This is a genomic window from Streptomyces sp. NPDC092952 (assembly GCF_044754785.1).
Classification (GTDB): Bacteria; Actinomycetota; Actinomycetes; order Streptomycetales; family Streptomycetaceae; genus Streptomyces.
Genome location: NZ_JBIVPT010000002.1, coordinates 398,096 through 455,766 on the forward strand (window position 1 = coordinate 398,096; position 57,671 = coordinate 455,766).

The window sequence follows — 57,671 nt, forward strand, 5'->3', positions numbered from 1 at the left end:
CAGGTCGGCGAGGACCGCTCCGGTGCGGGCAGGGGCGGCGGCAGCAGTGCTCATCGGGACTCCGCGGGGGTGAGGGCAGACGGGGACAGATTGAGCCCGACGTTAGCCCACGGGTTAACGCCCGATCACCATCCGTGGCCCACAAAGCGCTGTCGGAGCGGTTGGTGGGGTCTGCACAAAGAGGGTCGTTCAACCGCGTGGCGGCGTGATGATCGTCACTGGAGGTGGGGGCGGATCGACCCCGGTCCGACGCGGGGCGACGTCCGGGAAGGACTGTAGGTTCTCACCAAATCGGCCGGAGGGCCTTCCTCCGGTCGTCGGCGCGGTCGCCGTCGCGCGGCCGGTCGGACACCTGGCGTGAACAAGATGTCCGTATAGCGGACGGTGATTCCATGGGGGCGGTCGCCACGCCCAGACTGTCCGCGCGGGCCCCACACCTCCGCGTTCCCCCCGTGTTTCCCGCGTTTCCCCCGTTTCCCGCAGTCCCCACGCCCCGCGTCCCCGCGTCCCCCCACGTTTCACCGAGCGAACAGAGCACGTCCATGCCACGGAAGTCCGTGCCTCCCCCCACCGGCCCCTCCTCCCCCGTCGACGACCCAGGAACCGGAGCCGGGACCGAAACCGGTACCGACACGGCCCTCGGTCACGGCCTCAAGCAGCGCCACCTCTCGATGATCGCCCTCGGCGGCGTCATCGGGGCCGGGCTCTTCGTCGGCTCGGGCAAGGGCATCGCCGCCGCCGGTCCGTCGATCGTCGTGGCGTACGCCGTCTCCGGGCTGCTGGTCATGCTGGTGATGCGGATGCTCGGCGAGATGTCGGCGGCGTACCCGGCCTCCGGTTCCTTCTCCGTGCACGCGGAGCGGGCGATCGGCCCGTGGGCGGGGTTCACCGCGGGCTGGGCGTTCTGGGTGCTGCTCTGCGTCGCCGTCGGCCTGGAGGGGATCGGCGCGGCGAAGATCGTCACCGGCTGGCTGCCCGGCACGCCCCAGTGGGCCTGGGTCGCGCTCTTCATGGTGGTCTTCATGGGCACCAACCTGGCCGCGGTGAAGAAGTTCGGCGAGTTCGAGTTCTGGTTCGCCGCCCTCAAGGTCGCGGCGATCACGCTCTTCCTGGTGCTGGGGGTGCTGGCGGTACTGGGCCTGCTCCCCGGTACGCCCGCCCCGGGGACCGCCAACCTCACCGGCGCGGGCGGTTTCCTGCCCCACGGGGCGGAGGGCCTGGTGATCGGGCTGCTCGCCTCCCTCTTCGCGTACGGCGGGCTGGAGACCGTGACGATCGCCGCGGCCGAGTCCGAGGACCCGGTGAACGGGGTCGCCCGGGCGGTCCGTACGGCGATGTGGCGGATCGCGCTCTTCTACGTCGGCTCGATGGCGGTCGTCGTGACCCTGGTCCCCTGGAGCGATCCGAAGGTCGTGGAGGTCGGCCCGTTCTACGCGGCCCTGGACCACCTCGGCATCCACGGCGCCGCGGAGATCATGAACGTGGTCATCCTGGTCGCCCTGCTCTCCGCGATGAACGCCAACATCTACGGCGCCTCCCGGATGGCCTGCTCGCTGGTGGCCCGCGGCCAGGGCCCGGCACGGATCGGCCGGATCTCCGCGGGGGTGCCGCGCACCGCGGTGCTGGTCTCCTCCGGCTTCGGCTTCCTGTGCGTGCTGCTCAGCTACTGGCGCCCCGAGGACGTCTTCCCGTGGCTGCTCAACATGGTCGGCGCGGTGATCCTCGTCGTCTGGGCCTTCATCGCCGTCTCCCAGCTGGTCCTGCGCCGACGGCTGGAGCGCGAGTCCCCGGACCGGCTCGTCGTAAGGATGTGGCTCTTCCCGGGGCTGACGGTGGTGGCGCTGCTGGCCATGGCGGGCGTCTTCGTACTGATGCTGCGCCAGCCGGACACCCGGGACCAGCTGATGGCCTCGGGCGCCCTGACGCTGGTGCTCGCCGCCATCGGCCTGGTACGCCAGCGGCGGGCGGCGGCCGTCAGGGACTGACGGCTCCGCTCAGGCGTCGCAGGGCACGTTGAGGGAGAGCAGCGCGGCACCCTCCGGCCCGAGCCGCACCTCGCTCACCGCCGCGTTCAGCAGCCTCGGCAGGACCCGGCGGTAGCTGCCCGCAGGGATCGCCAGCAGCTCGCAGAGCACCAGCCGCAGCAGGGTGTTGTGGGCGACGACGAGGACCCGCTGCCCCGGGTGGGCCGCCGCGATCCGGCGCAGCGCCGCCGTGCCCCGGGCGGCGGCCGCCCGGGGGTCCTCCGCCCCCGGGAAGGGGTGGGCGACCGGGTCGGCGCGGTACTCCCGGGCCCACTCCGGCTGCTCGGCCGCGAACTCCGCCAACGTACGCCCCTCCACCGCGCCGAAATCGCATTCGCGCAGGTCGTGGTCGCGGCCGGGGGTGAGGCCGAGCGCCTCGCAGGCGGGTCGCGCGGTCTCGACCGCCCGGCCGACCGGGGAGGTCCACACCGCGTCGACCCCGTTGCGGGCCGCCCAGGCGCCGAGCCGTCCGGCCTGGCGGCGGCCCTCCTCGGTCAGCGCGATGTCGCTGACCCCGGCGTAGCGGTTCTCCGCGTGCCAGACGGTCTGCCCGTGGCGGGCGAGCAGCAGGGTGGCGGGGGCGGTCATGGTGTCTCCGTTCGGGTGGGAGCGGGGGGCGGTCACGGGTGCTCGGCGCGGGTGCGGGCGTGGGCGGCGACCCGGCCGGGCAGCCAGCCGCGCCGCTCCAGTTCGTCCACCAGGGTGAGGTACGGCTCGGTGTACCACGCGGTGCGCCCCGGGTGCGGGTGCAGCACGTGGCGCAGCCGCACCATCCGTCCCGCCGCCTCCTGGAGGCTGCGCGCGCCGCCCGCCCCGTACGCGGCGAGGATGGCCATGCCGAGGGCGGGTTCGCTGTACCGCGGGATGTGCACGGGGCGGCCCAGGACGTCGGCGCGCAGCCGGCTCCAGTGGCCGCTGCGGACCGCGCCGCCGGTGAAGGTGAGCCGGTCGTACGTCTGGGCGCCGAGCAGGTCGAGGTAGTCGAGGCAGAGCCGTTCCACCAGCCCCACCCCGGTCAGCAGGGCCGCCCAGTGCTCGGCGTCCGAGGCGGGCTCGCCGATCAGGAAGCCGGTGGCCTCCGGTGCCACGAACGGGAACCGCTCCCCCGTCGCCACCAGCGGGTACGCCACCACCCGGGCCGGTTCGCAGGACCGGGCCGCCTCGTCCATCCGGGCGGGGTCCACCCCCGGGAAGGCGGCCGTCAGCGCCCCGCCGCCCACCCCGGACGCCCCGCCCGGCAGCCAGCTCCCGTCCGGCGCCCGGTGGCTGTACACCACCCCGGCCGGGTCCTCGACCGGTGACGAGGTCACCCCCTTGAGGACCAGCGTCGTCCCGAGCACCGAGTTCCAGGAGCCGACCGCGAGCGAGCCGGAGGCGAGCTGCGCCGCGCAGCCGTCCGTCATCCCGGCCACCAGCGGTGTGCCCGCCGGGATCCCGGTCTCCTCGGCGGCGGCCCGGCCCACCTCGCCGATCAGGGTGCCGGGCCGCACCACGTCCGGGAAGAGCGCGTCGGGCAGCCCGAGCTTCGCGAAGCGGCGCCGGGGCCACTCCTGCCGGGCCAGGTCGTAGCCGGTCTTCAGGGCGTGGCTGGAATCGGTGGGCAGCGGCGTCCCGGCGAGTCTGGTCAGCACGGAATCGGCCTGATGGGTGATGCGTACGGTGCCGTCCGCCGCACCGCCGTGCTCCCGCAGCAGCCACATCGCCCTGGGCAGCGCCCAGCTCGGCGGGGTACCGGCCCGGGCCGCCTCGGCCACGGCCCGGCCGTCGTCGTACATCACGCCGGGGGTGAGCGGCCGGCCCGCCCGGTCGGCCAGGAGCACGGTTCCGGAGGTGGCGCAGACGGCGAGCGCGCGCGGGGCGGGGGCGTCGCCCAGCGCCTGCCGGGTGGCCGCGCACAGCGCCGTCCACCAGTCGAGCGGCCGCTGCTCGTGCCGTACGCCCTCGCGTCTGCCGGTGAGCGGGGCAGCTCCGCTGCCGAGGATCTCACCGCGGTCTCCCGCCACCACCGCCCGGACGCTCTGCGTGCCGAGATCGATGCCCATCCACATATCGGCCCCCTCTGTGAACTTCTCACTCTGCACCGAGAATTTCCCGTGCGCGAGGGATTGACGGCCAACTTCTGCCGTTACAAGCTCTGTTAACCAGTCGTCCCAAGGTGTGAACGGTCCCCCCACTCAGCTCCGGCAGGCCGTGGAGGTCACGGATGGACATGCGCGCGTACGACCGGCGGCGGTTACTCGCACTCGGCGGAGCCGGGGTGGCGGCCGCGGCTGCCGCCCCGTTGCTGACCGCCTGCGGCACCGGCTTCGGCGGTGGTGGCGGCCCGGAGGGCGGCGGCTCGGCGGCCGACGAGGTCACCGGCTCCTTCGACTGGAAGCGGGCCAGGGGCCGCAAGGTGCGGGCGCTGCTGAACAAGCACCCGTACACCGACGCGCTGATCGCCGATCTGAAGGCGTTCACGGAGAAGACCGGGATCGAGGTCGCGTACGACGTCTTCCCCGAGGACAACTACTTCGACAAGCTGACCGTCGACCTCTCCAGCGGACGCGCCTCCTACGACGTGTTCATGCTCGGCGCGTACATGGTGTGGCAGTACGGTCCGCCGGGCTGGCTGGAGGATCTCGGCCCGTGGATGCGCAATGAATCGGCCACCGGGGCGGAGTGGGACCGGGAGGACTTCTTCCCCAACCTCCTCGCCGCCGACCAGTGGTCCCTGAAGGCGGGCGCGCCGCTCGGCCGGGGCGGGCAGTACGCGCTGCCGTGGGGCTGGGAGACCAACGTCGTCGCGTACAACACCGAGGTGTTCTCGAAGCTGGGGCTGCGGCCCGCCGAGACCTTCGACGAGCTGCGCGAGACCGCCGCGGCGATCAGCCGCCGGGCGCCGGGGGCGGGCTTCGACGGGATGTACGGGGTCGCGGTGCGCGGCTCGCGCAGCTGGGCGACGATCCACCCCGGCTTCATGACGATGTACGCCCGCAACGGCCTGAAGGACTTCACCGTGGAGGGCGGCAAGGTGCGGCCCGCGATGAACTCCCCGGAGGCGGTCGCCTTCACCCGGGAGTGGGCGGAGATGGTCAGGAAGGGCGGGCCGCCGTCCTGGACCTCGTACACCTGGTACCAGTGCTCCAGCGATCTCGGGGCGAAGAAGGCGGGGATGCTCTTCGACGCGGACACCGCCGCCTACTTCCAGGCGGTGAAGGGGGCCTCCCCCGCCTCCGGGAAGATCGCCTTCCACCCCGGCCCGAAGGGGCCCGGCGGCTCGCTCGACACGAACATGTGGATCTGGTCGCTGGGGATGAACGCCCGCAGCCGCGAGAAGTCCGCAGCCTGGCTCTTCCTCCAGTGGGCGACCGGCAAGGAGCACCTGCGCAAGGGGGCGGTCGAGCACAACCACATCGACCCGGTACGGAGGTCGGTCAGCCAGGACGCCGCGTACCAGGACAAGATGCGGGCGATCCCCGGCTTCCTGGAGACCTTCGAGACGGTGGTCGACCGGACGCGCATCCAGTTCACCCCGCAGGAGCAGTTCTTCGACGCGACGACCTCCTGGGCGGCGGCGCTCCAGGAGATCTACGGCGGGAAGAACGCGTCGTCGGTGCTGAACGGACTGGCCGGCGAGCTGGCCGCGAAGGTCGGCTGACCGGGGTGCGCGGCACGGCACGGAAGGCGCGGGAGGAGTCCGGGGAGCGGGAGACGCGTGGGGAACCCGGGGTGCGGGCGGTGCCGGCCCGGCGCCGGGCGCTGCGGCCGTATCTGCTGATCGTGCCCGCGCTGCTGCTGACCGGCGGCATCCTCTACCCGTTCGGGCTCGGCCTCTACTACACGGTCTTCGACTTCGCGGCGAGCAAGCCGCGGCCGGACCTGGTGGGGGCCGGCAACTACCACCGCATCCTCACCCAGCCGGCGTTCTGGGACTCGGCCCGGGTGACGGTGGCGTACGCGGTCGGCGCGGCGGCGGTCGAGACGGTGCTCGGGGTGGCGGTGGCGCTGCTGCTGCACCGGTCGAGCCGGGTCGGCCGGGTGCTGGAGAAGATCCTCATCCTTCCGCTGATGATCGCGCCGGTGATCGCCGCGATCATGTGGAAGCTGATGCTCCAGCCCTCGGTCGGGGTGGTGAACCATCTGCTGGAGCCGGTGGGCCTGGGCGGGGTGCAGTGGACGGACACGCCGACGGGGGCGCTGCTCTCCTCGATCGCGGTGGACGTGTGGGTCTACACCCCGTTCGTCGCGGTGCTGGCGCTGGCCGGGCTGCGGTCGCTGCCCGTCTCGCCGTTCGAGGCGGCGGCGGTCGACGGGGCGGGCTGGTGGTTCACCTTCCGGCGGCTGACACTGCCGATGCTCTGGCCGTACGTCCTGGTCGCCGTGATCTTCCGGTTCATGGACTCGCTGAAGGTCTTCGACATCATCTACGCGCTGACCGAGGGCGGACCGGGCGACTCCACGATGGTGCTCCAGATCCGGGCGTACCTGGAGGCGATCCGCTTCCAGCGGTACTCCTTCGGGATCAGCTACATGATCGTGCTGTGGGCCGTGGTCTATCTGGTCACGATGGTGCTGGTGCGTTATCTGGGCCGGGTGCAGAGCCGTGCGGCGGAGGTGCCCGCATGATCCGGGGGCGGTCGGAAGGTGCCCGCGCGGGCCGGGGCCGGGCGGCGGGGGTGGCCGGATGAGGCGCCGGGTGCTCGCCGTCGCCGCCGATCTGGCGCTGATCGGCTACTTCGTCTTCTCGCTCTTCCCGGTCGTCTGGATGGTGGTGCTGTCGCTGAAACCGACGAACGAGCTGTTCAGCACCTACTTCTCGTTCACCCCGACGCTCGACTCGTACCGCACGGTGCTGGGCTCGGGGGACGACCAGGGGGTGCCGTTCCTCCGCTTCTTCGTGAACAGCCTCGTCGTGTCGCTGGGGGCGGTCGCGCTGTCGCTGGTGGTGGGGCTGCCCGCCGCGTACGCCGCCGCGCGGTGGCGGTTCCGCGGCTCGGAGAACCTGATGTTCACCCTGCTCTCGTTCCGCTTCGCGCCCGAACTGACCGTGATCATCCCGCTGTTCGTGCTCTACCAGCAGCTCGGTCTCTTCGACACCTACGTCGGCATGGTGTGGGTGCTCCAGCTGGTGACGCTGCCGCTGGTCGTCTGGATCATGCGCTCGTACTTCCAGGACCTCTCCCCGGAGCTGGAGCAGGCGGCGCTGCTGGACGGCTACACCCGCAAGCAGGCGTTCTTCCGGGTGGCGCTGCCGCTGGTGCGGCCGGGGATCGCGGCCGTCTCGCTGCTGGCGTTCATCTTCGCGTGGAACAACTTCGTCTTCCCGCTGATCCTCACCTCGTCGAGCGCGCAGACGGTGACGGTCGGCGCGCTGTCCTTCCTGGGCGGCGACCGGCCCCGGTACAACCTGACGGCGGCCGCCGCCCTGGTCTCGGTGGTCCCGCCGCTGCTGCTGGCCCTCACCATCCAGCGGTACCTGGTGCGCGGGCTGTCGTTCGGGGCGGTGAAGTCATGACCGGCCCGGCCGCCCTCGCGCTGCGCGGCGTCAGCAAGCGGTACGGGCGGACCACCGCGCTCGACGGGCTCGACCTGGAGGTCGCCGAGGGCGAGTTCTTCTGTCTGCTCGGCCCGTCCGGGGCGGGCAAGACGACCACGCTGAAGACGATCGCGGGCCTCGTCGAGCCGGAGGCCGGGACGGTCGAACTGGGCGGCGCGGACATGGCGGGCGTGGAGCCGTACGACCGGGGCGTGGCCATGTGCTTCGAGTCGTACGCGCTCTACCCGCACCGCACCGTGTACGACAACCTCGCCTCCCCGCTCCGCTCGCCGCGCCACCGCCTCCCCGCGCACCTGGCGCGCGAGCGGATCGGGGAGGTCTCCGAACTGCTGGGGATCGGGGCCCTGTTGGACCGTCCGGTGGGGCGGCTCTCCAACGGGCAGCGGCAGCGGGTGGCGCTCGGCCGGGTGCTGGTGCGGCCGGCCCGCGCGTTCCTGCTGGACGAACCGCTCTCCCATCTCGACGCGAAGCTGCGCCAGGCGATGCGGGCGGAGCTGCGGGCGATCGGCGCGGTCCGGAACACCACCACGCTCTACGTCACGCACGACTCGGTGGAGGCGCTGGCGCTCGGCGACCGGATCGGGGTCCTCCGGGACGGCCGCACGGTGCAGACCGGCACCCGCGAGGAGTTGTGGCACCGCCCGTACGACACCTTCGTCGCCCGGTCCTTCGGGCGCCCGCAGATCAATCTGCTGCCGGGCACGGTGACGGCCGAGGGCGCTGTCCGGGCGCCGGACGGGGCGTACGAGCTGCCGCTGCGGGCCCCCGTACCGCCCGGCACCGAGGTCCAACTGGGCCTGCGGCCGCGGGACGTCGCCCTCGGGGAGCCGTCGCCGGGCACCGCGTACGGGCTTGCCGGCGCCGTCCACGTCACCGAACTGCTGGGCCGGTCCACCGAGGTCACCGTCCGGCTCGGCGGGCAGCGGCTCTCGTTCGTCGTACCGCGCGCCGAGGCGGCGGGACTGAGCCCCGACCGCCCGGTCCGGCTCTCCGTACGGCCTGAGAGTCTGCTGCTGTTCGAGGCCGACCGGCCGGCACGTCCAGGACGAAGGATCAGCACGTGAGCAACGTTCCGCAGCGGGGCCCCGCCCCCCGCCAGGCATCCATGGCCGAGTACGTCCTCGCGCAGGGCGAGGTGAGCGCCGCCGAACTGGCGGAGCGCTTCGACGTCAGCCTGATGACCATCCACCGCGATCTGGACGAGCTGGAACGGCAGGGCATCGTCCGCAAGTTCCGCGGCGGGGTCACCGCCCAGCCGTCCGGGGTCTTCGAGTCGAACGTCTCCTACCGGCTCAAGACGATGCGGGCCGAGAAGGCCGCCGTCGCCGAGCGGGCCCTGGCGCTGATAGAGCCGGGCATGGCGGTGATGCTGGACGACTCGACGTCGACGCTGGAGATAGCGCGCCGGCTGCGTTCCATCACCCCGCTGACCGTCGTCACCAACTTCCTGGAGGCGATCAACCTGCTGTCGCAGGAGCGGGGCATCCATCTGATGGGCCTGGGCGGGGACTTCGACCCGCTGCACTCCTCGTTCCTCGGCGTGTCGTGCGTGGAGGCGGTGCAGTCGCTCCAGGTCGACGTCTGTTTCACCTCCACCTCCGCGGTGTCCGGCGGCTTCGCCTACCACCAGGAGCAGCACATCATCTCGGTGAAGCGGGCCATGCTCGACTCGGCGAGCCGCAACGTGCTGCTGCTCGACCACTCGAAGCTGGGCCGGGTGGCCCTGCACCGGCTGGCCCCGCTCTCCCGCTTCGATCTGCTGCTGGTCGACGACGGGGCCTCGCCCCGGGCGCTGCGCGAGCTGGACGAGCACAAGGTGCCCTACGAGGTCTGCCCCACCGGCCGTTCCACCGGCGCGGAGGGCGGCGACGACGGATGACCCCGACGCGGCGAGGCGGCGATGACGTGTGACTGAACCGACGAGGTGCCGGCCGGGCGCGGGCGCGGCGGGGCTCCGGCCGGGTACGGCGGCCGGGGCGGTGGTGGCCCCGTGACCGGGCTGGCCCTGCGCGCGCTGCGCAAGACCTACACCGGGCGGGGCCGGGCCGCCGTCGAGGCCGTCCGGTGCCTCGACGTCGAGCTGGGCTCCGGCGAACTGCTGGGGCTGCTCGGCCCGTCCGGCTGCGGCAAGTCCACGACGCTGCGGATGATCGCCGGTCTGGAGCCGGTGACCGGCGGCGACATCCTGATCGGCGGTACGTCGGTGGTGGGGCTCCCGGCCCGGCGGCGCAACATCGGGGTGGCGTTCGAGAACTACGCGCTGTACCCGCCGCTGACGGTGGCCGGGAACCTGGCCTTCGGGCTCGCCGCCCGGGGCGGCCTCGGCCGGGCCGAGGTCGGCCGCCGGGTCGCGGGGATGGCCGCCCGCATCGGGATCACCGAGCTGCTGGACGCCCGCCCGGCCGGGCTCTCCAGCGGCCAGAAGCAGCGGGTCGCGCTGGCCCGGGCGCTGATCCGGGATCCCGACGTGCTCCTCCTGGACGAGCCGCTCTCCCATCTGGACGCCGCCCAGCGGGACACCACCCGGCGCGAGCTGAAACGCATCCAGCGCGACAGCGGGCACACCGCCATCCTGGTGACGCACGACCAGGAGGAGGCCCTGTCGCTCGCCGACCGGATCGCGGTGATGCGGGACGGCGCGATCCAGCAGCTCGGCACGCCCGAGGAGATCTACGACGCCCCGGCCAACCTGTTCGTCGCGGACTTCGTCGGGGAACCCTCGATCAACCTGCTGCCCGGCACCGCCGACGGCTCCGGCGGGGTACGCCTCTCCGACACGGTCCGCCTCCCGGTGGCGCACCGGCTCGCGGCGGGACGCGCGGTGGTGCTCGGCATCCGCCCGGAGGACCTGTGCCTGGACGACACTGGTGCACGGGCGCGGGTCGCCGCCCACGAACCCCTGCTGGAATCCGGCATCACCACGCTGTCGCTCGACGGGGTGGCGAAGCCGCTGGTCGTCGTGGTCGGCCCGGAGGTACGGCCCGACCGGGACGACACCGTACGCATCACCGCCGATCCCCGGCACGTCCATGTCTTCGACGCCCAGACAGGAGACGCTCTGTGATGACCCGTTCCGAGACGGTTCGCCCGGTGACGAGGGTTCTGCTCGCCGGTGACCACTTCGTCCGCAACACGCTGCTGGCCGAGGCCCTGCACCGGGCGCTGGGGCCGCTCACCGTGGAGCCCCGCCTCGACGAGCTGACCCTGCCCTGGCCGCTGGACCCCTTCGGCCCGGTCGCCGAGGTGACCGAGGCGAGCGACGCCGAGGACGCGCTGATCGCCGCCCTGGACGGGGTCGAGGTGTGCGTGACCCAGATGGGCCCGTTCACCGAGCGGGTGCTCGCCGCCGCGCCCGACCTCCGGCTGATCGTGGTCTGCCGGGGCGGCCCGGTCAATGTGAACGCCGCCGCCGCCCGCGCCCGGGGCGTGCACGTGTGCTTCGCGCCGGGGCGCAACGCGGCGGCGACCGCCGAGTTCACCGTCGGGCTGATGCTGTCCGCGCTGCGGCGGATCCCCGAGGCGCACCACGCCCTCGCCGCGGACGGCCGCTGGGACGCCACCCATTACACGTACGAGAACTGCGGCCTGGAGCTGGAGGACACCCCGGTCGGGCTGGTCGGCTACGGCGCGGTGGGCAGCCGGGTGGCCCGGGTGCTCGCCGCGTTCGGCGCACGGGTCGAGGTGTACGACCCGTATGTGCGGGGCGATGTGCACGGCATGCGGGCCGGTTCGCTGGAGGAGCTGCTGGCCCGTTCGCGCGTGCTCACGCTGCACGCCCGGCTGACCCCGGAGTCCCGGCATCTGATCGGGGCCCGGGAGCTGGCGCTGCTGCCGCGCGGCGCGGTGCTGGTGAACGCGGCCCGGGGCGCCCTGCTGGACACGGACGCGCTGTGCGACGCGCTGGACTCGGGGCAGTTGCGGGCGGCGGCGCTGGACACGTACGAGCAGGAACCGCCGCCGCCCGGTTCGCGGCTCTTCCGGACCCCGCACCTCCTGATGACCCCGCACGTGGCCGGGGCCAGCCGGGCCGTCGCGGAGAAGGCGGCCCGGATCGCGGCGGCCGAGGTGGCGCGCTACGTGCGGGGCGAACCGCTCGCCCACGCCCTCTGAGGGGAGCTGTGACCATGACCGGAACCGGTCCGCGCTACATCGGTATCGACGTCGGCACCTCCGTGGTGAAGGCCGCGGTCTTCGACGCGCGGGGCCGTGCCCTGGCCGTGGAGTCCCGCCCGGTGGGGCTGTCGATCCACGACGGGTGCGTGGAGCAGGACATGGACGAGGTGTACGGGGCGGTCGGCGAGGTGCTGGCCGCGCTCCCCACCGACGGGGTGGAGTTCGCCGGGCTCACCGGCCAGGGCGACGGCGTCTGGCTGGTGGACCCGGCGGGCCTGCCGGTCCGCAAGGCGATCTCCTGGATGGACGGCCGGGCCCATGGACTGGTCGACGGCTGGCTGGCGGACGGGGTCTTCGAGACCGTCTACCGGCGCACCGGCGGCGCGATGTTCCCGGGCTGTCCGGGCCCGGTGCTGGCCTGGCTCGACCGCCACGAACCGGCCTCGCTGGACGCCGCGAAGGCCGCGCTGTACTGCAAGGACATGGTGTTCCAGCGGCTCACCGGGGTACGGGCGACCGATGTCTCCGACGCGTCGATGCCGTTCCTGTCCCCGGTGACCAGGGCGTACGTCCCCGAGGTGCTGGACGCGCTCGGCCTCGCCCACCGGGCCGCCCTGCTGGCCCCGGTCAGCGACCCGGTCGCCACCGGCACGCTCCCCTCCGGGTTACGGGTCTCCAACGGCCCGTACGACCTGCCGGCCTGCGCGCTCGGCGCGGGCGTCACCCGCCCGGGCGACGGCCTCCTGATCGTCGGCACCTGCCTGGCCGCGCTGGCGGCCACCGACCGGCTCGACCTGACCGGCGAACCGGCCGGGCTGCACATCTCCACCGACCGGCCCGGCCACTGGCTGCGCGCCATGCCCGCGATGGTCGGCACCGCCGCCCTGGACTGGGTCCTGACCACCACCGGTGTGCGCCACGCGGAGGTGGACGCGCTGCTGGCCGCCACCCCGCCGGGCGCCAACGGGGTCCGGGTGCTCCCCTACTTCGCCCCGTCCGGCGAGCGCGCCCCGTTCGTCGAGCCCCGGCTGCGCGCCGAGCTGACCGGGGTGTCGCTGGAGACCACCCCGGCGGACCTGATCCGGGCCGTCTGCGAGGGCATCGGCTTCGCCGCCCGGCACTGCCTGGAGGCGGCGGGCCTCACCGGCACCCTCGCCCTGTGCGGCGGCGGTACCCGGTCGCCCGCCTGGATGCGGCTGTTCGCCGATGTGCTGGGTCGGCCGGTGCGGATCGTGGAGGGCGAGGTCGGGGCGCGGGGCGCGGTGCTGGCGGCGGCCCGGCGCTTCGGGGCGGAGCTGGACGAGGCGGCGTGGACGGCCCCGACGGCGACCGTCGCCCCGGACCCGGCCCGGTCGGCGTACTACGCGAAGGCCTACGAGGACCACCTGTCCCGCCTCACCGAGGCCCGCACCCACGCCCGCGACTGAGCCGGGCCGCCCTCCCCCCTCCGGCCCCAGGCCCTGTCTTCAAAGTGCCGTAGTCCGGCCGGAGGCCGGGCCGTGCGGTGTCCGGTGCGTGCGATCGCAAGGCGGAGGATCGTCCCCGTACTGGGCGTACGGGGACGACTCCGACAACGCGGCGAGCGTGCGGGCCGGGCGCCGCACGGCAGACGGCAGTTTGAAGACAGGGCCTAGGCCGAAGGACTGATCACGGACGGAACCCTCCTACCCTTAGGATGCTCTTGCATATAGGTTGCAATAACCACAGGTAAGCAGCTGGAGGGTTCGATCACATGGCCACGTACACGCTCCCGGAACTCCCGTACGACTACGCGGCGCTCGAACCGGTCATCAATCCGCAGATCGTCGAGCTCCACCACGACAAGCACCACGCCGCGTACGTGAAGGGCGCGAACGACACCCTGGAGCAGCTGGAGGAGGCGCGCGACAAGGGCGCCTGGGGGGCGATCAACGGGCTCCAGAAGAACCTGGCGTTCCACCTCTCCGGCCACATCCTGCACTCGATCTACTGGCACAACATGACCGGCGACGGCGGTGGCGAGCCGCTCGCGGCGGACGGCGTCGGCGACCTGGCGGACGCGATCACCGAGTCCTTCGGCTCGTTCGCCGGTTTCAAGGCCCAGCTGACGAAGGCCGCGGCCACCACGCAGGGTTCCGGCTGGGGTGTCCTCGCGTACGAGCCGGTCAGCGGCAAGCTGATCGTCGAGCAGGTCTACGACCACCAGGGCAACGTGGGCCAGGGCTCCACCCCGGTCCTGGTCTTCGACGCCTGGGAGCACGCCTTCTACCTCCAGTACAAGAACCAGAAGGTCGACTTCATCGACGCGATGTGGGCCGTCGTCAACTGGCAGGACGTGGCCAAGCGTTACGCGGCCGCCAAGGAGCGCGCCGACGTGCTGCTGCTCGCCCCCTGACCGGGCGGCGTGTGAATCGTCCTGCCTCGTGATCGTCTTCTCAACTTTCACCCGGCAGGCGGATGGAGGGAGGGCCCCCGCCTGGACGTGACAGGCGGGGGCCCTTCTGTCGCGTTCCGCGGGCTCAGGGGGCGGGGGCGGCGTGGGCCAGAAGGGTGCTGAGCACCTGCTCGGCATGGGTCCAGAGCACCGCCCCGCCGGCCTCCGGCACCAGGTGCCGGACCGCGCCCGGGATGCGCGCGGTCAGCCGGACCCCCTGGTCGGGCGAGTGGCCGGTGTCCTCGGCGCCGTACCAGAGGTCGACGGGTACAGCGATGTCCGACAGCCCGATCCCCCAGCGCCCCATGGCCAGCACGGTGTCCCGGGCGTACCCCCCGGTGCCCTGCGCGAACGCCTCGTCGAGGGCGCGCCGGTACGCGGCGGCGAACCCGGGCTCCCGGTAGACCGCGAGGTCGCACTCCGGGCTGCTGGACATGACCATGTCCAGCATCGCCTGTGCGGTGAACCCGGCGAAGAGCCCTTCGGCGGCGGCCGGGTCGGTGACGGCCAGGTCCACCAGGCGCCGCAGCTCCGCCGGGAGCGCGTCGGCGAATCCCGGATCGGCGACCTCGTCCGCACCGGAGACCACCGCGAGCGCCCCGACCACCCCGGCCGCTGCGCACGCCAGCGCGAACGGCGCTCCCTGCGAGTTTCCGGCCATCAGCGGCCGTTGCCCGAGGCCCCGCAGGGCGGCGAACGCCCGGATGTCCTCGGCGAAGTCGCCGAACGTCCGGCCCGGGGCGGGCGAGGAGGCGCCCAGGCCCGGCCGGTCGACGGCCACCAGCCGCACCCCGAGCCGGTCCACGGCACCGGCGCCGAACCCGAGGTGCCGGCTGGTGGCCGCCCCGGGCGAGAACAGCACCGGCACCCCGTCCTCGGGCCCCCACTCGGCCCACCCCAGCAGCCGCCCTCCCGGCAGCCGCTGCACACCTGCACGAATCGGGTCACACACATACGAACTCATACATTCGATCATGACCGCGCCCAGCCCCGGTGTCGAAGGGGTTCCGGGCGGGCCCGCACCGGTCCGGCCACTACGGACCCTCCTCAGTCTGCGAGCACATCCAGTGCGGGGAGGTCCTTCGCCTGCACGGTCTCCGAGGGCTTCGGCGGCTTGGCGACGACCGGCTTGTCGTACGCGTCCAGTTCGAGCATCACGGGGACATCTCCAAGAGTGAAGTCGATACCGTGGGGTTCATTGCCGCCCTTCTCCGCCACGTACACCGACACCTCGCCGATGCCGGTCCCGTGCGCGATCTGAACGGTTCGCACACCACCCTGGGATTCCGGGTTTCCCCTCTTCTTCGCCTTGTCGGCCTTCGCCGGGACCCCCGCGAACGCCGTATCGAGCGCGCAGAGCGAGAGTCCCGGGTCCTTCAGGACGTCCTCGGCGGAGTACTCGATGTACTTCCCTCGGGATTTCGCGAGCGCCTCGTCGACGGCGGCCAGCTTGTCCGGCGCGGCCGCCTTCGCGAGCTCGCGCAACTGCTTCTGGCTCTCCTCGCCGTAGCGCACCCAGGCGCGACCACCCGTGATGACGACATCGTTGGGAACCCGCGAGTCCGCGTAAGTACCGACGCAGTTGCCCTGCCGGTCGGCGGTCAGGTCGACCACCCTCGTTATCGGCTGGAGGACTTCGCCCTTCATACGGAAGGAGCGGTAGCCCTTGAACAGCTTGAGCGACTCGTTCATCCGCTGCGTATCGCTCATGGCGGCCGCCCCGGACGGGGCACCGCCCCCGGACCCGTCCGCCCCGTCCGATCCGCCGCAGCCCGCCAGCCCGCCGGCCAGAACGGCGGCGCACAGCACCGCGGCCGCCGCCCTTCCCCTCGTCCCCACCCCGACGCACCCCTCTGCCCAAGAACCATGTGGTTCACGTGAGTCATGCGTCCCTCACGTGAACCACCTGTGAAAACAGGCATCAGCATGCCAGAGGGTGTTCAGCCGGTGACCAGTGCCATCATCAGGCCGTCGTAGCCCTTCTCGCCGACGGTCTGGAGCGCGGTCGCGCTCAGCCTCGGTTCGGCCGCGACGAGTTCGGTGAACCGGCGGACGCCCTGCACCTTCGGGTCGTCGCTGGTGGCGTCGGCCACCTCGCCGTCGCGTACGACGTTGTCCGCGACGATCAGGCTCCCGGGCCGGGTCAGCTTCAGCGACCAGGCCAGGTACTCGGGGTTGCTCGGCTTGTCGGCGTCGATGAACACGACGTCGAACGGCTCCGGCTCCTCCGCGGCCAGCTCGGGCAGCGTGTCGAGGGCGCGGCCGACCCGGACCTCGACGACGTCCGCGAGGCCCGCCCGCTCGAAGTTGGCCCGGGCGACCTCCGCGTACGCCGGGTCGGCCTCCAGCGTGACGACCTTGCCGCCCTCCGGCAGCGCACGGGCCAGCCAGATGGTGCTGTAGCCGCCGAGGGTGCCGATCTCCAGCACCCTGCGCGCCCCCTGCAACCGGGTCAGCAGGTTCAGCAGCTTGCCCTGGTTGGCGGCGACCTGGATCGCCGGAAGTCCCGCCGCCCCGCTCGCCGCCACCGCCGCGTCCAGAACCTCGTCCGGCCCCACCAGCAGGCCGTTGAAGTAGCCGTCCACCTCGGCCCATCGCACGTCCGTCATGACTGCCCCTCTCTCGCGCATCAGTGAGTTCCCAAGAGGAACTTACCTCATGCGGGGTGGATGCGATGATGGGCGCCATGAGCCGTGATCACGCCGATCCCACTGCCCTGCACCCGATGCCCGGACAGCCCAGGGTCGTCCTGCTGAAGCCCCTGGTGAAGTCGGAGCTGATCGAGGTCGGGGACTTCTCGTACTACGACGACCCGGACGACGCCACCGGGTTCGAGACCCGCAACGTGCTGTACCACTACGGCCCGGAGAAGCTCGTCATCGGGAAGTTCTGCGCGCTGGGGACGGGCACGCGGTTCATCATGAACGGCGCCAACCACCGGATGGACGGCCCGTCCACGTTCCCGTTCCCGTCCATGGGCGGCTCCTGGACCGACCACTTCGACCTGCTGACCGGGCTGCCCTCGCGGGGCGACACGGTGGTCGGCAACGACGTCTGGTTCGGTTACGGCTCGATGGTGATGCCGGGCGTGCGGATCGGGCACGGCGCGATCATCGGCGCCGGTTCCGTCGTCACCTCCGACGTGCCCGACTACGGCATCGTCGGCGGAAACCCGGCCCGCCTCATACGGACCCGCTACGACGAGGAGACCATCGCCAGGCTGCTCGCCGTCGCCTGGTGGGACTGGCCCCTCGATCACCTCACCCAGCACATCCGCACCATCATGTCCGGCAGCGTCGACGCGCTCGAAGCGGCCGCCCCGGAGGGCATCGCACCATGATCACCGTCCGCGAGTTGGCGTACTACCCGGTCAAGGGCTGCGCCGGAACCGTCGTCGACTCGGCGCTGGTCCTCGGCACCGGCCTGGAGCACGACCGGACCTTCATGGTGGTGGACGCGGCGGACGGCGCCTTCCGCAGCCAGCGCACGCACCCCGCCATGGCCGCCGTCCGGGTCGAGGTCCTGGACGGCGGCGCGGCGCTGGCCCTGTCGGCCGAAGGGGCCGGGGCGCTGCGCCTGGAGGTGGACCGGAACGGTCCGCGCCGCGAGGTCAGCATGTTCGACCGCCCGCTCGGTACGGCGGTGGACCAGGGGGACGCGGTCGCGGAGTGGTTCTCCGACGCGCTCGGCGTCAGGTCCCGTCTGGTGCGGGTGGCCCCCGGCTTCGACCGCGACGGCTGGGGCGACACCCCCGGCAAGGTCAACTTCGCCGACGCCCACGCGGTACTGGTCGCCTCGACGGCCTCCCTGGACCACCTCAACGACCGGATCGTCGCCCGGGGCGACGCGGAACCGGTCCCGATGGACCGCTTCCGCCCCAACATCGTCCTGACCGGCGACGACGCCCCGCACTTCGAGGACCGGGTGCGCCGGATGACCATCGGTGACGTCGAACTCGCCCACTCGGTGCGGGCGATGCGCTGCGCCGTGCCGATGGTCGACCAGTCGACCGGGCACCGCGCGGGCCCGGAGCCGATCCGGACCCTCTCGACGTACCGGCGCGAACCGGAGTACCGGAACAAGGTCAGTTTCGGCGCGAAGAACGCGGTGGTGTGCGAGGGCGCGATCCGGGTCGGGGACGCGGTCGAGGTCGTCGAATGGTTCGGCGCGTAGCCGGCCGCCGCGACGCGCGGGGCCCCGGCCCTCATTCCTCCGCGGACCGGGCCGGCGGCCGCTCCGACGCCGTCCGGAAGTCGGCCGCCGTCGCGGCGAGGCGTCGCAGCGCGGCCTGGCCGGGCGGGCCCCAGGTGGGTTTGCCGCCGGGGCGTCCGTGCGTACCGGCGTCCCCGATCTCGATGCAGACCAGGGCTCGGTGCGCCACGATGCCCCGGGCCCGGAGCAGGGTCGCGGAGTCCACGGCCGGTCCGTAGGCGGCGAAGAAGCGGTCGGCCGCGCCGTCGGGCAGCAGGGTCCACGCGGCGGCGAGATCGTAGGCCGGGTCGCCGGTGCAGAGGTCACCGAAGTCGATGACGCCGCAGAGGGTGCCGTGTTCGGTGAGGACGTTGGCCGCGTGCAGGTCGCCGTGGATCCACAGCGGCGGCCCGTCCCAGCCGGGTGCGGCGAGGGCGTCGTCCCAGACGGCCCGGACGGTGCCGGGGTCGGGGACCAGCCCCCGCCCGGCCGCCGCGTCGAGCAGCCCGGTGAAGTGTCCGTCCCACTCGGTCAGCGGTCCGCCCCGGGCGCGGCCGGCCGGTGCCGTTGCGGGGGCGGGCCGGTGGAGGGCGGTCAGGAACGCCGCCAGTGCGTCGGCCGACGCGTCGCTGGTGGCCGGGGCGAGGTCGGCGGGTGTGCCCGGCACCCAGGTGGTGACGATCCAGGGCCGGGGGTACCGCGCGGACGGCTCGCCGAGGCGCTGCGGCACGGGAACCGGCAGGGGAAGTCCCGGGGCGAGGACGGGCATCCAGGCGTGCTCCTTGAGCAGCAGCTCGTCCGCGGACTCCGTCGCCCAGGGCAGCCGTACCGCGAGGTCGTCCCCGAGGCGCCAGAGCTGGTTGTCCCAGCCCCGCGCGCCGAGCCGCACCGGGCGGTCGGCCAGGTCGGGGTGCTGGTCGCGCAGCAGGTCGCGGACGAGTTCCGCCGTGATCTCGGTGTCGGTGTGGGTCATACGGACCCACCGTAGCCGTACGCCCCGCTGTGCGGCCTCCGACGAGGAGCGCGGGTCCCCCACGAGCGCGTGCGGGCCGTGTGTGTGGCTCCGGGCACCGAGGACGGCCGGTCAGAGGGCTCGTTGGGCGGAGACCAGGGCGTCGCCGGTCTCCGTGCGGAAGTAGAGGACCGAGCGGCCCACCCGGCGGCGGGCGGTCAGGCCGCTGTCCAGGAGGATCCTGAGATGGCGGCCGACCGAGCCGAGGGCCTGGCCGGTCAGGGCCACGAGCTGCGTGGTGCTCTTCGGGGTGGCGAGGAGGACCAGGACCGTGGCGCGGGCGGGGCCGAGGAGGCGGGCGAGGCTGTCCGGCACCCGCGCCCGGTCCGGGTGGGCCAGGGTTCCGGAGCAGGGGTAGACCACCGCGTACCGTTCGGCGCCGTCGTCCCAGGAGACCCAGCCCGCGTGCTGGGTGACCGGGACGAACAGCAGCCGTACGCCCGACAGTTGCTTCGTCGGGTAGTCGTGCGCGTTGATCCGCAGCCGGCCGTCGCCCAGCCACCGCGTCCCGGGGCGCAGGCCGCTCAGGGCGGCGGCCCAGCCGCCCTGGCTCAGCTGGCCGGTGCGGGCCACGATGTCCGCCTCGATGATCCGGCGGCGGCGCGGCCAGTCCGGCAGCACGGTGCGGCACCAGACCCACTCCAGGACGTCGGCGGCGCGCTGTGCCAGGTCGTCACGGTCCAGGAGCGGTGGGAGGGGGCCGCCGCCCAGCGAGACCAGCAGGTCGGCGCGGGCGCGCCCCGGGGTGGTCGCCCTGACCGGGCCCAGCTCCTCCTCGAAGCCGGGGGTGCCCTCGCCCAGCGGGGTGGGGGTCAGGAAGTCCGCGTTCCAGCTGCCGCCGAGCCCCGCCGTGACGAGTCGGGCCGCGACCGGGTCGGCCGCCCGCCGGGCGCGGTAGGCGGGCAGATGGGCTCCGAGCCAGGCCCGTTCGCCGGGGTGCGCGGGCCGCCCCCGCTCCAGGGCGTGCAGCGCGGCGATGGTCTCGGCGAGCGGCGAGACGACGAACCGGCTCCCGGCCAGGGTGTCCGTATCGATCCGCCACAGGCCCATGGGTGCCCGCGCCTCCCCGCTCGTCGTCGACGCGGCCACCCGAACGTTTCGCCACCGCGCGAAACAGTAACGCCCGACGCGTGCCTCCTCCGAGACTCCCCGCATGCGCACCTATCGGGAACTCTTCCGCACGCCGCAGTTCGGTCCGCTCTTCGCGGTCGGCGCCGCACAGGTGGCCGCGTCGACGATGAGCGGGCTGGCCCTCGCCACCCTGGTCTACGCCGCGACCGCGTCGCCGCTGCTGGCCGCCGTGTCCATGTTCGGCTCCTCGCTCGCCCAGGTGATCGGTGCGGCGCTGCTGATGTCGGCGGCGGACCGGCTGCCGCCGCGGGCCGCGACGACCGGCCTGTCCCTCGTCTTCGCCCTGGCCACCGCCGTACTCGCCGTTCCCGGGCTGCCGCTCCCGGCGGCCTTCGCGATCATCCTGGTCCAGGGGGTGGTCGCCGCGGTGGGCGGTGGGGTGCGGTACGGGCTGCTGAACGAGGTGCTGCCCAAGGACGGTTATCTGCTGGGGCGTTCCGTGCTGAACATGAGCACCGGGCTCACCCAGATCGGCGGCTTCGCGTGCGGCGGGCTGCTGGTGGCGGCGGTCTCCGCGCGCGGGGCGCTGCTGGTCGCCGCCGCCCTGTACCTGGTGGGCGCGGCGGTCGCCCGGTTCGGGCTGGCGCGTCGGCCGCCGCGCGCCACGGGGCGGCCGACGCCCGCCGAGACCTGGCGGATCAACGCCGTGCTGTGGTCCTCGGGGCCGCGCCGCCGGACCTACCTCGCGCTCTGGGTGCCGAACGGGCTGGTCGTCGGCTGCGAGTCGCTGTTCGTCCCGTACGCGCCCGCCCATGCCGGGCTGCTCTTCGCCTGTGCCGCGCTGGGGATGCTCGTCGGGGACACGGTGGCGGGCCGGTTCGTCTCCGGCCGGTCCTGGCGGGGCCGGCTGGCCACGCCGTTGCAGCTGCTGCTGGCCGTCCCGTACCTGCTCTTCGCGGTGCGTCCGGCGCTGCCCGTGGCGTCCGCCCTGGCGGCGCTCGCCTCGGTGGGTTTCGCGGCGAGCCTGCTGTACCAGGAACGGCTGATGGAGCTGACCCCGGACGAGTTCACCGGGCAGGCGCTGGGGCTGCACTCCTCGGGGATGCTCACCCTGCAGGGCGTCGCGGCGGCGCTGGCCGGGAGCCTCGCCCAGTGGACCTCTCCGGCCTCGGCGATGACGGCGGTGGCGGTGGCCTCGCTGGCGGTGACCCTGGCCCTGTCCGCGGCCGGGCGCCGGGCGGCCGGGGCCACGGGCTCCCTGCCCCGCCCCTCGGCGCGGGGAGCGGCGGGCGCGGGGTGAGCGCGGTGCGGGGCCGGGGCTCGTCCGGTCCCGCACCGTGCCGCGTCCGGGCGGCGGCCGGCGCCGCCCGGCGGGATCAGTCGAAGATCGGGCCCTCGGTGCGGGTCCGCTTGATCTCGTAGAAGCCGGGGGTCGACGCCACCAGCAGCGTGCCGTCCCACAGCCTCGCCGCCGCCTCGCCCTTCGGGGCGGGGGTGACGACCGGGCCGAAGAAGGCGATCTGCTCGCCGTCCGCGCCGGGAACGGCGATGACCGGGGTGCCGACGTCCTGGCCGACCTTGTCGATGCCCTCCTTGTGGGAGGCGCGCAGCTCGGTGTCGTAGACGTCCGAGTCCGCGAACTCCGCCAGCTCGGCGGGGAGGCCGACGTCCTGGAGGGCACCCAGGACCGCCTCGGGGGTGGCGCCCTCGCCCTGGTTGTGGAAGCGGGTGCCGAGCGCGGTGTAGAGCGGGCCGACGACGGCGTCGCCGTGCTTCTGCTGGGCGGCGACGACGACCCGGACCGGGCCCCAGCCCTTCTCCAGCAGCTCGCGGTACTCCTCGGGCAGTTCGTCGATCCGGTCCTCGTTGAGCACCGACAGGCTCATCACGTGCCAGCGGACCTCGACGTCACGGACCTTCTCCACCTCCAGCATCCAGCGGGAGGTCATCCAGGCCCAGGGGCAGAGCGGGTCGAACCAGAAGTCGACGGGGGTCTTGCCGGTCGCGGTCGCCGCGGTGGTGTCGGACATCGTCTCTCCTCGTAAGCGTGTGCGTAGGCGTAGGCGTGATGCGCGGGAACGGTTCATGAAGCGTGATCACATCCGTGCGCGGAAACGCCGCGGGACGCACCGGTCATTCCCATGGGCCGGGCCCGGGACCGGCATGGGAGGATCAAAGTATTCGAACGTGACACAAAGGAGTGTGCCCGTGCCCGGTGAGAACCTGTCCCGTGACGAGGCCCGCGAGCGGGCCGAGCTGCTGAGCGTCGACGGTTACGAGGTCGAGCTCGATCTGCGTTCCGCCGTCGGCGGTCCCGACGGGGGCGAGGACGCCGGTCCGCTCACCTTCCGTTCGGTGACGACGATCCGGTTCCGCAACGCGCGCGCGGGGGCCTCGACCTTCGCGGACCTGGTGGCGCCGTCCGTGAACGCGGTGACCCTGAACGGGCGGGAGCTCGACGCGTCGGCCGTCTTCGACGGTACCCGGGTCGCGCTGGACGGGCTGCCCGAGGGAGAGAACACCTTGGTGGTCGACGCGCAGTGCGCGTACAGCCGGACCGGTGAGGGGCTGCACCGCTTCGTCGACCCGGAGGACGGCGAGGTCTACCTCTACACGCAGTACGAACCGGCCGACGCCCGGCGCGTCTTCGCCAACTTCGAGCAGCCCGACCTCAAGGCCCCCTACCGCTTCCGGGTGACGGCGCCCGAGGGCTGGACGGTCTGGAGCAACGGGGCGGAGGAGTCCCGGGAGGGCGGCGTCTGGCGGTTCGCCGAGACGAAGCCGATCTCCACGTACATCACGGCGGTCGTGGCCGGTCCGTACCACTACGTGACGGACTCCTACAGCCGCACGTTCGAGGACGGCAGCACGCTGGAGATCCCGCTCGGCGCGATGTGCCGCAAGGGCCTGGCCCGGCACTTCGACGCGGACGACATCTTCCTGATCACCAAGCAGGGCCTGGACTTCTTCCACGACAACTTCGACTACCCGTACCCGTTCGGCAAGTACGACCAGGCCTTCGTGCCGGAGTACAACCTGGGCGCGATGGAGAACCCGGGCTGCGTCACGTTCCGGGAGGAGTACATCTTCCGCGGCAAGGTGACGCGCGCGGCGTACGAGAGCCGGGCCAACGTCATCCTGCACGAGATGGCGCACATGTGGTTCGGCGACCTCGTCACCATGCAGTGGTGGGACGACCTGTGGCTGAAGGAGTCCTTCGCCGACTTCATGGGCGCGTTCTCCATGGTGGAGTCGACCCGGTTCAAGGACGGCTGGATCACCTTCGCCAACAACCGGAAGTCCTGGGCGTACCGCGCCGACCAGCTGCCGTCCACCCACCCGATCACGGCCGACATCCGTGACCTGGAGGACGCCAAGCTCAACTTCGACGGCATCACCTACGCCAAGGGCGCCTCGGTGCTGAAGCAGCTGGTGGCGTACGTGGGGCGGGACGCGTTCCTGGAGGGCGCCCGGCGCTACTTCAAGAAGCACGCCTACGGCAACACCCGGCTGGGCGACCTGCTGTCCGTACTGGCCGAGACCTCCGGCCGGGACATGACCGCCTGGTCGCGGGCGTGGCTCCAGACCGCGGGCGTCAACTCGCTGACCCCGGTCGTGACGTACGACGCCGCCGACCGGATCACGGAGCTGGCGGTGATCCAGGAGGCGGCCGAGTCGCACCCGGAGCTGCGCCCGCACCGGGTCGCGGTCGGGCTGTACCGCCGCGCCGCCGACGGGAACCTGGTGCGGTACGCGCGCGCCGAGGCGGACGTGGCGGGGATGCGCACGGTGATCGAGGAGCTGGCGGGGGCCGAGCGGCCCGAGCTGATCCTGGTCAACGACGACGACCTCACGTACTGCAAGGTCCGCTTCGACGAGGTGTCGCTGGCCACGCTGCGGGAGCACCTGGGCGACATCACGGACCCGCTCGCGCGGGCACTGTGCTGGTCGGCGCTGTGGAACCTGACCCGGGACGGGCTTATGCCGGCCCGCGACTTCGTCGCGCTGGTGCTGGCCTTCGCGGGCCGGGAGTCCGACATCGGGGTGCTCCAGATGCTGCACACCTGGACCCGGACCGCGCTGGTGCAGTACGCGGCGCCGGACTGGCGCGAGGAGGGCGGCCGGGCGCTGTCCGAGGGGGCGCTGCGGGAGCTGCGGATCGCCGAGCCGGGCAGTGAGCACCAGTTGGCGTGGGCGCGGTTCTTCGCGTCGGTCGCCGGCTCGGACGCGGACTTCCAGCTGCTGAGCGGGCTGCTGGACGGTTCGGCCCGGATCGACGGGCTCGACGTCGACCAGGAGCTGCGGTGGGCGTTCCTGTCCCCGCTGGCCGCGCACGGGGTGGCCGACGCGTCGGCGATCGCGGCCGAACTGGCCCGCGACGACACCGCGTCCGGTGAGCGGCACCAGGTGCGGTGCCTGGCCTCCCGGCCGTCCGCCGAGGTCAAGGCGGCCGCCTGGGCGGACGTCGTGGAGTCGGCGGCGCTGTCCAACGCCTTGGTGGAGGCGACGATCGCGGGCTTCGAACAGTCCTCGCAGCGGAAGCTGCTGGCGCCGTACGCGAGCCGGTACTTCGAGGCGATCGAGCAGGTCTGGGCCGACCGGTCGATCCAGATCGGGATGGCCGTGGTGCGGGGCCTGTTCCCGTCGCTCCAGGACGACCCGTCGACGCTGGCGACGACGGACGCCTGGCTGGCCGACCACGCGGACGCGGCTCCCGCCCTGCGCCGGCTGGTGCTGGAGTCCCGGGACGACCTGGCGCGGGCGCTGCGGGCGCAGGCCTGCGACACGGCGGCGGCCGGGGTCTGACCCGGAGGAGAGCCGAGGGGCCGCAGAGGCCGGGAGGGCGTGTACCGGGGCCGAGTGCCCGGGTGCACGCCCTTTCCCGTGCGCCCGGCGGGTGCGCGCACCGGCCCGGACGCCCGGCCGGGCGGGCGTGTACCCGGCGGACACATGGCGGCGCCATGCCTGAACCATCGTCACCACGGGCCACGGGCGCCACGTATTCACCTTTTGTCCCTGATGGCGCATCAGAACGGGTGGCGGAAGTCCGCCATGGCAACATCTGACCCCCTCCAACTCTCCACAAACCCCTGCCATCTACGAAAGGGTGAGCGGTCATCCGGTACCGAATTCCGGACTCTCTCTTTCCGATCCAGGGATGCTGATGACCTCCGAAGCCCCCCGCTCCATACCCGGGGCGAGACGCACGGCCCGCGTCGTCGCGGCCGCCGGCCTGGTGGCCGCGCTGGCCGCCACCGGTGTCGCCCCCGTCTTCGCCGCCGGCACCGCCGACACCGCTCCCGTCAAGTCCGCGGCCAAGGGCGCCGCGGCCGACAAGCTGGGCAGCCACGACGAGCAGCTCCTGGCCAAGGCCAAGGCCAAGGGCCAGAAGAACATCACGATGATGGTCGCCACCGCCCCCGGTGCGACCGCACAGGTCGCCAAGCAGCTGGACGCCGTCAAGGGCTCCGTGCTGGGGCGCACCTACGACAAGCTCGGCTACGTACGGGCCACCGTGCCCACCGCGACCGCCGAGGCCACCATCAAGGCGGCTTCCAAGCTGTCGTCCGTCCACGGCATCGATCTCAAGCAGGAGATCATGCTGGACGACCCGACGCCCGCCGGGGACAGCACGGCCAAGGCCCGGGCCTCGGTCAAGGCGACCGGTTCCTACCCGGCGCCCGGCAAGAAGACCCCTGCGAAGAACCCGTACAACCCGTCCTTCGAGACGGGCGCGGTCGACTTCGTCAAGCAGAACCCGAAGGCCGACGGCCGCGGGGTGACCATCGGCATCCTCGACTCCGGTGTCGACCTGGGCCACCCGGCGCTGCAGAAGACCACCACCGGCGAGCGCAAGATCGTCGACTGGGTCACCGCGACCGACCCGGTCAGCGACGGCGACGGCACCTGGCTGCGGATGACGGACGCCGTGTCCGGCCCGGTCTTCACCTACAAGGGCCGTACGTACAAGGCGCCCGAGGGCGACTTCCGGATCAAGCTGTTCGCCGAGGCCGCCACCAAGGGCGGCGACATGGCGGGCGACCTGAACCGGGACGGCGACACCACCGACGTGTGGGCCGTGCTCTACGACCCGGTCACCGGCACCACCCGCGTCGACCTGAACGACAACGCGGACTTCACCGACGACACCAAGCTGGTCCCGTACAAGGACAAGCACCAGGTCGCCTACTTCGGCAAGGACGACCCGCGCACCGACGTCTCCGAGCGCATCCCGTTCGTCGTCGAGAACCGCAAGAAGGTCGTCTACAACGCCGCCGGTGACACCGCCGACTACGTCAACATCGGTGTCATCGAGAGCGAGCACGGCACCCACGTCGCGGGCATCACCTCCGCGAACGGCCTGTTCGGCGGCAAGATGAACGGTGCCGCGCCGGGCGCGAAGATCGTGTCCTCGCGGGCCTGCACCTGGGACGGCGGCTGCACCAACATCGCGCTCACCGAGGGCATGATCGACCTCGTCGTGAACCGCGGTGTCGACGTCGTCAACATGTCGATCGGCGGTCTGCCGGCGATGAACGACGGTGACAACGCCCGCGCCAGGCTCTACAAGCGGCTCGTCGACATGTACGGCGTCCAGCTGGTCATCTCGGCCGGCAACGACGGCCCGGGTGTCAACACCATCGGTGACCCCGGCCTCGCCGACCACGTCATCTCCGTCGGCGCGTCCATCTCCAAGGAGACCTGGGCCGCCAACTACGGCTCGAACGTCACCAAGAAGTACGACATGCTGCCCTTCTCCTCGCGCGGTCCGCGTGAGGACGGCGGCTTCGCGCCGATCCTGACCGCCCCCGGTGCGGCGATCAACACCACCCAGACCTGGCTGCCCGGCGGCCCGGTCAAGGAGGCGGGCTACTCGCTGCCGGCCGGCTACTCGATGCTCCAGGGCACCTCGATGGCCTCGCCGCAGGCCGCCGGTGCCACCGCGCTGCTGCTGTCCGCCGCGAAGCAGAAGCACATCGAGCTGCCCCCGGCCGACCTGCGCACCGCGCTGACCAGCTCCGCCACCCACATCAAGGACGTGCCCGCGCACGCCCAGGGCGCCGGTCTGATCAACATCGTCGACGCCTGGAAGCTGATCAAGAAGCAGGGCGCCGCGGCGAACGAGTACACCGTGAAGGCCCCGGTCGACACGGCCCTCTCGGGCAACCTCAAGACCCCCGGCTTCGGCACCGGCCTCTACGACCGCGAGGGCGGCCTGAAGGTCGGTCAGAAGAAGTCGTACGACGTCACCCTCACCCGCACCACGGGCGCGGACAAGGACGTCAAGCACAAGCTGTCGTGGAAGAACAACGACGGCACGTTCAAGCTGACCGGCCCCGCCTCGGTCGCCCTGCCGCTCGGCAAGCCCGTCACCGTCAAGGTGCAGGCGCAGCCGCGCACCGTCGGTGTGCACAGCGCGATCCTGGAGGTGGACGACAACAAGACCGTGGGCGTGGACCAGCAGGTCCTCACCACGGTGATCGTCTCCCAGGAGCTGGTGAAGCCGACGTACGCGTTCAAGGCGTCCGGTTCGGTGCAGCGCAACAGCAGCACCTCGTACTTCCTGACCGTGCCGGAGGGCGCCAAGACCCTTGAGGTCGCTCTCGGCGCGCTGCGTTCGGGCAGCCAGACCCGCTTCATCTCCATCCACCCGTACGGGGTTCCGGTGGAGGACAGCTCGACGATCTACTGCTACCCGAACTACGAGAACCCGTCCAACACCTGCCGTCCGGACGTCCGCTCGTACAAGGACCCGCAGCCGGGCGTCTGGGAGATCGAGGTCGAGGCACGGCGTACCTCGCCGCTGCTGGACAACCCGTACAAGCTGGATGTCTCGCTGCTCGGTGCCACCTTCGACCCGGCGGTGCAGACCATCGCCGAGGCGAAGATCGGTACGCCGGCCGCGGTGAGCTGGAAGGCCACCAACGTCTCCGGTGACCTGGAGGGCAGCCTGAAGGGCGGCTCGCTGGGTTCGGCCAACGTCGAGAAGCCCTCGATCAAGACGGGCGACACCCAGGAGTTCACGGTCACCCTCGGTGAGGGCGTCGAGAAGCTGGACGTGGCCATCGGCAACACCTCGGACGCCAACGCCGACCTGGACCTGTACGTCTACCTGGGCGGCAAGGTGGTCGGGAAGTCGACCACCGCCGGATCCGAGGAGGCGGTCAGCCTGGCGAAGCCCGCCCCGGGCACGTACACCATCCAGATCGACGGTTACGACGTCCCGGCCGGGACCAGCACGTACGACTACCGCGACGTGTACTACGCGCCGTCGCTCGGCACGATCAAGGTCGACGAGTCGAAGGCCGTGAACCTGGCCAACGGCGCCTCGACGCAGATCGCCGCCGAGGTCGTGGCCGCCGGTGCGGCCCCCGAGGGCCGGCAGTTCTTCGGCGAGGTCCACCTGGTGAACAGCCGCGGCACCGCCGCGGGCACCGGGAGCGTCGTGATCGAGAAGGTCGTCCCGTAACGACCGGAGTGTGATCCGTACGACGGGCAAGGCGGCGGGGCGGGCGCTCTACGGAGCTCCCGCCCCGCCGTCCTGTGCCCGGGTGGGCGTCGTGGAGTCGGCGGCGCTGTCCGACGCCCTGGTGGAGGCGACGATCGCGGGCTTCGACCTCGTACCCAACAGCGCCGGTCAGCGAGCACGGGAGCGTATTCCGGAAACATCGAAGACCGACTGCACGAGAGCCGCCCGTCGGCACGGATACCAGCGAAGCTGCGATTTCTCTCGCATCTACTCGCTGCCCGACGGGCCTTCTTGGGCACCCTTCCTGAACCAGCGGACTCCGACAGCAATTCCTGCGACCACCAAAGCAATCACCAAAAAGATGGCGACCTTGGTTCCAGTATCCATCGTTCCGTACATGAATCCACTCCCTCGTTCGATCGAACAAAAACCTACGAGACGTAATTACGGGGCCCTTTCCCTCTCCTTACCCGTTCGAGCAGTAAGAATATCGACCGGCTGGTATTCCAACGCCTCACGGACCTGAGCGATCCGCGCAATATCGATACTGCTGGCAGGCAGGGCCAAAAGGGCCGTCCGTATCGCGTGCACTCCCCGCACACAGCACCGCGGAGCAACAGATCGAGGAGGGAGAGCCCTCCGGCATTCACCACGAGAGGGACCAGGGCCGAGGGCGGCGAGGACGTCCTGCGAGGTTGTCGCGTTCTTCGCGCGGTAGCGCGGAACAGAGTCGGCGCACACGCCCGGTTCAGGAGTGAAGCCCCCGCACCCGGCGGGTCATGATGGCGGAGCAGGCTTCCGGCCCGTCCCGCCACCTCGAACAACCCGCCTTCCACCAGGAGCGACACGGCGACGAACCGCCCGACGTCCACTTCCCCCGGCTGCGACCCCGCCCGCCGCCACCGCCTCGAGCAGGCTCCTTACGAGTCCTTCAGGTAGCCGCCGACGAAGCCGCGGTAGTCACCCCACACCCGCTCGCGCGCGGACCAGGAACCGAGGCCGCCCTTCCATGTGGCCGTCCAGACGGTCTCCGACTGGGCGTTGTCGGCGGGCGGGGAGGAGATCCACTCCTTCACGGGGGAGTGGGAGAACGACGCGGCCGGGACGTAGTTGTAGTGAGAGGCGCTACCGGGATAGACCTTGGTCGTGTCCGTTCCCTTGACCTGGTAGTTCGTGCGGATGGTGACCCGGGTGACCTTGATCCCGAAGATCTTGTCGTAGACCGAGTACGAGGCCCACATGTCCTTGTAGGAGGCAGCCGCAACCGCCGCGACGGGGCCCTCGGGCTGCTCTGCGGACTCGCCGGTCTCCGTCACGGTCTCGACCTCGTGCCCCAGGCCGAGCACCTTCGTGGACGATCCCGACGTGGGCGGCGTATTGGTGGCTTCGTCGCCCATCTCGCTCACCTCATGGGCATACGCCTCAGTCGTCTTCGAGTCGCTGATCAGCGTGAGGAACCTGAACTGGTCCATGAACGAGAGAGCCTTGAACTGCGTGGCGATCTCACTGGCCTCGGCATCGCCCGCCTGCGCCCTGCCTTCCAGGTAGGCGATGTAGTTCTCAACGGTGGTGGTGGGGCCGGGCGGCTCCACGCCGCCGGCGACAGCCGTGCCCGGCACGCCGATGAGCATGGCCGCAGCAAGACCCGCACCAGCAGCGGCAATGGAACCCTTACGAATCATCGAGTGCATAGCCTTGATCTCCCATGATGTGAAATCGAAAAAGGAAATGTTGGAGAGCTGTCTTTTCGTCAGCCGCCTTCGAACGCTGCAAAAGCTACGCCGCCCGAATGACGGGTGACCACCTTTCCTCTTGGCATCGAAGAGCCATGGCACGCTGCTGCCAGCCACCACAGAATCCCGCACCTTTTTCCAGAACGATGAAGTTCGATGACCCATCAGATAGATCACCTATATCCGACTTGACCGGAATGATAGGTCTACACCTGTCACTTGCCTTCGGCATATGCTGAGCCGCTCGATCGTCGATTTCCCCACGACGCAACGAATCCGGAGGCCCCCGGTGCTGAAGTCCCTTGAGCTGGACGCGCACATCCAGGCCGTGTACACGGCACTGCTCCAGCAACCGGCCTGGGGAGTCGAGGACATCGCCAAGCACACGGGACTGTCCGACGAGGACGTCCGCTCGACGCTCGACCGGCTCACCGAACTCTCCCTCCTCCATGTACCGACCGACGAGACCGGGCGTCTCGTGCCGGTCAGCCCGGAAGTCGCGCTCGCCCCGGCGCTCCATCGCATGGAGGCGGAACTGGACGCCAGACGGGCGAAGTTGGCCCAGGACCGCCTGGCGCTCTCGACGCTGACATCGGCGTACTCGACGCTGGCCCTGCACGGCGGCGACAGCGGCATCGAACACCTGGTGGGCGTGGACGCGGTACGGGTGCGACTGATGGAACTCGCCCAGCGTGCGAAGGCCGAGGTCTGCACCTTCGCTCCGGGCGGCGCGCTCAGCGCCGCGGCGCTGGAGGCCAGTCGACCGCTCGACGAACAGAACCTGTCCCGCGGCATCCGTATGCGAACCGTGTACCTGGACAGTGTGCGCAACGACACGGCGACCGTCGGCTACGCGGACTGGCTCGCGTCCGTCGGGGGCGAGACCCGGACCGTGCCGGCCCTTCCCATGCGCATGATCGTGTGCGACCAGCGCGTGGCGATCCTGCCGTTGAACACGGAGGACAGCAGACAGGGCGCCTTCCTCATCCGGTACCCGAGCATCGTGACGGCACTCACCGAACTGTTCAACACGGTGTGGGCCGGGGCGGCTCAGCTCGGCACGCCCCCCGAGGCCGCGAACGGCGAGGCCCCGAGCCACCGCGAGCTGGCGCTGCTCGGCATGCTCGTATCCGGCCTCACCGACGAGGGTGTCGCCCGCAAGATGGGCGTCTCCCTGAGGACGGTGCGCCGCAACATGGCGGAGCTCATGAAGCGTCTCGACTCCCAGAGCCGGTTCCAGGCCGGGGCCGAAGCGGTACGGCGGGGCTGGCTCTGACCGTCCCCGCACCCGCACCGGCCGGGGCCGTGGCACCCACCGGCCATGGCCCCAACCTGCCGACGTGACGGAGACCCCCTCACGGGAACGTCTGCCAGGGTCGAAAGGTGTATGCCATCCGCGTAGTCCTGACCCCGGCGGATCCGTCCGCCCCTCCCTCCGACGCAGCGGTCGGATCGCTCGCCCGGTTCGTCCGGGCAGCCTCCCGGGGACCGGTCGCCCATGTGACGGCGCGCCGCGACGGGAACCGGCTGGCGGCCATGACCTTCACCATGGCCGCCGACCCGCACCACGCCACACGACTCGCCGCCGAGGCCTGGCGGCAGTGGCTGACCGCGGACGAGTTGCGTGGCTGGTCCCTGCTGTCCTGCCAGGCTGACCTGCTGCTCAACCAGGACATCGGCGAGACCGACCATTCCCCCTTCCGTTATCCGTAGTGGAAGTCCTGGATTCCACTTCGAGGCAGCTTCCTGGCATTCGAGTGCCACGTCCCCCTGATGCCAGCGGAATCCGATGACATCCGGCACTCCCCCCTCCATGATTTCAATGCGGCCGGAAATCTTGTCCGGCACGCCGGGATATTCGTCCCGGCAGAATTCAAACAGGGGTGGGGAAATGAAGAGCTCGATCGGAACAAGAACCAGAACCATCGTTTCCGCCGTGGCGGTCGCCATTCCGCTGGCGGTCACCGGTCTCGCCGCGGGGGTCACGTCGGCGCCGTCCGATTCCGTGGCGCAGGTCCGGGCGAGCGGGACCGACACCCAGGGGGCCCTGCCCGCGACGACGGGCACGGAGTCGCCCGGGGACGGCACCGGCAGCTGGGTGTGGGACTGACTTCCCCCTGTGGGACTGATCACCCCGGGCCGGCGCCCGGCACGGGCGTGCCGGGCCGAATGCCCTTCGCTGTCCACACCCCGGACAATGGACTGGACAAGAAAGCCGTGGCCCCACGCATCATGGATGCGGCAGGCACGGCAACCGTGTCCGTTCGTACGCTCGGAGGAGTTCCTGTGAAGGTCGGAATCGTCGGCGCCACCGGTCAGGTCGGCACAGTCATGCTCAGGATCCTGGCCGAGCGGAAGTTCCCGGCCGACGAGCTGCGGCTGTTCGCCTCGGCGCGCTCCGCGGGCTCCACGATCGCGTGGGAGGGCCGGGAGATCACCGTCGAGGACGCCTCGACGGCCGACTACACCGGTCTGGACATCGTGCTGTTCTCGGCCGGTGGCGCGACGTCGAAGGCGCTCGCCGAGAAGGTCGCCGGGCAGGGCGCCGTGGTGATCGACAACTCCTCCGCGTGGCGCAAGGACCCCGAGGTCCCGCTCGTGGTCTCCGAGGTCAACCCGCACGCGGTCGCCAACCGGCCCAAGGGCATCATCGCCAACCCGAACTGCACCACGATGGCGGCCATGCCCGTGCTGCGCCCGCTGCACAAGGAGGCCGGGCTGCGGACGCTGACCGTCGCCACCTACCAGGCGGTGTCCGGTTCCGGTGTGGCCGGGGTCGCCGAGCTGCACGGCCAGGCCGCCGCGGTCGTCGCCGACGCCGAGCGGCTCACCCACGACGGCGGGGCCGTCGACTTCCCCGAGCCGGGCGTCTACAAGCGTCCGATCGCCTTCAACGTGCTGCCGCTGGCCGGCTCGATCGTGGACGACGGGTCCTTCGAGACCGACGAGGAGCAGAAGCTCCGCAACGAGTCCCGCAAGATCCTGGAGATCCCGGAGCTGAAGGTGTCCGGGACCTGTGTGCGGGTGCCCGTCTTCTCCGGCCACTCCCTCCAGGTCAACGCGGGCTTCGAGCGCCCGATCGGCGTGGAGCGGGCGTACGAGCTGCTGAAGGACGCGCCGGGCGTCGAGCTCTCCGAGATCCCGACCCCGCTCCAGGCGGCCGGGCAGGACCCCTCCTACGTCGGCCGCATCCGGGTCGACGAGACGCTGGAGCACGGCCTCGCGCTCTTCGTCTCCAACGACAACCTGCGCAAGGGCGCGGCGCTGAACGCGGTGCAGATCGCCGAGCTGGTCGCGGACGAGCTGAAGGGCTGAGGCCCCGGGAAGGGACCAGGGTCCGAAGGGCCGGGGTCCCGAGGGGCCGGAGCGAGGAGGGCGGGCACCCACACCGGGTGGCCGCCCTCCGCCGTACCCTCCGCAGACTCCCCCCACGCCCCGCCCCACACCCTCCTCCGTCCGGGCACCTGGCATGGAAGGATGGGCGAAAACCTCACAATCCAAGGAGATGACCGCGTGCCTGGCACCAATCTCACCCGCGAAGAGGCACAGGAGCGGGCGCGCCTGCTGACCGTGGACGCGTACGAGATCGATCTCGACCTCTCCGGGGCGCAGGAGGGTGGGACCTACCGGTCCGTCACCACCGTGCGCTTCGACTCCGCCGAAGCCGGTGCCGAGACCTTCATCGACCTGGTCGCCCCCGCCGTGCACGAGGTCGAGCTGAACGGCAAGGCGCTGGACGTGGCGGCCGTGTTCCGTGACTCGCGGATCGCGCTGCCGGACCTGGTGGCGGGCTCCAACGAACTGCGGGTCGTCGCCGACTGCGCGTACACCAACACCGGTGAGGGCCTGCACCGCTTCGTCGACCCGGTCGACCAGCAGGCCTACCTGTACACCCAGTTCGAGGTGCCGGACGCCCGCCGGGTCTTCGCCAGCTTCGAGCAGCCCGACCTGAAGGCAACGTTCCGGTTCACCGTGAAGGCCCCGTCCGGCTGGTCGGTCATCTCGAACTCGCCGACCCCCGAGCCGCGCGACGACGTCTGGTCCTTCGAGCCGACCCCGCGCATCTCGTCGTACATCACGGCCCTGATCGTCGGCCCGTACCACTCCGTGCACAGCAGCTACGAGAAGGACGGCCGGACCGTCCCGCTCGGCATCTACTGCCGCCCGTCGCTCGCCGAGTTCCTCGACGCGGACGACATCTTCGACGTGACCCGGCAGGGCTTCGACTGGTTCCAGGAGAAGTTCGACTACGCCTACCCGTTCGCCAAGTACGACCAGCTCTTCGTCCCGGAGTTCAACGCCGGGGCGATGGAGAACGCGGGCGCGGTCACCATCCGCGACCAGTACGTGTTCCGGTCGAAGGTGACGGACGCGGCGTACGAGCGGCGCGCCGAGACCATCCTGCACGAACTGGCGCACATGTGGTTCGGCGACCTGGTCACCATGGAGTGGTGGAACGACCTGTGGCTGAACGAGTCGTTCGCCACGTACACCTCGGTCGCCTGCCAGGCGTACGCGCCGGGCACGAAGTGGCCGAACTCCTGGACCACCTTCGCCAACTCCGAGAAGACCTGGGCCTACCGCCAGGACCAGCTGCCGTCCACACACCCGATCATGGCGGACATCCGTGACCTGGACGACGTGCTGGTCAACTTCGACGGGATCACCTACGCCAAGGGCGCCTCGGTCCTGAAGCAGCTGGTGGCGTACGTCGGCATGGACGCGTTCTTCCAGGGCGTCCAGGCGTACTTCAAGGCGCACGCCTTCGGCAACACCCGGCTGTCGGACCTGCTGGGCGCGCTGGAGAAGACCTCCGGCCGCGACCTGAAGACCTGGTCGAAGGCGTGGCTGGAGACGGCGGGCATCAACGTGCTGCGCCCGGAGATCACCACCGACGAGAACGGCCACGTCACCTCGTTCACCGTGGTCCAGGAGGCCCCGGCGCTCCCGGCCGGCGCGAAGGGCGAGGCGACGCTGCGCCCGCACCGCATCGCGATCGGCTGCTACGACCTGGACGCCGACGGCAAGCTGGTCCGCGGCGAGCGGATCGAGCTGGACGTCGACGGCGAGCGCACCGAGGTCCCGTTCCCGGCCGGCACCGCCCGCCCGGCCGTGATCCTGCTCAACGACGACGACCTCTCGTACGCGAAGGTCCGGCTCGACGAGGAATCGCTGGCCGTGGTGACCGAGCACCTCGGCGACTTCGCCGAGTCCCTCCCCCGCGCCCTGTGCTGGTCCTCCGCCTGGGACATGACCCGCGACGGCGAGCTGGCCACCCGCGACTACCTCTCCCTGGTGCTGTCCGGCATCGGCAAGGAGACGGACATCGGCGTCGTCCAGTCGCTGCACCGCCAGGTGAAGCTGGCGCTGGAGCTGTACGCGGCGCCGGAGTGGCGCGAGGCCGGGCTGGCCCGGTGGACCGAGGCGACGCTGGCGCACCTGCGCGCGGCCGAGCCGGGCAGCGACCACCAGCTGGCCTGGGCCCGTGCCTTCGCGGAGACCGCCCGCACCCCGCAGCAGACCGACCTGCTGCAGTCGCTCCTCGACGGCAAGGAGACCATCGAGGGCCTGGCCGTCGACACGGAGCTGCGCTGGGCGTTCGTGGAGCGGCTCGCGGCTGTCGGTCTGCTGGAGGAGGAGGAGATCGCCGCCGAGTACGAGCGCGACCGTACGGCGGCGGGCGAGCGGCACGCGGCGACCGCCCGTGCGGCCCGGCCGACCGAGGCGGCGAAGGCGGAGGCGTGGGCCTCGGTCGTCGAGTCCGACACGCTGCCGAACTCCCTCCAGGAGGCGGTCATCGCGGGCTTCGTCCAGACCGACCAGCGCGAGCTGCTGGCCCCGTACACGGAGAAGTTCTTCGCCTCGGTGAAGGGCGTCTGGGACTCGCGGAGCCACGAGATGGCGCAGCAGGTCGCGATCGGCCTCTACCCGGCGATCCAGGTCTCCGAGGCCACGCTGGAGGCCACCGACGCCTGGCTCGGCTCGGCCGAGCCGGGTGCGGCGCTGCGCCGGCTGGTGTCGGAGTCGCGGTCCGGCGTCGAGCGCGCCCTGAAGGCCCGGGCGGCCGACGCGGCGGCCGCGACGGCGTAAGGTAGCGGCCGTACGACAGTGAGGGGCGCCCCCCGGCGTGACGGGGGCGCCCCTCTTCTGCGTTCCGGGTTCCGGGGGACGGAAGTGGAAACCGCCCGTCGGGCGGGCGCCGTGGCGCGGCCGTCCGACGGGCGGGAGTTCACCGGCCCCGGCGGGGTGTCACGCGCCGGCCTGCTCGTAGCGTTCGGCCAGGTCGGCGGCGCCGGTCTCGGTCAGGCTGCCGTGCAGGCGCATCCGGGCGACGCCGCCGTCCGGGAAGGCGTCGAGGCGGACGTGGGTGACGATCGCCCGGGCGCGGAGCGGGAAGCGGTGCAGGGTGTCGGGCTGCAGCCGGGTGCGGGGGATGATCTCGAACCACTCGCCGGTCTCGCCGTTGCGGCCCTGGAGGGCGATCCAGCCGGCCGCGTTGCCCTTGAGGTAGGCGGTGTCGATCTCGACGGCGCGGACCGCGCCCTGGGCGGGGAGGCGGAAGCGGACCCAGTCGTTGGTGTCGCGGACCCGGCGGCGGCGGTTCTCCCAGCCGTCGTCCATCTTGCGGGAGGTGCCCGGCAGGATGATCTGGGTCGGCGAGGAGTAGAAGCGGTCCGAGGCGTCCTCGTAGCTGCCGCCGTTCAGGACCGAGAGCAGGTCGAAGGAGCCGAGCGTGGCGAGCCAGGACGGGTCGGGGAGGACCTCGCCGTGGACGCGGAGGCGGGCGATGCCGCCGTCGGGGTGCTGGCACAGGCGGATGTGCGTGTAGCGGCGGGTGCTGGTGATCTCGAAGCCGTTGGCGGCGTGGCCGCGTACGGGGGTGGGCGGGACGATCTCCTCCCACTTCACGTCGGGGGCGAGCAGTTCGTCGGGGCCGGGCGAACCTTCGACGGCGGTGGCCTGTATCGAGACGCGCTGCGGGTAGTTGCCGCGGAAGTGGGCGGTGTCGACGACGATGCCGCGGATGATGCCGGGGGCACCGAGCCGGATCAGGGCCCAGTCGTGCTCGTCGGGGGCGGGGAACGGGTGCTCGGCGTCCGCACCGCGGCGGCGGCGGGTCTCCCAGCCGTCCATGATCTTGCCCTTGTGGCCGAAGTGCTCGGGGTCGAAGACCGCGCGCTCCCGGATCAGGAGGTTCTCGCGCTGGGCGAAGAACTCGTCGTTGGCGGCGATCACGCCCGCGCCGAGGCGGCGGTCGGCGAGGTCGACGAGCTCGGTGAAGGGCAGGTCGGTGGTGCGGTAGTCGGCGTACGGGTCACCGCCGCCGTACGGGGCCGCGTCGTTGGCGTGGGGATCGTCGTGTCGGGGCTCGTTCTCGTCGAAGGTCATGGTTCCACTGTCGCCGCGAACGACCCATCAGGTCCATCGAATGTTTTTGCATCGTCTATTCAGTGGAAGTGAACGATGCGGCGGTGGCGGTGAGGGCGGCCAGGACCCGGGCCACCGCGGGGCCCCGCTCGGCGCCCTGCCGGACCGCCGCCACCACATGGCGGCGCGGCTGGTCGGCGTCGAGGACCCGCATCACCACCCCGTCCCGGCCGCGCCGCTCCGCCGAGGCCATGCGCGGAAGCAGTGCCACACCCATGCCCGCCTCGACCATGGCGAGGATGGCCGTCCAGCCGGAGGCGCTGTGCGCCTGCTCGGGGACGAATCCGGCGGCCTCGCAGGCCGCGGTGGTGATCTGCGACCAGGGGCCGGAGCCGCCGTAGATCCACGGGTCGCCGGCGAGGTCCGCCAGCCGGAGGGCGGGGGCGGCGGCCAGCCGGTGGTGCGCGGGCAGCGCCACGTCCAGCGGGTCGGCGAGCAGCGGCAGCACCGCGAACCGGGGGTCGTGGGCCGTCGGGGCGTGGGCGGCGAGGGAGAGCGCGAGGTCGGCGTCACCGGCGGCCAGGAGCTCGTACGCCTGCCCGGCCTCCGCCTCCTGGATCCGTACGTCGGGGCCGGGGCGCGGCTCGGCGCGCAGCCGCTGGACCGCGGGGACGACGAGGGCGGGGACGGCCGTGGAGAACGCGGCGATCCGCACCTCGCCGGCCTCGCCGCGCAGATAGCCGGTCAGTTCGGCGTCGGCGCGTTCCAGTTGGGCGAAGACGACCTCGGCGTGGCGCAGTACCAGGTGGGCGGCGTCGGTGAGCCGGACACGGCGGCCCTGGGCCTCCAGGAGCGGGACGCCGAGCTGCCGGGAGAGGCTGGAGAGCTGCTGGGAGACGGCGGAGGGCGTCATCATCAGGGCCCGCGCGGTCGCGGTGACCGTGCCCCGGTCGCGCAGGGTGCGCAGGATGCGGAGCTTCTTGACGTCCCACTCGGTCATGGCCGCAGCCTACGGGCGGCGCCACGTCCCCGCGGTGGCGTCGTCCCCACGTCCCGCGCTTCCGTGTGCGGACACACGTGTGCGCCGCGTGGTGCACGCGGCGCACGGGAAGGGGTGGGCGTTACGCCTTCTTCCTGGACTTGTCCAGGACCATGACCAGGCCCGTGATGACCAGGAACAGGACGATGGGCGCGACGACGTAGAGGCCGACGGTCTCCATCGCGCTCAGGCCGGGCCCCGGGTCGTCACCGTCGTCGCGGGTGAGCGCGAGCGCGGGGGACGACATGAGCAGCATCATCAGCGTCGTTCCGGCCGCGACGGCGCCGGCGCGCATAGCGTTCTTCTTGTCCACGGTGCAAACGTAGCGAACGCCCGCGAGGGGCGCGCGCCCGGGGGTGCCGTACGGGGCCGGAGCGGGGTCAACGGAGCGGCCCCGGGCCGTCGCGGTCCGGGGCGAGGACCGCCATCAGCCGGTGGAGCCGGGGCGCGGTGGCCAGCTCCTCCAGGGTGACCGGCCGGCCCTCGGCGTCGGAGACGGGCAGCCGCCAGTTGGGGTACTGGTCCCAGGTGCCGGGGAGGTTCTGCGGGCGGCGGTCGCCCAGCGCGTCGGGCAGCCAGACGCCGACCATCCGGGCGGGGGTGCGCAGCAGGTAGCGGTGGACGGCGCGGACGGCGCCCTCCTCGTCGCTCTCGCCCTCGGGGAGCAGGCCGAGCGCGGTGAGCAGGCCCAGCCATTCGGCGGTGTCCGCCGCGTCGGCGGTCAGCTCCTCGGCGAGGGGGCGGGTGAGCAGGCCGAGGCGGTGGCGCAGGGCCACGTGTTCGCCGGTGAGCCGGGCGGCGGTGGGCGGCAGGTCGTGGGTGGTGGCGGTGGCGAGGCAGTCCTCGCGCCACTTCTCGGGGGCGGACGGGCGGCCGGTCCCCGCCCAGTCGCGCTCGAACCAGAGGACGGAGGTGCCGAGCACCCCGCGCCGGGCCAGCGCCTCGCGGACGCCCGGCTCGACCGTGCCGAGGTCCTCGCCCAGGACGGCCGCGCCGGCCCGGTGCGCCTCCAGGACCAGGACGGCGAGCATCGCCTCGCCGTCGTAGGAGACGTAGGCGCCCTCGGCGGGCGGGCGGCCCTCGGGGACCCACCAGAGCCGGAAGAGGCCCATCACATGGTCGATGCGCAGCGCCCCGGCGTGGGCGAGGAGCCCGCGCAGCAGTCCGCGGTACGGGGCGTAGCCGGAGGCGGCGAGGACGTCGGGGCGCCACGGCGGCAGGCCCCAGTCCTGGCCGCGGGCGTTGAAGGCGTCGGGCGGGGCGCCGACGGACATGCCGGGGGCGAGGGCGTCCTGCTGGGCCCAGGCGTCGGCGCCGCCGGGGTGCACGCCGACGGCGAGGTCGTGGACGATGCCGAGCGGCATGCCCGCGTCGAGGGCGGCGCGCTGGGCGTCGGCGAGCTGGGTGTCGGTCAGCCAGGCGAGCCAGGAGTGGAGGCCGATCCGGTCGAGCAGTTCGCGGCGGGCGCGGGCGGTCTCCGGGGAGCGCGGGTCGCGCAGCCCGGCGGGCCAGCGGTGCCAGTCGGGGCCGTGGACCTCGGCGAGGGCGCACCACAGGGCGTGGTCCTCCAGGGCCTGCCCCTGGGCGGCCAGGTAGTCGCAGTAGGCGGCGCGGCGGCCGGGGGTGAGGGGCACCCGGCGGAGGACCTCGAACGCCTGGTGCTTGAGGTCGCGCACGGCGTCGCGGTCGATCAGGGCGCCCTTGTTGAGCACGGTGTCGCCGAGCGCGGCGGCGCTCTGCCGCAGGTCGTCGAGGACACTCCGGTCCTCGGCGTGGCCGTACTCGGGGACGGACTCGACGCGCAGGTGCACGGGGTCGGGGAAGCGCCGCGAGGACGGGCGGTACGGGGACGGGTCGGTGGGGCGGCCGGGTACGGCGGCGTGCAACGGGTTGACCTGGACGAAGCCGGTGCCGAGGGTCCGCCCCGACCAGGCGGCGAGGTCGGCCAGGTCGCCGAGGTCGCCCATGCCCCAGGAGCGGGCGGAGAGCAGGGAGTAGAGCTGGACGAGGAGGCCGTGGGTGCGCCGGGGCGGCCGGGGCGCGGCGGGCGGGGCGACGACGAGCACGGCGGACGCGCTCCGGCCGCCGGGGGCCCGGACGGCCAGCCGGTGCACCCCGAGCGGCGGCGGGCTCCACCAGGCGGGCGGCGGCGCCTCCGCCCGGTCCGCCCCGCCCGGAACCGCCCCGCCCGAGGGCGGCACCGCCGCGACCCGCATCCGCAGCGGCGGGGCCTGGCCGCCGTCTTCGAGGGCGATCTCCAGCGCGGTGCCGGGCGGCAGGGCGGTCAGCGCCCCGGGCGGCGGCTCCCCGTCCCACACCACGACCGTCCTCGGCAGCAGCCGGGAGCGGGCGGCGGACTCGGCGGCGGCGAGCGCCTCCCGGACCGCCCCGGGCGTGGTGGCGTCCACCCCGAGCGCGCCGAGCACGGCGACGACGGTGGCGTCGGGGACGGGGGCGCCCGTGCCGGCGGACGGGGCGGAGGTGGCGACGCCGTGCAGGGCGGCGAGCCGGGACAGGCCCATTCAGACTCCTGGGTACTCCGGTCCCCCCGCACAGCTCGGCGCGACCGGTTCGCTGGTCAGCGGGGCGTGCACGGCGAGCGGGGGTTCGCTGGTCAGGTGCGTGGCGTCGGCGAGCGGGGGCTCGCTGGTGAGGGGTATCGCGTCGGCGAGCGGCGGTTCGCTGGTCAGCGGGCCGGACCGCGCGGCGGCGGGCGCCGCCTGTGCGGGAAGGGAGAGGAGCGGGGGCTTCGCGGCTACGGGCATGGCGGCCTCCTGGCCGTGGGAATCAGGACACACGGGACACTGCGAGCCACTAAGGGGTGTCTGACAAATGCCTGCGGCGTCGCGGGGTCCGGCACGCACGCTCGCGGCGTTACCGAACCGCCCACGTGGCTCCGCCACGCGGACGCCCCGGCGCCTTGCGATCGCACGCACCGGACCCCGCTCCTTCACCCGCACTCATTTATCAGACACCCACTAGGGCGTGTTCCGTGGCCCCGGCGGGCGGGCAACGCCGGCCGCGGTGCCTCGCCGCGCCGCCGGAACGTCCGCGTACCTCCAGCGTCCGGACGTTCCTCCGCGTACGGTGCACCGCGTCCGGCGCCGCACGCCGGTCCGTCGGGGACCACGGGACAGCCCTACCCACGAATCCGGTCGCGGACATGGCCGCCAGCACAACGAATTCAACGTCCTCCGGGTCACATTCCGCTCTTCCCGGGCCAGTTCTCCGTAAGTTGTCCGCCGATTTCGGCCATCCGGCGTCATCCTTGGCGTGCCCGGACCGGGCGGGCCGGTCGCCCCGTCCTCCGTGCGGCGCCGATCGCGTCCGGCCCCGTACCCCGCCCCACCTGCCGCAACGGTCATTCCCGGCACACCGCCCACGTACATTGACACCTTCGCCCCCGGGTGGTGGGCTCGAAGCCCACCGACGGGCAGAGCGGGACGAGGGAGACGGGCGATGCGGCTCAGGCGTGGAAAGCAGGCGGCGGCCATCGCGGTCGCCGTGCTCGGCGGGCTCCTCTCCACGGGAACACAGGCCGTCGCCGCCCCGTCCGATCCCGGCTCCCCCGCCCTGGCCGCCCAGGACCGCACGGACGACGGCGCGCTGCCCTCCGTGTGGCCCCGGCCGCAGTCCCTGGTGGCCGCCGGCCCGTCCGTCCCGCTGACCACCGAGGTCACGCTGGTGGCCGGTGCCGGGGCGGACCCGTACGCGGTCGACGCGCTGCGGACGGTCCTGCGGGAGGCGGGCGTGCGCACCGTCCACGAGGCCCTGCCCGGCGGCGGCCCGGTCGTCCGGCTCGGCGGCGACGGCGCCCGGGAGGCGCTGCGCGCCCTGCGTGCCCCGGCACGCGGCGAGCTGCCCTCCGGGGGCTATCTGCTCTCGGTCGGCCGGGTCGCGGGGCGGGACACCGTCGCCGTCGACGGCTCCGGCGAGGACGGCCTCTTCCACGGCGTGCAGACGCTGCGTCAGCTGATCCGGGACGGCGGTGTCGCGGGGGTCGCGGTCCGCGACTGGCCGGGCACCGCCGTGCGCGGCATGACCGAGGGCTTCTACGGGCAGCCGTGGACCCTGGACGAACGGCTCGCCCAGATCGGCTTCATGGGGCGTACGAAGCAGAACAGGTACCTGTACGCGGCGGGCGACGACCCCTACCGGCAGTCCCGCTGGCGTGATCCGTACCCCGCCGAGCGGCGGGCCGACTTCCGGGCGCTGGCCCGGCGGGCGCGGGCCGAGCACGTGACGCTCGGCTGGGCGGTCTCCCCCGGCCAGGCCATGTGCATGTCGTCGGACGGCGATGTGCGGGCGCTGACGAAGAAGATCGACGCGATGTGGGCGCTGGGCGTACGGGCCTTCCAGCTCCAGTTCCAGGACGTCAGCTACAGCGAGTGGCACTGCGGCGCGGACGCCGACGCCTTCGGCGACGGCCCCCGGGCCGCGGCGCGGGCGCAGGCGCGGGTGGCCGGGGCGGTGGCCCGCCACCTCGCGGAGCGGTACCCGGGCGCGCGGCCGCTGTCGGTGATGCCGACGGAGTTCTACCAGGACGGGTCGACCGAGTACCGCACGGCGCTCGCCCGCGAGCTGGACGAGCGGGTGCAGGTCGCCTGGACCGGGGTCGGGGTCGTGCCGAGGACCATCACCGGCGGGGAGCTGGCCGGGGCGCGCGCCGCGTTCGGGCACCCGCTGGTCACGATGGACAACTACCCGGTCAACGACTACGCCCAGGACCGGATCTTCCTCGGCCCGTACACCGGCCGGGAGCCCGCGGTGGCGACGGGGTCGGCGGCGCTGCTCGCCAACGCGATGGAGCAGCCGTCGGCGTCCCGCATCCCGCTGTTCACCGCCGCCGACTTCGCCTGGAACCCGGAGGGCTACCGGCCGCAGGAGTCCTGGCGGGCGGCGGTGGACGATCTGGCGGGCGGTGACGCGCGCGGCCGGGAGGCGCTGCGGGCGCTGGCCGGGAACAGCGCGGAGTCGGTGCTGGGCGGCGACGAGTCCGCGTATCTGCGGCCGTTGCTGGAGGCGTTCTGGACGACCCGTGCGGGGCACGACACCGGTGCGCGGGACGGGGCGGCCCGGCGGCTGCGGGAGGCGTTCACCGTGATGCGGGAGGCCCCGCAGCGGCTGAAGGACCTGGCGGGCGGTCGGCTGGGCACGGAAGTCGCGCCGTGGTCGGAGCAGTTGTCCCGGTACGGCCGGGCCGGCGAGCTGGCCGTGGACCTGCTCCAGGCGCAGTCGCGCGGCGACGGCGACGCCGCCTGGCGGGCCTCGCTGGCCCTGGAGCCGCTGCGCGGGGCGGCGAAGGCGGACAAGGCGACGGTCGGCAAGGGGGTGCTGGCCCCCTTCCTGGACCGGGTGCGCCGGGAGGCGGACTCCTGGACGGGCGCGGACCGGGACGCCGGTTCGGTGACGCGGTCCGAGGGCGCCTACACGGTCCGGCTCGACCGGGCCCGCCCGGTGGAGACCGTGACGGCGATGGTCGCGCCCGGCGGGGGAACGGTGGCCGGGGCGGCGCTGGAGGCGCACGTACCGGGCGAGGGGTGGCGCCGGCTGGGCACGCTCTCGTCCTCCGGCTGGACCCAGACGGCGGCGAAGGGGCTGCGGGCCGACGCCGTCCGGATCAGCTGGCCCACCGGCTCCACCGGGCTGCCCCCGGTGGTCTCCCGGACGGTGGCGCCGATGGCCCCGGGCCGCGCGGTCCACGCCCCCGTACCGGCCCCCGAGGTGCGGGCGCTGGTGCCGTGGTTCGGCGACGAGCCCGCGGCCCGGCTCGACCTCGCGCGCGGCGGGACGGACGCCGAGATCGGCGGCGGGCCGCTGCGGGTCGAGGCCCGGCTGGACTCCCGCCACCCGGTCGAGGTGCGGGGCTCGCTCGTCGCGCAGGCGCCCAGGGGCATCAAGGTGGACGTCCCGAAGCAGACGCGGGTGCCGCGCGGTTCCCGTACCCGGGTGCCCGTGGAGATCACCGTCCCGGCGGGCACCCCGGCCGGGGAGTACGAGGTGCCGTTCCGGTTCGGCGACGAGCGCAGCACGCTCACCGTCCGGGCGTTCCCGCGCACCGCGGGCCCCGATCTGCTGCGGTCCGCCGCCGCGTCGTCCTCCGCCGACGAGACGCCCGACTTCCCGGCGTCGGCCGCCGCGGACGGGGACGCGGAGACCCGCTGGTCCTCCCCGGCCGAGGACAACTCCTGGTGGCAGGCGGAGCTGGAGCGGCCCGCCCGGGTCGGCCGGGTGGTGCTGCACTGGCAGGACGCGTACGCCGCCCGCTACCGCGTGCAGGTCTCCGCGGACGGCCGCAGCTGGCGCACCGCGGCCACCGTCCGGGAGGGCCGGGGCGGGCGCGAGTCGGTCCGGATGGACGCGAAGGACGTCCGCTACCTCCGGGTCCAGGGCGATGCCCGGGGCACCGAGTACGGCTATTCGCTCTGGTCGGTGGAGGCGTACGCGGTCGCCGGGGCGGAGTGACGGAGCCGTCCTCCGTACCGCCCCGGGAACGACGAAGGCCCGGATCTCAGGCCGATATGCCGTCGATCCGGGCCATGGCGTCCTCCGCGCCGAACGGTTGCAAGTACGGCAACCAGCGCGGGTCGCGATGTCCCGTGCCGATGATCCGCCAGGCCAGGCCGGTCGGCGGGGCGGGCGGCCGGTGCAGCCGCCAGCCGAGTTCCGGCAGGTGCCGGTCGGCCTTGACGTGGTTGCAGCGGCGGCAGGCCGCCACCACGTTGTCCCAGGCGTGCTGTCCGCCGCGGCTGCGCGGGATCACGTGGTCGACGCTGGTCGCGGCGGCCCCGCAGTACATGCAGCGGCCCCCGTCCCGGGCGAACAGCGCCCGCCGGGTGAGCGGCACTGGACCCCGGTAGGGGATGCGGACGAACCGCTTCAGTCGGACGACGCTGGGGGCCGGGACGGCCCGGGTGGCACTGTGCAGGAAGGCGCCGGACTCCTCTAGGCAGATGGCCTTGTTTTCGAGGACGAGCACGAGCGCGCGGCGGAGCGGTACGACGCCGAGCGGCTCGTACGACGCGTTGAGAACCAGGACATGCGGCACGGTGGATGCCTCCTTGTACGCCGGCGGCGCGTGGCTCGCGCCGGGACGATCCGCTCTCAGTCTCCACTCCTGCCTGGTCGGAGCGCCACCACGTGCGGGTAACGGGCCGGGAGGATTTTCCCGGCGGCCCGCCCCGGCCGGGTGGGCCGCCGGGTGTGCGATCGGCCACAGGAGGCCGCCGCCGGGGCCGTCGGGCCCGTACCGACGCCCCTCGGTATCCCCCGATTGATGCGTTTCCCGCCCCCTCTGTCGGGGCACCAGAGCATCTTCGGTACCCCGTTAGTGTGGTTGGAAGGCCATCGTCCACCTGGAGGTCCCACCGTGTCCCTGTCCGCCCTGTTGGCCTCGGCCCCGTCGCCCGAGCCGGTCAGTTCGCTGGACGACGCGGCCAAGCAGGCCGGCGACGCCGCGAGCTGGGTGCAGGAGAACTGGTCCACCTGGCTGAGCACCGGTCTGCGGATCATGCTCATCGCGGCCGTCGCGGTGGTGCTGCGGGTCGCCGTCCGGCGCGCCCTGACCAAGCTCATAGAGCGGATGAACCGCAGCGCCCAGGCGGTCGAGGGCACCACGCTGGGCGGTCTGCTGGTCAACGCGGAGCGCCGCCGCCAGCGCTCGGAGGCGATCGGTTCGGTCCTCCGTTCGGTGGCGTCCTTCCTGATCGTCGGCACGGCCGCCCTGATGATCCTGGGCGCGTTCCAGATCAATCTGGCGCCGCTGCTGGCCTCCGCCGGTGTGGCCGGTGTGGCGATCGGTTTCGGCGCCCGCAACCTGGTCACCGACTTCCTCTCCGGCGTCTTCATGATCCTGGAGGACCAGTACGGCGTCGGCGACACCATCGACGCGGGGGTCGCCTCCGGCGAGGTCATCGAGGTCGGCCTGCGGGTCACCAAGCTGCGCGGCGCCGACGGCGAGATCTGGTACGTCCGCAACGGCGAGGTGAAGCGGATCGGCAACCTCAGCCAGGGCTGGTCCACGGCCGGGGTCGAGGTGGTCCTGCAGCCCTCCGAGGACCTGGAGCGGGTCCGTACGGTCATCACCGACGCCGCCGCCGCGATGGCCAAGGAGGACCCGTGGAACGAGCGGCTGTGGGGGCCGGTCGAGGTGCTCGGCCTGGACGCGGTGCAGCTGGACTCGATGACGGTCAAGGTGGCCGCGAAGACGATGCCCGGCAAGGCCGTGTCCGTGGAGCGCGAGCTGCGCTGGCGGATCAAGGTGGCGCTGGACGCGGCCGGCATCCGGATGTTCGGCGAGGTCCCGGTCGAGGCGGCGGAGACGCCGGCCGACCCGTCCGCCTCGGTGGCCGCCCCCTCGGCCTTCAACTCGGCGACCTCCCCGCAGACCCTGGCCAGCAACCCGCTCACCCCGCCCGCGCCCCAGCCCCGGGGCAGGTAGCCGCGCGCGCTCCCGGAGTGTCGCGCACGACCGGGAGGCGGCCGCAGGGTAACGCTTTGGTTGCCGCGCCGGTGCCGCCCATTGACGGCCCGGCAAAGGCGCCTTACGGTCCTCTCACCGAATAGGAAACTTTCCTAACAGAGGGCGGGTGCAGGGCGCATGGCCGGAACCACACCGGGGACCCCCCGCGTACTGCGGGCCATGAACGACCGCGCAGCCCTCGACCTGCTGCTGGAGCACGGTCCCCTCTCCCGGACCCGGATCGGGAAGCTGACCGGGCTCTCCAAGCCCACCGCGTCCCAGCTGCTGGCCCGGCTGGAGGCGGCCGGGCTGGTCGTCGCGACCGGGACGGTGGCCGGCCGCCCGGGGCCCAACGCCCAGCTGTACGGCGTCAACGCGCGCGCCGCCCATGTCGCCGGGCTGGACGTGGACGCCCGCCGGATCGTCGCCGCCGTCGCCGATGTGACCGGTGCTACGGTCGGCGAGTTCGAGCTGGCCACCCCGGGGCGGCGCACGGACGGCGTGGTGCGCCAGGTGGCCCGGGCCCTGGACGGGGCGGTCGAGGACGCCGGGCTCAGCCGCTCCGACGTGCACCGGGTCGTCATCGGCACCCCGGGCGCCTTCGACCCGGGCACCGGGCGGCTGCGGTACGCCTCGCACCTGCCGGGCTGGCACTCCCCCACGCTCCTGGAGGAGCTGGCCGCCTTCCTGCCGATGCCGGTGGAGTACGAGAACGACGTCAACCTGGTCGCGGTGGCCGAGCAGCGCCTGGGCGCGGCGCGCGGGCACGAGGACTTCGTCCTGCTGTGGAACGAGGAGGGGCTCGGCGCCGCCCTCGTCATAAACGGCCGGCTGCACCGCGGCTTCACCGGCGGCGCCGGGGAGGTCGGCTTCCTGCCGGTGCCGGGTGTCCCGCTGGTCCGCCAGGTCACCAAGGTGAACGCGGGCGGCTTCCAGGAGCTGGCGGGCGCCCAGGTGCTGGCCCGGACCGGCCGCGAGCTCGGCATCGACGACGAGCTGATCCGTGCCCCCGGCACCCACCACGAGGTCGCCGCCCGGCTGCTCACCCGGGCCGCCGAGGCCGCGGCGGCGGGCGAGGACGGCCCGTACCCCCGGCTCCTCGACCGGTTCGCCACCGGCCTGGCGACCGGTATCGCCGCGATGGCCGCCGTGCTCGACCCGGAGGTCGTCGTGCTGTCCGGCGCGGTGATCGCGGCCGGCGGCGAGGAGCTGCGCCGCCGGGTCACCGCCGAGCTCGCCGAACTCTCCGCCTCCCGCCCGCGGCTGATCGCCGGCGAGGTGATCCGCCGTCCCGTCCTGCGCGGCGCGCTGGAGAGCGCCCTCGCCACCACCCGCGACGAGGTCTTCGACACCTCGTCCCGCTGACTCTTCCTGGCACGTCCGTTCCTCCGTACGTCCGCCCCCATCCTCCACCGGGAGACCGCCATGTCCGGAAACCGCCGGAAGACGGCCGTCGCACTCGCCGCGACCGCCGCCATATCCCTGCTCGCCTCCGCCTGTACGGGGCAGAGCAGCTCCGGTGCCAACGACGACCCGTCCAAGGAGACGACGATCACCTTCTGGCACGGCTGGAACAATCCGGGTGAGGTCGAGGCGATCCAGGGGGTGGTCGACGCCTTCACCAAGGCGCATCCCAACATCCACGTGAAGGTCGTCGGCAACATGACCGACGACAAGATCAACCAGGCGCTGCGGGCGGGCGGTTCGAACGCCCCGGACGTCGTCTCGTCGTTCACCACCAACAACGTCGGCAAGTTCTGCTCGTCGAAGGCGTTCCTCGATCTCAACCCCTTCCTGAAGAAGGACGGGATCGACCCGGAGACCACCTTCCCCAAGGCGATGAACGAGTACACGCAGTTCGACGGGGTGCGCTGCACGGTGCCGCTGCTCGGTGACGCGTACGGCCTGTACTACAACAAGGACGCGTTCGAGAAGGCCGGGATCAAGCGGCCGCCGCGGACCTGGTCGGAGCTGGCCGCGGACGCCGAGAAGCTGACGAGGACCAAGGGCGACTCGTACGAGCGGCTGGGCTTCATGCCGAACTACCACGGCTACGAGTCCACGACCGAGCACTACCTCGGCAGCTGGGACCCGACGTACTTCGACGCCGACGGCAAGTCGAACATCGCCAAGGACCCGGCGTTCGCACAGATGCTGACGGCCCAGAAGAAGCTGGTCGACTCGCTCGGCGGCTACGAGAAGCTGGAGAAGTTCCGCACCTCCTTCGGCGACGAGTGGGGCGCCAAGCACCCCTTCCACACCGGCCAGGTCGCCATGCAGATCGACGGCGAGTGGCGGCTCGGGATGGCCGAGGCGGCCAAGCCCGGCTTCGAGATCGGGGTGGCCCCGATGCCCGTCTCCGACGACCAGGCCGACAGCTACGGCAGGGGCTATCTGACCGGCACCATCGCCGGGATCGCCGCCACCTCCAAGAAGCGGAACGCGGCCTGGGAGCTGGTCAAGTTCATGACGACCGACACCGACGCGGTGGTGGACTTCGCCAACTCCATCCACAACGTGCCCTCCACGCTGGCCGCGCTGAAGTCGCCCCGGCTGAAGCAGGACCCCCGGTTCAAGGTCTTCCTGGACATCGCCGCCAACCCGAAGAGCACCACCACCCCGCCCTCGGTGAACGGCGGTGCCTACCTGACGTCCCTCCAGAACCTCGGCTTCGACATCGAGAAGGGCAAGCAGACCGACGTGAAGGCGGGGCTGGAGAAGACCGCCCGGGAGATCGACGCGGCGATCGCGCAGGCGAAGTAGGGGCCCGATGACCACATACACGCTCCGGGCGAAGCGCCGCAGGTCGGCGCTGCGCACCGCCGCCTTCATGGCGCCGTGGCTGATCGGGTTCTGCGTCTTCTTCGCCTACCCGCTGATCTCCACGGTCTACTTCTCCTTCACCACCTACGACGGCTTCACCCCGCCCGAGTTCAGCGGGACGAAGAACTGGGCGTACGTCTTCCAGGACTACCCGCTGTTCTGGCCGGCGCTGCGCAACACGCTCTGGCTGGTCGTGGTCATGGTGAGCTGCCGGGTGGTCTTCGGTCTCGGGATCGGGCTGCTGATCACCCGGATCAAGACGGGCACCGGCGTCTTCCGCACCCTGTTCTACCTGCCGTACCTGGCACCGCCGGTCGCGGCGACGCTCGCCTTCGTCTTCCTGCTCAACCCCGGTACCGGACCGGCCAATTCACTGCTCGACGCGGTGGGGCTGCCCACCCCCGGCTGGTTCACCGACGCCACCTGGTCCAAGCCCGCGCTGACCGCGCTCGCGGTGTGGGGCGTCGGCGACCTGATGGTGATCTTCATGGCCGCGCTGCTCGACGTACCGAAGGAGCAGTACGAGGCGGCGGAGCTGGACGGGGCGACGGCGCTCCAGCGCTTCCGCCACATCACCCTGCCGAACATCTCGCCGATCATCCTGTTCGCGGTGGTGACCGGGATCATCCAGACGATGCAGTACTACACCCAGCCGTTCGTGGCCGGGAAGGTCGCCTCCGGGGTGATGGGCGGCTCCGGGCAGCAGTTCGAACCGGGCTATCCCGACAAGTCGACACTGACGCTTCCGCAGGTGGTCTACAACCTCGGCTTCCAGCGCTTCGACTACGGCTCCGCCTGCGTGGTCGCGCTCATTCTCTTCGTCCTCGCCATGGCGTTCACCGCACTGCTGATGCGGCGCCGCGGCGGGCTGATCCAGGCAGGTGAGTGACGTGGCGCAGGTTCTCGACACCCCCCGGAGCACCGCTCCCGAAACCGCCGGGGACACCCCGGCCGGGCGCACCGCCCGCCGCAGGGCGCTGCTCAACTGGATCGCCGTGCACGCGCTCGGCGTCGCCGCCGCGCTCTTCTTCGTCCTGCCGTTCGTCTTCCTGGTGCTCACCTCGCTCATGAGCGACCAGCAGGCGCTCACCCGCGACCTGTGGCCGCACCCCTTCGAGTGGGGCAACTACCGGCGGGTCTTCGAGACCGACGGCTTCCTGGTCTGGTGGCGCAACACCCTGCTGTACGCGGGCGCCGGCACCGTGCTGACCGTCGTGTCCTCGCTGCCGGTGGCGTACGCGCTCGCCAAGTTCCGCTTCCGGGGGCGGCATCTGTCGCTGATGCTGGTCATCTCGATGATGATGCTGCCGCCGCAGGTCGTCGTCATCCCGATGTACCTGTTCTGGGCGAAGCAGCTCGACCTGTCCGGCACGCTCTGGCCGCTGATCGTCCCGATGGCGTTCGGAGACGCGTTCTCCATCTTCCTGCTGCGCCAGTTCCTGCTGACCATCCCCGACGAGTACCTGGACGCGGCGAAGGTCGACGGCTGCGGCGAACTGCGCACCCTGCTCAAGGTCGTCGTACCGATGGCCAAGCCCGGAATCGCCGCGGTGGCCCTCTTCCAGTTCTTCTACGCCTGGAACGACTACTTCGGCCCACAGATCTACGCCTCGGAGAACCCGGCCGCCTGGACGCTCAGTTACGGCCTGGATTCCTTCAAGAGCGCGCACCACACCGACTGGAACCTGACCATGGCCGCGACCGTACTGGTCATGGCCCCCGTGATCCTCGTCTTCTTCTTCGCCCAGAAGGCGTTCGTCGAGGGCGTGACACTGACCGGAGTAAAGGGCTGACCATGAAGCTCGCAGTAGTGGGTGGCGGGTCCACCTACACCCCCGAACTGATCGACGGATTCGCCCGGCTGCGCGACACGCTGCCCATCGAGGAGCTGGTGCTCGTCGATCCGGCGGCCGACCGCCTGGAGCTGGTGGGCGGCCTGGCGCGGCGGATCTTCGCCAAGCAGGGCCACCCGGGGCGGATCACCACCACCTCGGACCTGGACGCGGGCGTCGCCGACGCCGACGCGGTCCTGCTCCAGTTGCGCGTCGGCGGCCAGGCCGCCCGCAACCAGGACGAGACCTGGCCGCTGGAGTGCGGCTGCGTCGGCCAGGAGACCACCGGCGCCGGCGGCCTCGCCAAGGCGCTGCGGACCGTGCCGGTCGTGCTCGACATCGCCGAGCGGGTCCGCCGCACCAACCCGAACGCCTGGATCATCGACTTCACCAACCCGGTGGGCATCGTCACCCGGGCGCTCCTCCAGGCCGGGCACAAGGCCGTCGGCCTGTGCAACGTGGCGATCGGCTTCCAGCGGAAGTTCGCCCGGCTGCTCGACGTCGCACCGGAGCAGATCCACCTCGACCACGTCGGGCTCAACCATCTGACCTGGGAGCTGGGGGTGCGGCTCGGCGGCCCGGACGGCGAGAACGTCCTGCCCCGGCTGATCGCGGAGCACGGCGACACGATCGCCGGCGACCTGCGGATGGACCGGGCGATCGTCGACCGGCTCGGCGTGGTGCCCTCGTACTACCTGCGCTACTTCTACGCGCACGACGAGGTCGTCCGCGAGCTCGGCACCAAGCCGTCCCGGGCGGCCGAGGTCGCCGCGATGGAGAAGGAGCTCCTCGCGATGTACGGCGATCCGGCGCTGGACGAGAAGCCCGCGCTGCTCGCCAAGCGCGGCGGCGCCTTCTACTCGGAGGCGGCGGTCGACCTGGCGTCCTCGCTGCTCGGCGCGGGCGGCTCGGCGGTGCAGGTGGTCAACACGTACAACCGGGGGACGATGCCGTTCCTGCCGGACGACGCGGTGATCGAGGTGCAGGCCCGGGTCGACGGCACGGGCGCGACGCCGCTCGCCGTGCCGATGCTGGACCCGCTGTACTCCGGCCTGATCTCGCAGGTGACGGCGTACGAGGACCTGGCCCTGGAGGCGGCGCTGCGCGGCGGCCGGGACCGGGTGTTCAAGGCGCTGCTGGCGCACCCGCTGATCGGCCAGTTCGAGTACGCCGAGGCGCTCACCGACAAGCTGATCGCGCACAACCGGGAGCACCTCGCGTGGGCGTGAAGGTTTCGGTCCTCGCGGTCGACGCGGGGAACAGCAAGACCGATGTGGCGTTGATCGGCGAGGACGGCACGGTGCTGTCGACGGCCCGGGGCGGCGGTTTCCAGCCGCCGGTGGTCGGGGTGGCGGCGGCGCTGGACGTGGTGGCCGGACTGGTCGACCGGGCGCTGGCCGGGGTCGGCCGGGAGATCGACGGGGTGGAGCACGTCTCGGCGTGCCTGGCCAATGTCGACCTGCCGGTGGAGGAGGCCGAGCTGACCGAGGCCGTCGTGAGCCGGGGCTGGGGCCGTACGGCCGAGGTCCGCAACGACACCTTCGCGATCCTGCGCGCCGGGGTGGACGAGCCGCGCGGGGTCGCGGTGGTCTGCGGCGCGGGGATCAACTGCGTCGGCATGCTGCCGGACGGGCGCACCGCCCGGTTCCCCGCGATAGGCAAGATATCGGGCGACTGGGGCGGGGGCAGCGGGCTGGCCGACGAGGCCCTGTGGTTCGCCGCCCGCGCGGAGGACGGGCGCGGCGGGCCGACCGAGCTGGTCCGTACGCTGCCCGCGCACTTCGGGCTGGACTCGATGTACGCGCTGATCGAGGCGCTGCACCTGGGCCGGATCGCGTTCGAGCGGCGCCATGAGCTGGCCCCGGTGCTCTTCGCGACCGCGCAGGGCGGCGACCCGGTGGCGGTCTCCCTGGTGGAGCGGCTGGCGGACGAGGTCGTCGCGATGGCCTCGGTCGCGCTGGGGCGGCTGGAGCTGCTGGACGTGGCGGCGCCGGTGGTGCTGGGCGGCGGGGTGATGGCCGCCCGGCATCCGCAGCTGGACGCGATGATCGCCGAGCGCTTCGCGGCACGCGCCCCGAAGGCGGTGGTCCGGGTGGTGACGGAGGCCCCGGTGCTGGGGGCGGCGCTGCTCGGGCTGGACCGTACGGGTGCCCCGGCGGAGGTCCACCGGAGGCTGCGCGCGCAGTACTCCTGATCCCGGTGCCGGCCTGGGGCGTTCCGCGGTGGCGTGCCGCGGGACGCCCCTCGTGCGTGGGAACCGTTCGGTGGCCCCGGACGTGTTCAGGGGTGGGGTGGCAGGTCCGCTCCGGGGACTGGTGTGCCGATCGGCTTGATCGGCGGCGCATGGCTTGATCGAATGCGGGGGATCGCATCCGTGGGCCGATGTGCGATCCGGGAGTTCCCGGCGTCTGTCCGGACGTTCCCGGTGTGAACGTCGGTCCCCGCGGCCATACTTCATGGCCGGGTACCAGTCCCCGACCGGCCGGGGCCCGGGCCACCGTCAGTGACCGAGGGGGAGGTCGAGTGACATACCCGCCGAGTGTGCGTACGGCGCCCGAGCAGGGGCGGTCCGGGCCGCCCGTTCCCGCGGCCGCGCCCGTACCGCCGGGACGCGGCGCGCTGTCCGTGGCGGCCGACCGGGTGCGGGCCGCGGCCACCACCGAGCCCGGCAGGCTCCAGATCATCGGTGCCGTACTGGCCCTGCTGGTCGTGGCGTTCGGCGCGGTGACGGCGCTGGAGATCTCCGACCGGGCGTCCGCCGCCGACGACGTGGTGAGCCGCAGTCAGCCGCTGAGCGCCGACGCCGCGGCCATCTACCGTTCCCTGGCGGACGCGGACACCTCGGCGGCGAGCGGCTTCCTGGCCGGGGCGCAGGAGCCGGCCGGCGTCCACGACCGGTACGAGAAGGACATCCGGGAGGCGTCCCGCCTCCTGGTGAAGGCCGCCGCCAACACGGACGCGTCGACCCGGTCCGCCCAGGAGATCACCACCCTCAACGAGGAACTCCCCCGGTACACGGGCCTGATCGAGCGGGCCCGCGCCAACAACCGGCAGGGCCTGCCGCTGGGCGGCGCCTATCTCCGGTACGCCAACCAGCGGATGAGCACGGTGCTGCTGCCGGCCGCCGAGCGGCTGTACGCGGCGGAGACGGACCGGCTGGGCGAGGACAACGACGCGGCCCGTGCCTGGCCGTTCCTCTCGCTCGGGCTCGGTGTGGTGGCGCTGGCCGTGCTGGTGTGGGCGCAGCGGCGCAACTACCGCCGGACGAACCGGGTGTTCAACCACGGGATGCTTCTCGCGACGGCGACGTCCGCGGTGCTGCTGCTGTGGCTGGCCGTGGGGCACACGGTGGCCCGCGCCGAGCTGCGTTCGGCGGACGTGAACGGGCAGCGTTCCCTCGACGTCCTCAACCACGCGCGGATCGACTCGCTGAAGGCCCGCGCCAACGAGAACCTGACGCTGGTCGCCCGGGGCGCGGTGCTGACCTCGGACGGCAAGCACGACAAGTACGAGACGGACTACACCACGGACATGAAGGCGCTCGGCGAGGAGCTGGGCCGGGCCGGGAAGCTCGCCGACGACGATCCGGGCCGCGCCCCGGTGAAGAAGGCTGCCGAGGCGGTCGCCGAGTGGCAGGGCCGCCACCGCACGGCCCGTACCGCCGACGACGGCGGCGACTACGACGGCGCGCGGGCCCAGATCATCGGGGCGAAGGATTCCACGGGGGAGTCCTTCGAGCGGGTGGACGCCGCCCTGAAGCAGGCGCTCGCCCATGAGCAGGTCGCCTTCACCCGGTCCGCGAAGGACGGGCGCGGGGCGCTGGGCGGGCTGCCGGCCGGGGCCGTCGGGCTGGCCGTGCTGGGGGCCGTGGCGGCGATTGTCGGAGTCAACCGCAGGCTCTCGGAGTACCGGTGAGCGGAGGAGCGATGACCAGGAAGCGCACGGGCGGGCGGCCCGGACGCGGTGGGCTGCGCGGCTGGGGCGGGGTGGCGGGCATGGCCGTGGCCTGCGCCATGACGGCCGCGGCCACCCTGCTGCCGCTCTCCCAGCACGGCACCGCGGTCCTCGGCGGCGACCCGGCGGGGTCGGGTCCGGCGCGGGCGGTGCAGATCAGGTCGGACGACTGCACGGACCCGGAGGCGAGTCTGCCGCCCTCGTCGGCCGGCGGTCCGAACATCGAGCGGATCAAGCGGCGCGGGAAGCTGATCGCGGGCGTCGACCAGAACAGCTTCAGCTGGGGGTACCGCGATCCGGCGGCCGCTGCCGGGAAGGACGCCCTCGAAGGCTTCGACATCGACCTGGTGCGGGCCATCGCGGAGAACATCCTGGGCGACCGGAACGCGGTGATCTTCCGGGCCATCCCCACCAACCAGCGGATCGCCGCGCTGGAGAACGACAAGGTCGACGTCGTCGTGCGGACGATGACCATCAACTGCGCCCGGCTGAAGCAGGTCTCGTTCTCCACCGCCTACTTCCAGGCCGGGCAGCAGGTCCTCGCGCCGAAGGACTCGCCGATCACCGGCTACGACAGGTCGCTGGCGGGCAAGCGGGTCTGCACGGCCGTGGGCTCCACCGCGTACGAGGCGCTGCAGAAGGAGTCGTACGGCGCGGTCTACCGGGACCCGCACGACGGCACCCCGGCCGACGAGGACCGGCTGACCGTCCCCAACCAGCTGGACTGCCTGGTGCGGTTGCAGCTGAACGAGGTCGACGCGGTGGTCACGGACAACGCGCTGGCGGCCGGTCAGGCGGCGCAGGACCCGGCGGTCGAGCTGAAGGGCGACAAGCCGTTCACCACCGAGTTCTACGGTGTGGCGGCGAAGCTGGGCGCCGACGACCTGGTGGCCCGGGTCAACCAGGTGCTGGTCGACTACCGCAAGGGCGGGAAGGACAGCCGCTGGATGCGTTCGTACCGGCGGTGGCTGGAGAAGGGGCTGCCGGGCATCACGGCACCGCCGACGCCCAAGTACCGGAGCGACTGACGCCGGGCCGGCCCGCGGGGCGGCCCCGGCCGAGGAGACAGCGGAACAGAATTCTGCCGGGGCCCGTCCCGGCGCGGAGAGCGGAGAGGTGATCGATGGGCGTCGCGGGCCCTTTCCCCGACCGGTCGGCCGGGGCCGGCGTCCCGGTGATGGACCGGGACGAGGCGGACCGTGCGCTGGCCCGGCTCGGCGCGGAGCACGAGGCGATCGAGACCTCGCTCCTGGCCCTGCAGGACCACGCCGGCCGCCGGCTCCTGGAGGGCGCCGACCTGACCGGGGTCACCAAGGAGCGCTGGGCCGCCGCCGACCGGGCGATCACCCTGCTGTGGGGGTACTTCGACGCCTACACGGGGGCGCTCGCCCAGGCGCGTACGGTGCGCTCCCGCCGCCGCTACCCGAACCGGGAGGACCTGGTGGCCCTGACCGAGCTGCTGCGCGGCCAGGGGGTCACGGTGGCGCACGCGGCGGCGGGTCCCGATCCGTCGGCCGCCGGTCCGGTCCGGCTCTCCGAGCGGTTCACGCTGGAGGAGCTGGTCGCCCGGATGAACGAGCTGTACGCCGGTTCGCTGGACATGGTCGTCGCCTCCGACGCCGTGTGGT

Annotated in this window: 47 protein-coding genes (2 of these 47 running past the window's edge); 31 read left to right on the forward strand and 16 right to left on the reverse strand. The window is 72.4% G+C overall.

Translation table 11 applies throughout. The annotated features are described in order from the left end of the window. Positions 1–54 carry the start of a biotin transporter BioY gene (locus ACIQGQ_RS05745; RefSeq protein ID WP_352275332.1) on the reverse strand. 543 nt of this gene lie to the left of the window's left edge, so the window shows 54 of its 597 coding nt (coding positions 1–54); its start codon is at positions 52–54; the stop codon falls past the left edge of the window. Positions 55–542: 488 nt separating this feature from the next. Between ACIQGQ_RS05745 and ACIQGQ_RS05750 the strand changes: the two genes are divergently transcribed. Continuing rightward, complete coding sequence (locus tag ACIQGQ_RS05750; RefSeq protein WP_402391072.1) at positions 543–1,985, forward strand: amino acid permease; 1,443 nt, start codon at positions 543–545, stop codon at positions 1,983–1,985. Between the two features lie 9 nt (positions 1,986–1,994). On the opposite strand, the gene ACIQGQ_RS05755 is transcribed toward ACIQGQ_RS05750, so the two are convergent. Together ACIQGQ_RS05755 and ACIQGQ_RS05760 are read right to left on the reverse strand one after the other, a co-directional pair. Then, positions 1,995–2,612: a histidine phosphatase family protein gene (locus ACIQGQ_RS05755; RefSeq protein ID WP_402391075.1), complete on the reverse strand. Its 618-nt coding sequence runs from the start codon at positions 2,610–2,612 to the stop codon at positions 1,995–1,997. Between the two features lie 32 nt (positions 2,613–2,644). Further along, positions 2,645–4,072, reverse strand: coding sequence for an FGGY-family carbohydrate kinase (locus ACIQGQ_RS05760; RefSeq protein ID WP_402391077.1), 1,428 nt, complete (start codon positions 4,070–4,072; stop codon positions 2,645–2,647). Positions 4,073–4,227: 155 nt separating this feature from the next. On the opposite strand from ACIQGQ_RS05760, the gene ACIQGQ_RS05765 reads away from it, so the two are divergent. The 9 genes from ACIQGQ_RS05765 (at position 4,228) to ACIQGQ_RS05805 (ending at position 14,050) form a co-directional block, all read left to right on the forward strand. Further along, positions 4,228–5,664 carry an extracellular solute-binding protein gene (locus ACIQGQ_RS05765; RefSeq protein ID WP_402391080.1) on the forward strand — a complete coding sequence of 479 codons (1,437 nt, stop codon included), beginning with the start codon at positions 4,228–4,230 and terminating at the stop codon, positions 5,662–5,664. 5 nt (positions 5,665–5,669) lie between these two features. Next, positions 5,670–6,632 (forward strand): carbohydrate ABC transporter permease, encoded by a 963-nt coding sequence (locus tag ACIQGQ_RS05770; protein ID WP_402391083.1) that lies wholly within the window; start codon positions 5,670–5,672, stop codon positions 6,630–6,632. A 58-nt stretch (positions 6,633–6,690) separates the two neighbouring features. Beyond that, positions 6,691–7,521, forward strand: a complete 831-nt coding sequence (locus tag ACIQGQ_RS05775; protein WP_366290935.1) for a carbohydrate ABC transporter permease — start codon at positions 6,691–6,693, stop codon at positions 7,519–7,521. After that, complete coding sequence (locus ACIQGQ_RS05780; RefSeq protein WP_402391086.1) at positions 7,518–8,627, forward strand: ABC transporter ATP-binding protein; 1,110 nt, start codon at positions 7,518–7,520, stop codon at positions 8,625–8,627. Before ACIQGQ_RS05775 ends, ACIQGQ_RS05780 begins: the two co-directional genes overlap by 4 nt. A gap of 41 nt (positions 8,628–8,668) precedes the next feature. Next, on the forward strand, positions 8,669–9,442 hold the full coding sequence (locus ACIQGQ_RS05785; RefSeq protein WP_402391979.1) for a DeoR/GlpR family DNA-binding transcription regulator: 774 nt from the start codon (positions 8,669–8,671) through the stop codon (positions 9,440–9,442). A gap of 111 nt (positions 9,443–9,553) precedes the next feature. After that, positions 9,554–10,627 carry an ABC transporter ATP-binding protein gene (locus ACIQGQ_RS05790; RefSeq protein WP_402391089.1) on the forward strand — a complete coding sequence of 358 codons (1,074 nt, stop codon included), beginning with the start codon at positions 9,554–9,556 and terminating at the stop codon, positions 10,625–10,627. Beyond that, positions 10,627–11,673 carry an NAD(P)-dependent oxidoreductase gene (locus tag ACIQGQ_RS05795; RefSeq protein WP_402391092.1) on the forward strand — a complete coding sequence of 349 codons (1,047 nt, stop codon included), beginning with the start codon at positions 10,627–10,629 and terminating at the stop codon, positions 11,671–11,673. The genes ACIQGQ_RS05790 and ACIQGQ_RS05795 overlap by 1 nt, the downstream gene beginning before the upstream one ends. A 14-nt stretch (positions 11,674–11,687) precedes the next feature. Beyond that, entirely contained in the window at positions 11,688–13,103 is a 1,416-nt protein-coding gene (locus ACIQGQ_RS05800; protein WP_402391095.1) for an FGGY family carbohydrate kinase, read from the forward strand. A 305-nt stretch (positions 13,104–13,408) separates the two neighbouring features. After that, the gene (locus ACIQGQ_RS05805) at positions 13,409–14,050 is read left to right on the forward strand and encodes a superoxide dismutase (protein WP_402391097.1); all 642 of its coding nucleotides are present in this window, start codon (positions 13,409–13,411) and stop codon (positions 14,048–14,050) included. A gap of 124 nt (positions 14,051–14,174) precedes the next feature. Here ACIQGQ_RS05805 and ACIQGQ_RS05810 read toward each other — a convergent pair whose 3' ends face one another. The 3 genes from ACIQGQ_RS05810 to ACIQGQ_RS05820 form a co-directional block, all read right to left on the reverse strand. Then, positions 14,175–15,053: an alpha/beta fold hydrolase gene (locus ACIQGQ_RS05810; RefSeq protein WP_402391100.1), complete on the reverse strand. Its 879-nt coding sequence runs from the start codon at positions 15,051–15,053 to the stop codon at positions 14,175–14,177. A gap of 83 nt (positions 15,054–15,136) precedes the next feature. Next, positions 15,137–15,928 (reverse strand): hypothetical protein, encoded by a 792-nt coding sequence (locus ACIQGQ_RS05815; RefSeq protein ID WP_402391103.1) that lies wholly within the window; start codon positions 15,926–15,928, stop codon positions 15,137–15,139. Between the two features lie 101 nt (positions 15,929–16,029). Next, positions 16,030–16,698, reverse strand: coding sequence for an O-methyltransferase (locus ACIQGQ_RS05820; protein ID WP_402391106.1), 669 nt, complete (start codon positions 16,696–16,698; stop codon positions 16,030–16,032). A gap of 77 nt (positions 16,699–16,775) precedes the next feature. Between ACIQGQ_RS05820 and ACIQGQ_RS05825 the strand changes: the two genes are divergently transcribed. Then, positions 16,776–17,429 (forward strand): CatB-related O-acetyltransferase, encoded by a 654-nt coding sequence (locus tag ACIQGQ_RS05825; protein ID WP_402391109.1) that lies wholly within the window; start codon positions 16,776–16,778, stop codon positions 17,427–17,429. Continuing rightward, positions 17,426–18,262 (forward strand): MOSC domain-containing protein, encoded by an 837-nt coding sequence (locus tag ACIQGQ_RS05830; RefSeq protein ID WP_402391111.1) that lies wholly within the window; start codon positions 17,426–17,428, stop codon positions 18,260–18,262. The genes ACIQGQ_RS05825 and ACIQGQ_RS05830 overlap by 4 nt, the downstream gene beginning before the upstream one ends. Positions 18,263–18,293: 31 nt before the next feature. On the opposite strand, the gene ACIQGQ_RS05835 is transcribed toward ACIQGQ_RS05830, so the two are convergent. Together ACIQGQ_RS05835 and ACIQGQ_RS05840 are read right to left on the reverse strand one after the other, a co-directional pair. After that, a complete protein-coding gene (locus ACIQGQ_RS05835; RefSeq protein ID WP_402391114.1) occupies positions 18,294–19,253 on the reverse strand; it encodes an aminoglycoside phosphotransferase family protein in 960 nt (319 codons plus the stop codon). A 111-nt stretch (positions 19,254–19,364) separates the two neighbouring features. Next, positions 19,365–20,342: a transcriptional regulator gene (locus ACIQGQ_RS05840; protein WP_402391117.1), complete on the reverse strand. Its 978-nt coding sequence runs from the start codon at positions 20,340–20,342 to the stop codon at positions 19,365–19,367. 103 nt (positions 20,343–20,445) lie between these two features. On the opposite strand from ACIQGQ_RS05840, the gene ACIQGQ_RS05845 reads away from it, so the two are divergent. Then, entirely contained in the window at positions 20,446–21,663 is a 1,218-nt protein-coding gene (locus ACIQGQ_RS05845; RefSeq protein ID WP_402391120.1) for an MFS transporter, read from the forward strand. Between the two features lie 76 nt (positions 21,664–21,739). Here the strand turns inward: ACIQGQ_RS05845 and ACIQGQ_RS05850 are convergent, their stop codons facing one another. Beyond that, the gene (locus ACIQGQ_RS05850) at positions 21,740–22,393 is read right to left on the reverse strand and encodes a disulfide bond formation protein DsbA (protein WP_402391122.1); all 654 of its coding nucleotides are present in this window, start codon (positions 22,391–22,393) and stop codon (positions 21,740–21,742) included. Between the two features lie 178 nt (positions 22,394–22,571). Between ACIQGQ_RS05850 and pepN (ACIQGQ_RS05855) the strand changes: the two genes are divergently transcribed. Continuing rightward, positions 22,572–25,169 carry an aminopeptidase N gene (gene pepN / locus ACIQGQ_RS05855; RefSeq protein ID WP_402391125.1) on the forward strand — a complete coding sequence of 866 codons (2,598 nt, stop codon included), beginning with the start codon at positions 22,572–22,574 and terminating at the stop codon, positions 25,167–25,169. Between the two features lie 352 nt (positions 25,170–25,521). Continuing rightward, positions 25,522–28,833 carry a S8 family serine peptidase gene (locus ACIQGQ_RS05860; protein ID WP_402391128.1) on the forward strand — a complete coding sequence of 1,104 codons (3,312 nt, stop codon included), beginning with the start codon at positions 25,522–25,524 and terminating at the stop codon, positions 28,831–28,833. 920 nt (positions 28,834–29,753) lie between these two features. On the opposite strand, the gene ACIQGQ_RS05865 is transcribed toward ACIQGQ_RS05860, so the two are convergent. Beyond that, on the reverse strand, positions 29,754–30,452 hold the full coding sequence (locus ACIQGQ_RS05865) for a hypothetical protein (protein ID WP_402391130.1): 699 nt from the start codon (positions 30,450–30,452) through the stop codon (positions 29,754–29,756). Positions 30,453–30,855: 403 nt separating this feature from the next. Here ACIQGQ_RS05865 and ACIQGQ_RS05870 point away from each other — a divergent pair, with 403 nt between their 5' ends. The 5 genes from ACIQGQ_RS05870 (at position 30,856) to pepN (ACIQGQ_RS05890) (ending at position 36,656) form a co-directional block, all read left to right on the forward strand. After that, on the forward strand, positions 30,856–31,842 hold the full coding sequence (locus ACIQGQ_RS05870; RefSeq protein WP_402391133.1) for a LuxR C-terminal-related transcriptional regulator: 987 nt from the start codon (positions 30,856–30,858) through the stop codon (positions 31,840–31,842). 107 nt (positions 31,843–31,949) lie between these two features. Next, on the forward strand, positions 31,950–32,279 hold the full coding sequence (locus ACIQGQ_RS05875) for a hypothetical protein (RefSeq protein ID WP_402391135.1): 330 nt from the start codon (positions 31,950–31,952) through the stop codon (positions 32,277–32,279). Positions 32,280–32,502: 223 nt separating this feature from the next. After that, positions 32,503–32,676 (forward strand): hypothetical protein, encoded by a 174-nt coding sequence (locus tag ACIQGQ_RS05880; protein ID WP_402391138.1) that lies wholly within the window; start codon positions 32,503–32,505, stop codon positions 32,674–32,676. A 176-nt stretch (positions 32,677–32,852) separates the two neighbouring features. Next, positions 32,853–33,881 (forward strand): aspartate-semialdehyde dehydrogenase, encoded by a 1,029-nt coding sequence (locus ACIQGQ_RS05885; protein ID WP_402391141.1) that lies wholly within the window; start codon positions 32,853–32,855, stop codon positions 33,879–33,881. A 198-nt stretch (positions 33,882–34,079) separates the two neighbouring features. Next, entirely contained in the window at positions 34,080–36,656 is a 2,577-nt protein-coding gene (gene pepN / locus ACIQGQ_RS05890; protein WP_402391144.1) for an aminopeptidase N, read from the forward strand. Between the two features lie 159 nt (positions 36,657–36,815). Here the strand turns inward: pepN (ACIQGQ_RS05890) and alc are convergent, their stop codons facing one another. The 5 genes from alc to ACIQGQ_RS05915 form a co-directional block, all read right to left on the reverse strand. After that, a complete protein-coding gene (gene alc, locus ACIQGQ_RS05895) occupies positions 36,816–37,955 on the reverse strand; it encodes an allantoicase (RefSeq protein WP_402391146.1) in 1,140 nt (379 codons plus the stop codon). Positions 37,956–38,010: 55 nt separating this feature from the next. Next, entirely contained in the window at positions 38,011–38,934 is a 924-nt protein-coding gene (locus ACIQGQ_RS05900; protein ID WP_402391149.1) for a LysR family transcriptional regulator, read from the reverse strand. Positions 38,935–39,055: 121 nt separating this feature from the next. Then, the gene (locus tag ACIQGQ_RS05905) at positions 39,056–39,286 is read right to left on the reverse strand and encodes a hypothetical protein (RefSeq protein WP_352275378.1); all 231 of its coding nucleotides are present in this window, start codon (positions 39,284–39,286) and stop codon (positions 39,056–39,058) included. Between the two features lie 67 nt (positions 39,287–39,353). Continuing rightward, positions 39,354–41,495, reverse strand: coding sequence for a 4-alpha-glucanotransferase (gene malQ, locus ACIQGQ_RS05910; RefSeq protein ID WP_402391152.1), 2,142 nt, complete (start codon positions 41,493–41,495; stop codon positions 39,354–39,356). Then, positions 41,496–41,738, reverse strand: a complete 243-nt coding sequence (locus ACIQGQ_RS05915) for a hypothetical protein (protein ID WP_402391154.1) — start codon at positions 41,736–41,738, stop codon at positions 41,496–41,498. It lies immediately after the preceding gene. A 694-nt stretch (positions 41,739–42,432) separates the two neighbouring features. Between ACIQGQ_RS05915 and ACIQGQ_RS05920 the strand changes: the two genes are divergently transcribed. After that, the gene (locus ACIQGQ_RS05920) at positions 42,433–45,438 is read left to right on the forward strand and encodes a beta-N-acetylglucosaminidase domain-containing protein (protein WP_402391156.1); all 3,006 of its coding nucleotides are present in this window, start codon (positions 42,433–42,435) and stop codon (positions 45,436–45,438) included. A 46-nt stretch (positions 45,439–45,484) separates the two neighbouring features. Here the strand turns inward: ACIQGQ_RS05920 and ACIQGQ_RS05925 are convergent, their stop codons facing one another. Further along, positions 45,485–46,021 (reverse strand): HNH endonuclease, encoded by a 537-nt coding sequence (locus ACIQGQ_RS05925; RefSeq protein ID WP_366290857.1) that lies wholly within the window; start codon positions 46,019–46,021, stop codon positions 45,485–45,487. Between the two features lie 321 nt (positions 46,022–46,342). Between ACIQGQ_RS05925 and ACIQGQ_RS05930 the strand changes: the two genes are divergently transcribed. The 10 genes from ACIQGQ_RS05930 to ACIQGQ_RS05975 all read left to right on the forward strand — a co-directional run. Beyond that, entirely contained in the window at positions 46,343–47,413 is a 1,071-nt protein-coding gene (locus tag ACIQGQ_RS05930; protein WP_402391159.1) for a mechanosensitive ion channel family protein, read from the forward strand. Positions 47,414–47,572: 159 nt separating this feature from the next. Further along, a complete protein-coding gene (locus tag ACIQGQ_RS05935; RefSeq protein ID WP_402391161.1) occupies positions 47,573–48,799 on the forward strand; it encodes an ROK family transcriptional regulator in 1,227 nt (408 codons plus the stop codon). A 60-nt stretch (positions 48,800–48,859) separates the two neighbouring features. Beyond that, positions 48,860–50,197 (forward strand): ABC transporter substrate-binding protein, encoded by a 1,338-nt coding sequence (locus ACIQGQ_RS05940; protein WP_402391164.1) that lies wholly within the window; start codon positions 48,860–48,862, stop codon positions 50,195–50,197. 7 nt (positions 50,198–50,204) lie between these two features. Beyond that, positions 50,205–51,146: a carbohydrate ABC transporter permease gene (locus ACIQGQ_RS05945; RefSeq protein WP_402391167.1), complete on the forward strand. Its 942-nt coding sequence runs from the start codon at positions 50,205–50,207 to the stop codon at positions 51,144–51,146. A gap of 1 nt (position 51,147) precedes the next feature. Then, a complete protein-coding gene (locus ACIQGQ_RS05950) occupies positions 51,148–52,050 on the forward strand; it encodes a carbohydrate ABC transporter permease (protein WP_402391169.1) in 903 nt (300 codons plus the stop codon). A 2-nt stretch (positions 52,051–52,052) separates the two neighbouring features. Then, complete coding sequence (locus tag ACIQGQ_RS05955) at positions 52,053–53,318, forward strand: 6-phospho-beta-glucosidase (RefSeq protein WP_402391172.1); 1,266 nt, start codon at positions 52,053–52,055, stop codon at positions 53,316–53,318. Continuing rightward, a complete protein-coding gene (locus ACIQGQ_RS05960) occupies positions 53,309–54,283 on the forward strand; it encodes an N-acetylglucosamine kinase (RefSeq protein WP_402391175.1) in 975 nt (324 codons plus the stop codon). The genes ACIQGQ_RS05955 and ACIQGQ_RS05960 overlap by 10 nt, the downstream gene beginning before the upstream one ends. 329 nt (positions 54,284–54,612) lie before the next feature. Further along, entirely contained in the window at positions 54,613–56,004 is a 1,392-nt protein-coding gene (locus tag ACIQGQ_RS05965) for a hypothetical protein (protein WP_402391177.1), read from the forward strand. Positions 56,005–56,015: 11 nt separating this feature from the next. Next, positions 56,016–57,071 (forward strand): glutamate ABC transporter substrate-binding protein, encoded by a 1,056-nt coding sequence (locus ACIQGQ_RS05970; protein WP_402391180.1) that lies wholly within the window; start codon positions 56,016–56,018, stop codon positions 57,069–57,071. A 95-nt stretch (positions 57,072–57,166) separates the two neighbouring features. Continuing rightward, positions 57,167–57,671: the beginning of a hypothetical protein gene (locus ACIQGQ_RS05975; RefSeq protein WP_402391183.1), read on the forward strand. 815 nt of this gene lie beyond the right edge of the window; 505 of the gene's 1,320 nt are visible here — the first part of the coding sequence; the start codon lies at positions 57,167–57,169; the stop codon falls past the right edge of the window.

Bases quoted from the DNA above. Each gene is read 5' to 3' on its own strand.
- ACIQGQ_RS05915 (WP_402391154.1), bottom strand. From the start codon at position 41,738: ATGCCCGTAGCCGCGAAGCCCCCGCTCCTCTCCCTTCCCGCACAGGCG.
- ACIQGQ_RS05830 (WP_402391111.1), top strand. From the start codon at position 17,426: ATGATCACCGTCCGCGAGTTGGCGTACTACCCGGTCAAGGGCTGCGCC.
- ACIQGQ_RS05785 (WP_402391979.1), top strand. From the start codon at position 8,669: ATGGCCGAGTACGTCCTCGCGCAGGGCGAGGTGAGCGCCGCCGAACTG.
- ACIQGQ_RS05775 (WP_366290935.1), top strand. From the start codon at position 6,691: ATGAGGCGCCGGGTGCTCGCCGTCGCCGCCGATCTGGCGCTGATCGGC.
- ACIQGQ_RS05935 (WP_402391161.1), top strand. From the start codon at position 47,573: ATGGCCGGAACCACACCGGGGACCCCCCGCGTACTGCGGGCCATGAAC.
- ACIQGQ_RS05970 (WP_402391180.1), top strand. From the start codon at position 56,016: ATGACCAGGAAGCGCACGGGCGGGCGGCCCGGACGCGGTGGGCTGCGC.
- ACIQGQ_RS05900 (WP_402391149.1), bottom strand. From the start codon at position 38,934: ATGACCGAGTGGGACGTCAAGAAGCTCCGCATCCTGCGCACCCTGCGC.
- ACIQGQ_RS05840 (WP_402391117.1), bottom strand. From the start codon at position 20,342: ATGGGCCTGTGGCGGATCGATACGGACACCCTGGCCGGGAGCCGGTTC.
- malQ (WP_402391152.1), bottom strand. From the start codon at position 41,495: ATGGGCCTGTCCCGGCTCGCCGCCCTGCACGGCGTCGCCACCTCCGCC.
- ACIQGQ_RS05780 (WP_402391086.1), top strand. From the start codon at position 7,518: ATGACCGGCCCGGCCGCCCTCGCGCTGCGCGGCGTCAGCAAGCGGTAC.
- ACIQGQ_RS05760 (WP_402391077.1), bottom strand. From the start codon at position 4,072: ATGTGGATGGGCATCGATCTCGGCACGCAGAGCGTCCGGGCGGTGGTG.
- ACIQGQ_RS05750 (WP_402391072.1), top strand. From the start codon at position 543: ATGCCACGGAAGTCCGTGCCTCCCCCCACCGGCCCCTCCTCCCCCGTC.
- ACIQGQ_RS05800 (WP_402391095.1), top strand. From the start codon at position 11,688: ATGACCGGAACCGGTCCGCGCTACATCGGTATCGACGTCGGCACCTCC.
- ACIQGQ_RS05755 (WP_402391075.1), bottom strand. From the start codon at position 2,612: ATGACCGCCCCCGCCACCCTGCTGCTCGCCCGCCACGGGCAGACCGTC.
- alc (WP_402391146.1), bottom strand. From the start codon at position 37,955: ATGACCTTCGACGAGAACGAGCCCCGACACGACGATCCCCACGCCAAC.
- ACIQGQ_RS05805 (WP_402391097.1), top strand. From the start codon at position 13,409: ATGGCCACGTACACGCTCCCGGAACTCCCGTACGACTACGCGGCGCTC.
- ACIQGQ_RS05765 (WP_402391080.1), top strand. From the start codon at position 4,228: ATGGACATGCGCGCGTACGACCGGCGGCGGTTACTCGCACTCGGCGGA.
- ACIQGQ_RS05955 (WP_402391172.1), top strand. From the start codon at position 52,053: ATGAAGCTCGCAGTAGTGGGTGGCGGGTCCACCTACACCCCCGAACTG.
- ACIQGQ_RS05920 (WP_402391156.1), top strand. From the start codon at position 42,433: ATGCGGCTCAGGCGTGGAAAGCAGGCGGCGGCCATCGCGGTCGCCGTG.
- ACIQGQ_RS05825 (WP_402391109.1), top strand. From the start codon at position 16,776: ATGAGCCGTGATCACGCCGATCCCACTGCCCTGCACCCGATGCCCGGA.
- ACIQGQ_RS05835 (WP_402391114.1), bottom strand. From the start codon at position 19,253: ATGACCCACACCGACACCGAGATCACGGCGGAACTCGTCCGCGACCTG.
- ACIQGQ_RS05820 (WP_402391106.1), bottom strand. From the start codon at position 16,698: ATGACGGACGTGCGATGGGCCGAGGTGGACGGCTACTTCAACGGCCTG.
- ACIQGQ_RS05795 (WP_402391092.1), top strand. From the start codon at position 10,627: ATGACCCGTTCCGAGACGGTTCGCCCGGTGACGAGGGTTCTGCTCGCC.
- ACIQGQ_RS05810 (WP_402391100.1), bottom strand. From the start codon at position 15,053: ATGAGTTCGTATGTGTGTGACCCGATTCGTGCAGGTGTGCAGCGGCTG.
- ACIQGQ_RS05945 (WP_402391167.1), top strand. From the start codon at position 50,205: ATGACCACATACACGCTCCGGGCGAAGCGCCGCAGGTCGGCGCTGCGC.
- ACIQGQ_RS05940 (WP_402391164.1), top strand. From the start codon at position 48,860: ATGTCCGGAAACCGCCGGAAGACGGCCGTCGCACTCGCCGCGACCGCC.
- ACIQGQ_RS05845 (WP_402391120.1), top strand. From the start codon at position 20,446: ATGCGCACCTATCGGGAACTCTTCCGCACGCCGCAGTTCGGTCCGCTC.
- ACIQGQ_RS05860 (WP_402391128.1), top strand. From the start codon at position 25,522: ATGCTGATGACCTCCGAAGCCCCCCGCTCCATACCCGGGGCGAGACGC.
- ACIQGQ_RS05850 (WP_402391122.1), bottom strand. From the start codon at position 22,393: ATGTCCGACACCACCGCGGCGACCGCGACCGGCAAGACCCCCGTCGAC.